General features: G+C 68.3%; 46 protein-coding genes, 3 tRNA genes and 1 pseudogene (2 of these 50 cut by a window edge). 28 read left to right on the top strand and 22 right to left on the bottom strand.

Annotation, left to right across the window (positions count from 1 at the left end):
• Positions 1-744, bottom strand: partial view of a CoA-acylating methylmalonate-semialdehyde dehydrogenase gene (locus tag M5E06_RS28335; RefSeq protein ID WP_252141112.1) — the 5' portion only. Its footprint begins 756 nt before the window's first position; the window shows 744 of its 1,500 coding nt (coding positions 1-744); it begins with the start codon at positions 742-744; the stop codon falls past the left edge of the window.
• A gap of 258 nt (positions 745-1,002) precedes the next feature.
• Between M5E06_RS28335 and M5E06_RS28330 the strand changes: the two genes are divergently transcribed.
• From M5E06_RS28330 to M5E06_RS28320, 3 genes are all read left to right on the top strand, one after another.
• A complete protein-coding gene (locus tag M5E06_RS28330; RefSeq protein WP_286209024.1) occupies positions 1,003-2,088 on the top strand; it encodes a ParA family protein in 1,086 nt (361 codons plus the stop codon).
• 199 nt (positions 2,089-2,287) lie between these two features.
• Positions 2,288-3,700, top strand: a complete 1,413-nt coding sequence (locus tag M5E06_RS28325; protein WP_252141110.1) for a M20/M25/M40 family metallo-hydrolase — start codon at positions 2,288-2,290, stop codon at positions 3,698-3,700.
• 94 nt (positions 3,701-3,794) lie between these two features.
• Positions 3,795-4,904, top strand: coding sequence for an NADH:flavin oxidoreductase/NADH oxidase (locus tag M5E06_RS28320; RefSeq protein ID WP_252141109.1), 1,110 nt, complete (start codon positions 3,795-3,797; stop codon positions 4,902-4,904).
• A gap of 64 nt (positions 4,905-4,968) precedes the next feature.
• On the opposite strand, the gene mgrA is transcribed toward M5E06_RS28320, so the two are convergent.
• Complete coding sequence (mgrA, locus tag M5E06_RS28315; RefSeq protein ID WP_252141108.1) at positions 4,969-6,012, bottom strand: L-glyceraldehyde 3-phosphate reductase; 1,044 nt, start codon at positions 6,010-6,012, stop codon at positions 4,969-4,971.
• Between the two features lie 402 nt (positions 6,013-6,414).
• On the opposite strand from mgrA, the gene M5E06_RS28310 reads away from it, so the two are divergent.
• The 6 genes from M5E06_RS28310 to M5E06_RS28285 all read left to right on the top strand — a co-directional run bounded on the left by M5E06_RS28310 (position 6,415) and on the right by M5E06_RS28285 (position 9,918).
• Positions 6,415-6,666: a DUF1127 domain-containing protein gene (locus tag M5E06_RS28310; RefSeq protein WP_252141107.1), complete on the top strand. Its 252-nt coding sequence runs from the start codon at positions 6,415-6,417 to the stop codon at positions 6,664-6,666.
• A gap of 4 nt (positions 6,667-6,670) precedes the next feature.
• Positions 6,671-7,105 (top strand): GNAT family N-acetyltransferase, encoded by a 435-nt coding sequence (locus M5E06_RS28305; protein ID WP_109153329.1) that lies wholly within the window; start codon positions 6,671-6,673, stop codon positions 7,103-7,105.
• A gap of 22 nt (positions 7,106-7,127) precedes the next feature.
• Complete coding sequence (locus M5E06_RS28300) at positions 7,128-8,156, top strand: threo-3-hydroxy-L-aspartate ammonia-lyase (RefSeq protein WP_252141106.1); 1,029 nt, start codon at positions 7,128-7,130, stop codon at positions 8,154-8,156.
• 212 nt (positions 8,157-8,368) lie between these two features.
• Positions 8,369-9,187 (top strand): PhzF family phenazine biosynthesis protein, encoded by an 819-nt coding sequence (locus M5E06_RS28295; RefSeq protein ID WP_252141105.1) that lies wholly within the window; start codon positions 8,369-8,371, stop codon positions 9,185-9,187.
• A gap of 7 nt (positions 9,188-9,194) precedes the next feature.
• Positions 9,195-9,581 carry a bleomycin resistance protein gene (locus tag M5E06_RS28290; protein ID WP_252141104.1) on the top strand — a complete coding sequence of 129 codons (387 nt, stop codon included), beginning with the start codon at positions 9,195-9,197 and terminating at the stop codon, positions 9,579-9,581.
• A complete protein-coding gene (locus tag M5E06_RS28285; RefSeq protein ID WP_252141103.1) occupies positions 9,574-9,918 on the top strand; it encodes a gamma-glutamylcyclotransferase family protein in 345 nt (114 codons plus the stop codon). The genes M5E06_RS28290 and M5E06_RS28285 overlap by 8 nt, the downstream gene beginning before the upstream one ends.
• 17 nt (positions 9,919-9,935) lie before the next feature.
• Here the strand turns inward: M5E06_RS28285 and rpoH are convergent, their stop codons facing one another.
• Both rpoH and M5E06_RS28275 read right to left on the bottom strand, forming a co-directional pair.
• Entirely contained in the window at positions 9,936-10,826 is an 891-nt protein-coding gene (gene rpoH / locus M5E06_RS28280) for an RNA polymerase sigma factor RpoH (RefSeq protein ID WP_085092002.1), read from the bottom strand.
• A 162-nt stretch (positions 10,827-10,988) separates the two neighbouring features.
• Positions 10,989-12,050, bottom strand: coding sequence for an RluA family pseudouridine synthase (locus tag M5E06_RS28275; protein WP_109155188.1), 1,062 nt, complete (start codon positions 12,048-12,050; stop codon positions 10,989-10,991).
• Between the two features lie 52 nt (positions 12,051-12,102).
• Between M5E06_RS28275 and M5E06_RS28270 the strand changes: the two genes are divergently transcribed.
• The 6 genes from M5E06_RS28270 to M5E06_RS28245 all read left to right on the top strand — a co-directional run bounded on the left by M5E06_RS28270 (position 12,103) and on the right by M5E06_RS28245 (position 15,298).
• Positions 12,103-12,441: a hypothetical protein gene (locus M5E06_RS28270; protein ID WP_252141102.1), complete on the top strand. Its 339-nt coding sequence runs from the start codon at positions 12,103-12,105 to the stop codon at positions 12,439-12,441.
• Positions 12,442-12,483: 42 nt separating this feature from the next.
• Complete coding sequence (locus tag M5E06_RS28265; protein WP_252141101.1) at positions 12,484-13,506, top strand: threonine aldolase family protein; 1,023 nt, start codon at positions 12,484-12,486, stop codon at positions 13,504-13,506.
• Between the two features lie 55 nt (positions 13,507-13,561).
• Positions 13,562-13,637: transfer RNA gene (locus M5E06_RS28260), tRNA-Glu, on the top strand.
• 69 nt (positions 13,638-13,706) lie between these two features.
• A tRNA-Glu gene (locus M5E06_RS28255) sits at positions 13,707-13,782 on the top strand.
• Between the two features lie 45 nt (positions 13,783-13,827).
• A tRNA-Glu gene (locus tag M5E06_RS28250) sits at positions 13,828-13,903 on the top strand.
• Positions 13,904-14,239: 336 nt separating this feature from the next.
• A complete protein-coding gene (locus M5E06_RS28245; RefSeq protein ID WP_252141100.1) occupies positions 14,240-15,298 on the top strand; it encodes a DUF2971 domain-containing protein in 1,059 nt (352 codons plus the stop codon).
• A gap of 93 nt (positions 15,299-15,391) precedes the next feature.
• On the opposite strand, the gene M5E06_RS28240 is transcribed toward M5E06_RS28245, so the two are convergent.
• The gene (locus tag M5E06_RS28240) at positions 15,392-16,591 is read right to left on the bottom strand and encodes a THUMP domain-containing class I SAM-dependent RNA methyltransferase (RefSeq protein WP_252141099.1); all 1,200 of its coding nucleotides are present in this window, start codon (positions 16,589-16,591) and stop codon (positions 15,392-15,394) included.
• A gap of 182 nt (positions 16,592-16,773) precedes the next feature.
• On the opposite strand from M5E06_RS28240, the gene M5E06_RS28235 reads away from it, so the two are divergent.
• Together M5E06_RS28235 and M5E06_RS28230 are read left to right on the top strand one after the other, a co-directional pair.
• Positions 16,774-17,574 carry an SDR family NAD(P)-dependent oxidoreductase gene (locus M5E06_RS28235; protein ID WP_252141098.1) on the top strand — a complete coding sequence of 267 codons (801 nt, stop codon included), beginning with the start codon at positions 16,774-16,776 and terminating at the stop codon, positions 17,572-17,574.
• Between the two features lie 246 nt (positions 17,575-17,820).
• Positions 17,821-19,884 carry a methyl-accepting chemotaxis protein gene (locus M5E06_RS28230; protein ID WP_252141097.1) on the top strand — a complete coding sequence of 688 codons (2,064 nt, stop codon included), beginning with the start codon at positions 17,821-17,823 and terminating at the stop codon, positions 19,882-19,884.
• A 98-nt stretch (positions 19,885-19,982) separates the two neighbouring features.
• Here M5E06_RS28230 and trxC read toward each other — a convergent pair.
• The 9 genes and pseudogenes from trxC to M5E06_RS28185 form a co-directional block, all read right to left on the bottom strand.
• Positions 19,983-20,408, bottom strand: a pseudogene (gene trxC / locus M5E06_RS28225) (thioredoxin TrxC); the annotation flags it as partial.
• 87 nt (positions 20,409-20,495) lie between these two features.
• Positions 20,496-20,750 carry a YlcI/YnfO family protein gene (locus M5E06_RS28220; protein WP_246457282.1) on the bottom strand — a complete coding sequence of 85 codons (255 nt, stop codon included), beginning with the start codon at positions 20,748-20,750 and terminating at the stop codon, positions 20,496-20,498.
• A gap of 244 nt (positions 20,751-20,994) precedes the next feature.
• Positions 20,995-21,492 carry a periplasmic heavy metal sensor gene (locus M5E06_RS28215; RefSeq protein ID WP_252141096.1) on the bottom strand — a complete coding sequence of 166 codons (498 nt, stop codon included), beginning with the start codon at positions 21,490-21,492 and terminating at the stop codon, positions 20,995-20,997.
• Positions 21,489-21,917 carry a hypothetical protein gene (locus M5E06_RS28210; protein ID WP_252141095.1) on the bottom strand — a complete coding sequence of 143 codons (429 nt, stop codon included), beginning with the start codon at positions 21,915-21,917 and terminating at the stop codon, positions 21,489-21,491. The genes M5E06_RS28215 and M5E06_RS28210 overlap by 4 nt, the downstream gene beginning before the upstream one ends.
• Positions 21,918-21,931: 14 nt before the next feature.
• Positions 21,932-22,483, bottom strand: coding sequence for an RNA polymerase sigma factor (locus M5E06_RS28205; protein WP_252141094.1), 552 nt, complete (start codon positions 22,481-22,483; stop codon positions 21,932-21,934).
• 244 nt (positions 22,484-22,727) lie between these two features.
• Positions 22,728-25,847 carry an efflux RND transporter permease subunit gene (locus tag M5E06_RS28200; protein WP_252141093.1) on the bottom strand — a complete coding sequence of 1,040 codons (3,120 nt, stop codon included), beginning with the start codon at positions 25,845-25,847 and terminating at the stop codon, positions 22,728-22,730.
• A gap of 6 nt (positions 25,848-25,853) precedes the next feature.
• The gene (locus tag M5E06_RS28195; RefSeq protein WP_252141092.1) at positions 25,854-29,009 is read right to left on the bottom strand and encodes a multidrug efflux RND transporter permease subunit; all 3,156 of its coding nucleotides are present in this window, start codon (positions 29,007-29,009) and stop codon (positions 25,854-25,856) included.
• A complete protein-coding gene (locus M5E06_RS28190; RefSeq protein WP_252141091.1) occupies positions 29,006-30,343 on the bottom strand; it encodes an efflux RND transporter periplasmic adaptor subunit in 1,338 nt (445 codons plus the stop codon). The genes M5E06_RS28195 and M5E06_RS28190 overlap by 4 nt, the downstream gene beginning before the upstream one ends.
• Positions 30,344-30,760: 417 nt before the next feature.
• Entirely contained in the window at positions 30,761-30,910 is a 150-nt protein-coding gene (locus M5E06_RS28185; protein WP_252141090.1) for a hypothetical protein, read from the bottom strand.
• Between the two features lie 51 nt (positions 30,911-30,961).
• Here M5E06_RS28185 and M5E06_RS28180 point away from each other — a divergent pair, with 51 nt between their 5' ends.
• Genes M5E06_RS28180 through M5E06_RS28170 form a run of 3 tightly spaced genes read left to right on the top strand, consistent with a single transcriptional unit; the run spans position 30,962 to position 34,487 of the window.
• Positions 30,962-33,136, top strand: coding sequence for a TonB-dependent siderophore receptor (locus tag M5E06_RS28180; RefSeq protein ID WP_252141089.1), 2,175 nt, complete (start codon positions 30,962-30,964; stop codon positions 33,134-33,136).
• A gap of 47 nt (positions 33,137-33,183) precedes the next feature.
• The gene (locus tag M5E06_RS28175; protein ID WP_252141088.1) at positions 33,184-34,326 is read left to right on the top strand and encodes a PepSY-associated TM helix domain-containing protein; all 1,143 of its coding nucleotides are present in this window, start codon (positions 33,184-33,186) and stop codon (positions 34,324-34,326) included.
• The gene (locus M5E06_RS28170) at positions 34,323-34,487 is read left to right on the top strand and encodes a hypothetical protein (protein WP_169054732.1); all 165 of its coding nucleotides are present in this window, start codon (positions 34,323-34,325) and stop codon (positions 34,485-34,487) included. Before M5E06_RS28175 ends, M5E06_RS28170 begins: the two co-directional genes overlap by 4 nt.
• 13 nt (positions 34,488-34,500) lie before the next feature.
• On the opposite strand, the gene M5E06_RS28165 is transcribed toward M5E06_RS28170, so the two are convergent.
• Positions 34,501-36,033 carry an FAD-binding oxidoreductase gene (locus M5E06_RS28165; RefSeq protein WP_252141087.1) on the bottom strand — a complete coding sequence of 511 codons (1,533 nt, stop codon included), beginning with the start codon at positions 36,031-36,033 and terminating at the stop codon, positions 34,501-34,503.
• A gap of 199 nt (positions 36,034-36,232) precedes the next feature.
• Between M5E06_RS28165 and M5E06_RS28160 the strand changes: the two genes are divergently transcribed.
• The 6 genes from M5E06_RS28160 (at position 36,233) to M5E06_RS28135 (ending at position 46,680) form a co-directional block, all read left to right on the top strand.
• Positions 36,233-36,919, top strand: coding sequence for a response regulator (locus M5E06_RS28160; protein WP_247871056.1), 687 nt, complete (start codon positions 36,233-36,235; stop codon positions 36,917-36,919).
• Between the two features lie 5 nt (positions 36,920-36,924).
• Positions 36,925-38,934, top strand: coding sequence for a sensor histidine kinase (locus M5E06_RS28155; protein WP_252141086.1), 2,010 nt, complete (start codon positions 36,925-36,927; stop codon positions 38,932-38,934).
• Between the two features lie 202 nt (positions 38,935-39,136).
• The gene (locus tag M5E06_RS28150) at positions 39,137-40,234 is read left to right on the top strand and encodes a hypothetical protein (RefSeq protein ID WP_252141085.1); all 1,098 of its coding nucleotides are present in this window, start codon (positions 39,137-39,139) and stop codon (positions 40,232-40,234) included.
• Between the two features lie 19 nt (positions 40,235-40,253).
• Complete coding sequence (locus M5E06_RS28145; protein ID WP_252141084.1) at positions 40,254-41,669, top strand: NHLP bacteriocin system secretion protein; 1,416 nt, start codon at positions 40,254-40,256, stop codon at positions 41,667-41,669.
• Positions 41,611-43,812, top strand: coding sequence for an NHLP family bacteriocin export ABC transporter peptidase/permease/ATPase subunit (locus M5E06_RS28140; protein WP_502802017.1), 2,202 nt, complete (start codon positions 41,611-41,613; stop codon positions 43,810-43,812). The genes M5E06_RS28145 and M5E06_RS28140 overlap by 59 nt, the downstream gene beginning before the upstream one ends.
• A 15-nt stretch (positions 43,813-43,827) precedes the next feature.
• Positions 43,828-46,680 carry an ATP-binding cassette domain-containing protein gene (locus tag M5E06_RS28135; RefSeq protein WP_252141082.1) on the top strand — a complete coding sequence of 951 codons (2,853 nt, stop codon included), beginning with the start codon at positions 43,828-43,830 and terminating at the stop codon, positions 46,678-46,680.
• 24 nt (positions 46,681-46,704) lie between these two features.
• On the opposite strand, the gene M5E06_RS28130 is transcribed toward M5E06_RS28135, so the two are convergent.
• A complete protein-coding gene (locus M5E06_RS28130; RefSeq protein ID WP_252141081.1) occupies positions 46,705-47,658 on the bottom strand; it encodes an exonuclease domain-containing protein in 954 nt (317 codons plus the stop codon).
• 305 nt (positions 47,659-47,963) lie between these two features.
• Here M5E06_RS28130 and M5E06_RS28125 point away from each other — a divergent pair, with 305 nt between their 5' ends.
• On the top strand, positions 47,964-48,917 hold the full coding sequence (locus M5E06_RS28125; protein WP_252141080.1) for a DMT family transporter: 954 nt from the start codon (positions 47,964-47,966) through the stop codon (positions 48,915-48,917).
• 13 nt (positions 48,918-48,930) lie between these two features.
• Here the strand turns inward: M5E06_RS28125 and M5E06_RS28120 are convergent, their stop codons facing one another.
• Entirely contained in the window at positions 48,931-50,649 is a 1,719-nt protein-coding gene (locus tag M5E06_RS28120) for a VTT domain-containing protein (RefSeq protein ID WP_353654373.1), read from the bottom strand.
• Positions 50,650-50,925: 276 nt separating this feature from the next.
• On the opposite strand from M5E06_RS28120, the gene M5E06_RS28115 reads away from it, so the two are divergent.
• Complete coding sequence (locus M5E06_RS28115; RefSeq protein ID WP_109155213.1) at positions 50,926-52,104, top strand: acyl-CoA dehydrogenase; 1,179 nt, start codon at positions 50,926-50,928, stop codon at positions 52,102-52,104.
• 180 nt (positions 52,105-52,284) lie between these two features.
• Here the strand turns inward: M5E06_RS28115 and M5E06_RS28110 are convergent, their stop codons facing one another.
• The 5 genes from M5E06_RS28110 to livM form a co-directional block, all read right to left on the bottom strand.
• Complete coding sequence (locus tag M5E06_RS28110; RefSeq protein ID WP_252141079.1) at positions 52,285-53,958, bottom strand: methyl-accepting chemotaxis protein; 1,674 nt, start codon at positions 53,956-53,958, stop codon at positions 52,285-52,287.
• Between the two features lie 366 nt (positions 53,959-54,324).
• Positions 54,325-54,678 (bottom strand): DUF6867 family protein, encoded by a 354-nt coding sequence (locus tag M5E06_RS28105; protein WP_252141078.1) that lies wholly within the window; start codon positions 54,676-54,678, stop codon positions 54,325-54,327.
• 1 nt (position 54,679) lies between these two features.
• Positions 54,680-55,390, bottom strand: coding sequence for an ABC transporter ATP-binding protein (locus M5E06_RS28100; RefSeq protein WP_042696422.1), 711 nt, complete (start codon positions 55,388-55,390; stop codon positions 54,680-54,682).
• Between the two features lie 3 nt (positions 55,391-55,393).
• Positions 55,394-56,305, bottom strand: a complete 912-nt coding sequence (locus M5E06_RS28095) for an ABC transporter ATP-binding protein (RefSeq protein ID WP_252141077.1) — start codon at positions 56,303-56,305, stop codon at positions 55,394-55,396.
• Positions 56,302-57,243, bottom strand: partial view of a high-affinity branched-chain amino acid ABC transporter permease LivM gene (gene livM / locus M5E06_RS28090; RefSeq protein WP_252141076.1) — the 3' portion only. 555 nt of this gene lie beyond the right edge of the window; only the last 942 of its 1,497 coding nucleotides appear in the window; its start codon lies off the right edge, out of view — the gene reads right to left on this strand; it ends in the stop codon at positions 56,302-56,304. The genes M5E06_RS28095 and livM overlap by 4 nt, the downstream gene beginning before the upstream one ends.

Here is a 57,243-nt window from a genome sequence, read left to right as displayed (position 1 = left end):
GAAGCACTGCACCCGCTTACCGTTGGCGCAGCCGCGGTTGTAGATGTATTCGGCGATCGGGGTGGAGCCGACGAAGCCCACCGCCTTGATGTCGCGGTCGTCGAGGATGGCGTCCACCGCCACCTTGTCGCCATGGACGACGTTCAGGATGCCCGCCGGCAGGCCGGCCTCCAGCATCAGCTCGGCCAGCTTGACCGGCACGCCCGGCGTGCGCTCCGACGGCTTCAGGATGAAGGCGTTGCCGCAGGCGATGGCCGGGGCGAACTTCCACATCGGGATCATGGCCGGGAAGTTGAACGGCGTGATGCCGGCGACGACGCCCAGCGGCTGGCGCATCGAATAGATGTCGATGCCGGGGCCGGCGCCGTCGGTGAACTCGCCCTTCAGCAGGTGCGGGATGCCGCAGGCGAACTCCACCACCTCAAGCCCGCGCTGGATGTCGCCCTTGGCGTCGATGATGGTCTTGCCGTGCTCCAGCGACAGCAGCAGCGCCAGTTCGTCATAGTCGCGCTGGACGAGGTCGAGGAAGCGCATCAGCACGCGGGCGCGGCGCTGCGGGTTGGTGGCGGCCCAGCCGCGCTGCGCCTGCTTGGCGTTCTCGACCGCGGCGCGCATCTCCTCCACGCTCGCCAGCGGCACGCGGGCGCGCACTTCGCCGGTCATCGGGGAGTAGACGTCGGCGAACCGCCCCGACGTTCCGGAAACCAGCTTGCCGCCGATCAGGTGCTGAAGTTCGGTGGTCATCCTATTGTCCTCCCTCGGGATTGTTTGTCACCATGTGGACCTGAGCGGCCCTTTGGCGCGACCCGAAACTTTGCGCATCGGTTGTGCAGGAATGCGGCAAGCGCCCTCCGATGGCCGCCCGCAACCCTCGAACGTGTGGGGAGACTTGGGCGCGCCCGGCGCTTATAGTGCGCCCGCGCTCCAGCCCTGGGAAACCCTGGTCCAGGACAAAGGGTGCGGGGCGGGGGATAGCCGCAGAAACGGCGAAGCGGAATGGACATGACCAGCCACGAAGACGTCTTCGACACGCCAGAGACACGGCAGCCGACCATCCTGTCGGTCTACAACCAGAAGGGCGGCGTCGGCAAAACGACCACCTCGGTGAACCTCGCGCTGGCGCTGGCGGCGCTGGGCAAGAGCGTCGTGCTGATCGATTTCGACCCGCAGAGCAGCGCCACCAGCAATTTCCTGCTGCGCGACAAGGCCAAGGTCGGCATCAACGACCTGCTGCGCAAGGAAACCTTCGTCGAGGACGCCATCACCCCGACCGCCTTCGACGGGCTGTCGATGATCGTCGGCGCGCGCAAGCTCTATTCGCTGGAACATGCGCTGGACAGCCGCGGCGGCTCGCAGCGGGGCTTGCGCAAGGCGCTGCACTTCTCGCGCAACCCGCCGGACTATGTCGTCATCGACTGCCCGCCGGCGCTGGGCCATCTGGCGGCCGGCGCGCTGGCGGCGTCGGACCGGCTGATCGTGCCGGTGTTTCCGGGGCGCTATGCGCTGGACGGGCTGCGCCGCACGCTGCAGGTGGTGGAGCATATCCAGAACGGGTTGAACCCCAGCCTGACGCTGGCCGGCATCCTGATGCTGTCGATCACCAACGACGAGGTCGGTCGCGAATCGCTGACCCAGCTGCGCAACGAGTTCCCGGAGCAGATGTTCCGCACCGCCTTCCCCTATGACGTGGATGTGGTGAAGGCGACCTACCGCCGCATGCCGGCGGCGATCTTCACGCCGGACGGGCGGACCACCAGCCGCTTCGCCGCGCTGGCCTGGGAGATCGTCCATGGCCGCGGCAGCACGCCCGACGACGCCCAGCTGAAGCCGGCGCTGGAGCGCATCCAGGCGTGGCACGAGGCGACCGACACCTCCTACAGCGCGCGGCGCGCGTCCTCCATCGACGAGGGCGACGAGCCGGGCGGCGGGGGCAATGGGGCGCGGCAGGCGGAGCGCGGCGGAGCGCGGTCGGGCGGCGGGATGGGGGCGGGCCTTGTGGGGCTGGTGATCGGGTTGGTCGGCGGCTTCGCGCTGGGGGCGGCGGTGGGGCAGCCGATTCTGGGCAGGCTGCTTGGGCTGGGGGGATGAGATTCCCCTCTCCCGCCCCGGGAGAGGGAAGGGGCCCGCCGCGAAGCGGCGGGAAGGGTGAGGGGTGTGGCACGGAGCCATGCGGTTCGGGATTCTCGGATTCCCCCTCACCCTCCCCATGCTGCGCATGGGTCCCCTCCCTCTCCCGGGGCGGGAGAGGGCGCTTGGGCGCATCTACAATCAACAAGAGGGCCGTGTCATGCTTCCTGTCGATGCCGTTCTGCGCAAGGTGGACGAGTCCTTCGAGGAGTCGGTCGGCCGGCTCTGCGAGCTGCTGCGCATTCCTTCGGTCAGCACCGATCCCGCCTATGCCGGCGAGGTCCGGCGCGCCGCCCGCTGGTGTTCCGACAGGCTGACGGCGATGGGCTTCAGCGTCACCATCCATGACACGCCCGGCCACCCGATCCTGGTCGCCCATCATCCGGGGCCGGGCCCAGGGCCGGAGGGGGCAGAGACGCCGCATGTGCTCTATTACGGCCACTACGACGTGCAGCCGGCCGACCCGATGGAGCTGTGGACCAGCCCGCCTTTTGATCCGGTGATCGTCGAGGCCGAGCGGGGGCGCCGCGTCGTCGCGCGCGGGGCCGCCGACGACAAGGGCCAGACCATGACCTTCATGGAAGCCTTCGAAGCCTGGCACGCCGTCCACGGCTCCATCCCGATCCGCGCCACCGTGCTGCTGGAGGGCGAGGAGGAAACCGGCAGCCCGTCGCTGCCACGCTTCCTGAAGGAGCATGCGGCGGAGCTGCAGGCCGATTTCTGCCTGGTCACCGACACCAACGCCTGGGACGTCGACACCCCGGCGATCACCACCCGGCTGCGCGGGCTGCTCTATCTGGAAGCCACCGTCACGGGCCCGAGCCACGACCTGCATTCCGGCCTGTTCGGCGGCGCCGTGCCCAACCCGTTGAACGTGCTGAGCGGCATCCTGGGCCAGATCCACGATGCCGACGGGCGGGTGCGCTTCGACGGCTTCTATGACGGCGTGCGCGAACTGCCGGACGAGCTGCGGGCGCAGATCCGCGGCCTGCCGCTGGACGAGGCGCAGTTCCTGGGCGCTCTCGGCCTGACCCGCAGCCATGGCGAGGCGGGGCGGACGCTGCTGGAGCGCATCTGGACCCGGCCGACCTGCGACATCAACGGCATCTGGGGCGGCTATACCGGCGAGGGATCGAAGACGGTCATCCCGGCCAAGGCGTCGTGCAAGCTGAGCTGCCGTCTGGTGCCCGGCCAGGATCCGGCGGCGGTCGAGGCGTCGGTCCGACGCTTCTTCGAGGACCGGCTGCCGGCGGACTGCACGGTCAGCTTCCGCAGCTTCAGCTCCTCGCCTGGCATCGAGGTGCCGACGGACACGCCCTGGATGCAGGCGGTGCGCGGCGGGCTGAAAGAGGCGACGGGGCGCGACGGCGTGCTGATCGGCGGCGGCGGGTCGATCCCCATCGTCGGCTGGTTCCGCGAGCATCTGGGGCTGGACACCATCCTGGTCGGCTTCGGGCTGGACGACGACCGCATCCATTCACCGAACGAGAAGTTCGAGCTGAAATGCCTGCGCAACGGTATCCGCAGCCATGCGGCGATAGTGGGCCGTTTGGCGGCCGGGCGGGTTGGCTGAGGCTTGGGCGGACCTAAATCTTCCCGATCTGCGGCAGGGGTGGGCTGACGCCTTATCTCCTGCCGCCACCGACACGATCGAGACGGGAATTCGCATGTCCGCCCTGTTTACGCCCTTCACGCTGAAGGACGTCACCCTGCGCAACCGCATCGCGGTTCCGCCGATGTGCCAGTACAGCGCCGTCGATGGCGTCATCAACGACTGGCATCTCGTCCACTACCCCGGCCTCGCCCGCGGCGGCGCCGGTCTGGTGATCGTCGAGGCGACGGCGGTGTCGCCGGAAGGCCGCATCACGCCGGGCTGCACCGGCCTGTGGAACGACACCCAGGCGGACGGAATGGCGCGCATCGCCGCCTCCATCGCCGCCGCCGGCGCCATTTCCGGCATCCAGATCGGCCATGCCGGCCGCAAGGCCAGCGCCAACCGCCCCTGGGAGGGTGACGACCACATCGCCGACGGCGATCCGCGCGGCTGGGAGACCATCTCGCCGTCGGCCGTTCCCTTCGGCCATCATCTGCCGAAGGTGCCGAAGGCGATGACGCTGGATGACATCGCCCGCGTCCGCGCCGACTTCGTGGCCGCCGCCGTGCGCGCCCGCGATGCCGGTTTCAAGTGGCTGGAGCTGCATTTCGCCCACGGCTATCTCGGCCAGAGCTTCTTCTCGGTCCACGCCAACAAACGCACCGACCAGTATGGCGGCGACCTTGCCGGGCGCAGCCGCTTCCTGCTGGAAACGCTGGCGGCGGTGCGCGAGGTGTGGCCGGAAAACCTGCCGCTGACCGCGCGCTTCGGCGTGATCGAGTATGACGGGCGCGACGAGCAGACGCTGGCCGAGTCGATCGAACTCGCCCGCAACTTCCGCGCCGGCGGGCTGGACCTGCTGAGCGTCAGCGTCGGCTTTTCCACCCCCGACGCCCGCGTTCCGTGGGGGCCGGCCTTCCTGGCCCCGGTCGCCGAGCGGGTGCGGCGCGAGGCGGAGCTGCCGGTGGCGGCGGCCTGGGGCATCGACGCGCCGAAGATCGCCAACCGGACCGTCGCCGACGGGCAGCTGGATCTGGTGATGGTCGGCCGCGCCCATCTGGCCAACCCGCATTATCCCTACCGCGCCGCCAAGGAACTGGGCGTGGAGCGTCCGTCCTGGGTGCTGCCGGCGCCCTACGCCCACTGGCTGGAGCGCTATCGGGCTACCGACGCCGCGGAGTGAGGGTGGTGGCTTTTTAGCACGGAGGAATCCCCCTCTCCCCCCGGGGAGAGGGGATAGGAGCCGCTCAGCCCGCTTCGGCGGCGGAGGAGGCGCTCCACAGGTTGATGCCGGCGTCGGCGACGGCGTGGGTGTCGATCTCCGCCAGTTGCTCCGACGTGAAGGACAGGTTGTTCAGCGCGTCCAGCGAGTTGTCGAGCTGCTCGACGTTGCGGGCGCCGATCAGGGCGGAGGTGACGCGCGGGTCGCGCAGCACCCAGGCGATGGCCATCTGCGCCAGCGTCTGGCCGCGCCGCTGGGCGATGGCGTCGAGCGCGCGGATGCGCTCCAGGTTTTCCGGCGACAGGAAGTTGGCGCGCAGCGTCCCGCCCTTGGCTGCGCGGGCGTCGGCCGGGCGGTCTCCCAGATACTTGTTGGTCAGCATGCCCTGCGCCATCGGCGAGAAGGCGATGCAGCCCATGCCGAGATCCTCCAGCGTCTCCAGCAGCCCGCCTTCCACCCAGCGGTTCAGCATGGAGTAGGAGGGCTGGTGGATCAGGCAGGGGGTGCCCAGATCCTTCAGGATCCCGGCCGCCCGCCGCGTCATCTCCGGCGAGTAGGAGGAGATGCCGACATAGAGCGCCTTGCCCTGGCGGACGATGTGGTCGAGCGCGCCCATCGTCTCCTCCAGCGGGGTGCGGGGATCGACGCGGTGCGAATAGAAGATGTCGACATAGTCGAGACCCATCCGCTTCAGGCTCTGGTCCAGGCTGGAGACCAGATACTTGCGGGAGCCCCAGTTGCCGTAGGGGCCGGGCCACATCTCGTAACCAGCCTTGGTCGAGATCACCATCTGGTCGCGGTAGGGGCGGAAATCAGTGGCGAGGATGCGGCCGAAATTCTCCTCGGCCGAACCCGGCGGCGGGCCGTAGTTGTTGGCGAGGTCGAAATGGGTGACGCCGCGGTCGAAGGCCCGGCGCAGCACGGCGCGCCCGGTGGCGAACACGTCGGTGCCGCCGAAATTCTGCCAAAGCCCCAGCGAAATGGCCGGCAGGTCCAGCCCGCTGCGGCCGGTGCGGCGATAGCTCATGCCTTCGTATCGCCGGTCGGCGGCAAGGTAGGGCGGCTGCATGGCGTTCTCCCGATGTGATCTTGAGTGATATATCAGCATAGGGCGGCAGTGGGGCCGGGCGCAATGGCGCGGCCGGTCATATCACTGCGGGAAGGGCGGCCGGGGGAGGGCTGGCCATGCGACCGGCACAATGCCACCATGACAATCCGGCGGTCCGGCCTCAACTTGTCTCGCAAACCATCCGCAAGACAGAACCATTTCCGGAAAGGCCGGCGCGCTCCCTCGTTTCACAAGGATTTTTACAGTCTGTCGAGGGCGGTGCTTGCGCCTGTGGCCGAAAAGATACATCCGACATCGGAAATGTAATGGTGACAATGTTCCGTTTGACCCCGCCGATTACGTCTCCATAATCCTGATTGTCTCGATTGTTCGAGCGTTGTGCGCCAGATGATGGAGGATCCGATGCGCCACACCGACGTGACCCGCAGTTCCGGCCCGTACACGGCAGCCCCGGGCGCCGTCCCGGCCGCCGGCCGCGTCACCCGTGTCGCCTCGCGTTCGCTCTGGCGGCTGCTCGACGTGTTGTTTTCCGCGATGGAACGGCGCAAACAACGTCATGCACTGGCGAGGCTCGACGACCATCAGCTGAAGGACATCGGCGTCAGCCGGTCCGAGGTGGAGCAAGAGGTGTCGAAGCCGTTCTGGCGGGGATGAGACGATGGCCAATGAATCCATACAGAGCCAATCCATTCAAATCGAATACGCAGTCGAACCGGACCTGAGCGCCGACGATTTCATCGACGTTCTGGAGCGCTCCGGGCTGGCGGAACGCCGGCCCGTGGGCGACCGCCCGCGGGTGGAGGCGATGCTGCGCAACGCCGGTCTGATCATCACCGCGCGGGAGGATGGACGGCTGGTCGGGGTCGCCCGGTCGATCACCGACTTCGTCTATTGCTGTTATCTGTCCGACCTCGCCGTCGACCGCGCCCTGCAGGGGCGCGGCATCGGCAAGGAGCTGATGCGCCGCACCCGCGACGCGATGGGGCCGGGCACCATGTGCCTGCTGCTGTCCGCACCCAAGGCCATCAGCTTCTACGAGCAGGCCGGGCTGAAGCGGCACGAGCAGGCCTTCCTGTTCACCGATCTGGAATAATACCGGGGGGAGCACCGCCGCCATGCCCGACACGATCACCAGCACCGTGGCCGATAGCAGGATCGACACTGCCGGCCTCGCCATCTCCTATGCCGACGTGGCCGGGGCGGCGGAGCGGATCGCCGGCGTCGCCCACCGCACGCCGGTGCTGACCAGCCGCACCGCCGACACGCTGACCGGCGGCGAGCTGCTGTTCAAGTGCGAGAATTTCCAGCGCACCGGCGCCTTCAAGATCCGCGGCGCCTACAACGCCATCGCCCGCTTCACCCCCGTGCAGCGCGCGGTCGGCGTCGTCGCCTATTCGTCCGGCAACCACGCCCAGGCCATCGCGCTGGCGGCGTCGATGCTGCGGGTGAAGGCGACCATCGTCATGCCGATCGACGCCCCGGCGGCCAAGCTGGCGGCCACCCGCGGCTATGGCGCCGAAGTGGTGCTGTACGACCGCTATGCCGAGCCGCCCGATGCCGCCGTCGCCCGCGTGCTGGAGGAGCGGGGCGGCATCTTCATCCCGCCCTTCGACCACCCGCATGTGATGGCCGGGCAGGGCACCGTCGCCAAGGAGCTGATCGAGGAGGTTCAGGCGAGTGGTGGCGCACCGCTGGACCTGCTGGTGGTGCCGACCAGCGGCGGCGGGCTGCTGGCCGGCTGCGCGGTGGCGGCGAAGGCGCTGAACCCCGGCTGCCGCGTGATCGGCATCGAGCCGGAGGCCGGCAACGACGCCCAGCAGAGCCTGCGCAGCGGCAGCATCGTCCGCATCGAACCGCCGAAGACCATCGCCGATGGCGCCCAGAGCCGCAATGTCGGCCAGCTGACCTTTCCGGTAATGCAGCGGCTGGTCGACGACATCGACACCGTCACCGACGACCAGTTGGTCGACGCCATGCGCTTCTTCGCCAGCCGGATGAAGATGTTGGTCGAGCCGACCGGCTGCCTCGCCGCCGCCGCGGTGCTGTCCGGGAAACTGGATGTGCGCGGCAAGCGCGTCGGCATCGTCGTCACCGGCGGCAACGTTGACCTCGCCCGCTTCGCCGCGCTGGTGCAGGTGGGCTAGACTCCCTCTCCCGCCCCGGGAGAGGGAAGGGGCCCATGGCATCGCCATGGGAAGGGTGAGGGGTGATCCAAGGAACCATGCGGTTCGGGAGTCTTGCCCTACCCCTCACCCTCCCCACGCCTGACGGCGCGGGTCCCCTCCCTCTCCCGGGGCGGGAGAGGGAAACGACGCTTCATCGATCAGATTCCCCCAAGACGTAAGGAACGCTCGCCATGACCGGGAAAGCCATGCGCCTGCCCATTTATCAGGTCGATGCCTTCACCGACCGCGTCTTCGCCGGCAACCCGGCGGCGGTCGTGCCGCTGGAGTCCTGGCTGCCCGATGCGCAGATGCTGGCCATCGCGGCGGAGAACAATCTGGCGGAGACCGCCTTCTTCGTCCGCAATGGCGAAGGGGCGACAGGGGGGTATGAACTGCGCTGGTTCACCCCGGCGGTGGAGGTCGATCTGTGCGGCCATGCCACGCTGGCGACCGCCTTCGTCATCTCCACCATCCTGGAACCGGGCCGCGAGCGCATGGACTTCGCCACCCGGCAGGCCGGCACGCTGACCGTCACCCGCGACGGCGACCGCTACACGCTGGACTTCCCCAACCGTCCGGCCAAGCCGGCGGAGCGGGTCGATCCCAACCTGCTGGCGGCGCTGGGCGGCCCGGCGCCGGCCGCGATCCTGAGCGGGCGCGACTATCTGGTGGTCTACGAATCGGCCGACGCGGTGCGGGCGCTGGCGCCGGACATGGCGCTGCTGTCGAAGCTGGACCTGTTCGCGGTCTGCGTCACCGCGCCGGGGGAAGATGGAATCGATTTCGTCTCGCGCCTGTTCGCCCCGGCCCAGGGCATCCCGGAGGACCCGGTCACCGGCTCCACCCACTGCATGCTGACGCCCTATTGGGCGGAGCGGCTGGGCAAGTCGGTGCTGACGGCGCGTCAGGTCTCGGCCCGCGGCGGCGACCTGCTGTGCGAACTGGCCGGCGACCGGGTGAAGATCGGCGGGCAGGCGGTGCTGTATCTCGAAGGCTCCATCCTGGTGTGAGGCAACAATGGACGTTCGGTTCGAGCGCATAGCGCCGATCCTGCCGGTCCGCGACGTGCGGGCGGCGCTCGCCCACTACCGGCGTCTCGGCTTCGCGGTGACCGCCTACGATGAGGCCGCCGCGGACCCGGTCTATGGGTTCCTGGACTGGAATGGGGTGAGCCTGCATCTGGCGCGGGTTCCGGACCTCGATCCGGAACGCTCGGCCGTCGCCTGCTATCTCTATGTCAGCGATGCCGACGCGCTGCATGCGGCATGGCAGGCGGCGCAGGTTGGCGGCCGGCTGACGGCGGTCTCCGACACGCCCTATGGCCTGCGCGAGTTCGCCCACATCGACCCGGACGGCAACCTGCTGCGCGTCGGGGCGGAGGCACGGAGGAATGGCGATGGCTGAGGAAACGGTCCTTCTGTTCTCCTACGGCACCCTGCAGCAGGAGAATGTGCAGATGGCGTCCTTCGGCCGGCTGCTGGCCGGGCGGCCGGATGCCATGCCGGGGTATCGCTGCGACATGCTGGAGATCTCCGATCCGGAGGTGATCCGCACCAGCGGCAAGCGCTTCCACCCCGTGGTGAGCGAAAGCGGCGATCCGGCCGACGAGGTCCTCGGCACCCTGTTCGAGATTACCGCGGAAGAACTGGCCGCTGCCGATTCCTATGAGGTCGCGGATTACAGGCGCGTCATGGTCCGCCTGAAATCGGGGGCGGAGGCCTGGGTCTACGTCAAGGCGTGAGGGGAGGGAGGCGCGCTTTAAGCCTCCGTCTCCATTTTCTGTTCGACCGCGGCGGCCTTGATCGCCTTCTGCAGCTTCTCGAAGGCGCGGACCTCGATCTGGCGGACGCGCTCGCGGCTGATGCCGTATTTCTGCGACAGGTCCTCCAGCGTCGTCGGCGCTTCGCGCAGGCGGCGTTCGGTCAGGATGTCGCGTTCGCGGTCGTTCAGCGCGGTCATGGCGTTCGCCAGCAGCTTGCGGCGCTTGCCCAGCTCCTCGCGGTCGGCCAGCGTGATTTCCTGGCTGGCGGTCTCGTCGACCAGGAAATCCTGCCATTCGCCCTCGCTCTCCGCCCGCAGGGGGGCGTTCAGCGAATGGTCGGGGCTGGCGAGGCGCCGGTTCATGTTGACGACGTCCTGTTCGGGAACGTCCAGCTTGGTGGCGATGGCCTGGACCTGTTCGGGCGACAGGTCGCCTTCCTCGATCGCCTGCATCTGGCCCTTCAGCCGGCGCAGGTTGAAGAACAGCTTCTTCTGGGCCGCCGTCGTGCCCATCTTCACCAGCGACCAGCTGTGCAGGATGTATTCCTGGATCGCCGCGCGAATCCACCACATCGCGTAGGTCGCCAGCCGGAAGCCGCGGTCGGGGTCGAATCGCTTCACCGCCTGCATCATGCCGACATTGCCTTCGGAGATCAGCTCCGACAATGGCAGGCCGTAGCCGCGGTAGCCCATGGCGATCTTGGCCACCAGGCGCAGATGGCTGGTGACGAGCTGATGGGCGGCGCCGGAATCCTCATGCTGCTGCCAGCTTTTGGCGAGCATGTATTCCCGCTCCGGCTCCAGCATCGGGAACTTGCGGATCTCCTGGAGATAGCGGGACAGATTGCTCTCGGACCCGATGGCCGGAAGATTGGATGCCGTCGCCATGACCAAACCCCTCTCCTGACGGCCGGTATACCCATGAGAAGGAATTCATGGGCATGCGGCCATTCTTCAGCGCGGGTTCCAAAGGCCCCTCGCAATGAGCGGGCGGCGGAACCTCGCCATTGACCGGGAGTCTATCCAAGAAAGATTACCCGGTGTACCGTTTTAAAGCGACTCCAAGGTGACAATTAGTTCATGAATATCCGCCGGAATTGGGGAGCGGAATGCCACAATTTCGCCACTGACCGGATGACGGAAGGTCAGCGCCGCGGCATGCAGCGCCTGTCGCGGAAACCCAACAAGGGTGCCCCGAACCGGTTCCGGAAGTTGCGAGGCGAATTTGCCCCCCGGCCGCCCCGACCGGCCGCGGCCATAGAGCGGATCGCCGACCAGCGGGTGGCCGATGTGGGTCAGATGGACGCGGATCTGGTGGGTGCGCCCGGTCTCCAGCACGCATTCGACCAGCGAGGCGGCCATGCCGAAGCTCTTGACCACGCGGTACTTGGTGGCGGCCGGTTTGCCGCCGCCGGTCACCACCGCCATCTTCTTGCGGTCGGCGCTGCTGCGGCCGATGTTGCCCTCGATCCGGCCCTGCGTCGGGTTGGGCACGCCCCAGACCAGCGCCAGATAGGTGCGGCTGAGCGTGCGGTCGGAGAACTGGTCCGACAGGCCGTGATGGGCGCGGTCGTTCTTGGCGACCACCATCAGGCCGCTGGTGTCCTTGTCCAGCCGGTGGACGATGCCCGGCCGCTTCACCCCGCCGATGCCGGACAGGCTGTCGCCGCAATGGGCCAGCAGGGCGTTGACCAGCGTGCCGTCCGGGTTGCCGGCGGCGGGATGCACCACCAGCCCCGCCGGCTTGTCGATCACCAGAACGTCGGCATCCTCGTACACCACGTCGATCGGGATGTCCTGCGCCACCGGTTCGGCGGCCTCCGCCCCCGGCACTTCGACCTCGAAGCGCTGGCCGGGTTTGACCCTCAGGGACGGGTCCGTTATCGTCCGGCCGTCGCCGCGCACGCAGCCCTGTTCCAGCAGGGCCTGGACGCGCGACCGCGACAGGTCCGGCAGGCCCGCCGCCAACGCCTTGTCCAGCCGCTGGCCCGCCGCCTCGTCGGGGATCGTGTAGGCGAGGGCACGGGCAGGCGAACCGGCGTCGTCGTCCGGATCGAGGAAATCGTCGGACAGATCGTCCGGGTTGGTGTCGTCCGGCATGTTGGCGGCCATCGGCTTTGCGTATCGCGTCCTGTTTCAATCGTCCGGGAGTGGACCCCAAACCGTGCAGATCCTCAAGGCACTCGTCGTCATCATGGGCGTTCTGATCATCGCCGGCTTCACTTATCTCGGGGTGGAGCTGTACAAGCGGATGTCGGACCCCAACCGCGCCTCCCTGACCGGGCCCTCCACCACGACCACGGTGCTCGACCGCCCGGCGGAGGTGACGCTGGACGTCCCGGCCGGCGCCCGCATCGGCGAGATGCTGGCGGTCGGCAACCGCGTGCTGTTCAAGGTGACCCTGCCGCAGGGGCCGGACCGCCTCTATATGATCGACCCGCGCACCGGCGCCGTCACCGCGACGGTCATTGCCGGCCCCCCAGGCGGCAAAGCCGCTCCGTAACAGACCGGCAAAGCCGCACCCTAATGGACAGGTCTCGCGATCATGCATGATTTCCGCAGCGACAATGTCGCCGGTGCCGCCCCGCAGGTGATGACGGCGCTGGCGGCGGCGTCCACCGGCACCGCCTCCCCCTATGGCAACGATCCCTGGACCGCGCGGGTGACCGAGCGGCTGTGCGCGATCTTCGAGACCGACGTCGCGGTCTTCCCCGTCGCCACCGGCACGGCCGCCAACTCTCTGGCGCTGTCGGCGCTGGTGCCGCCCTTTGGCGCGGTGCTGTGCCATGAGGAGGCGCACATCACCATCGACGAATGCGGCGCGCCGGAATTCTTCACCGGCGGCGCCAAGCTGGTGCCGCTGGCTGGCGAGCATGGCAAGCTGACGCCGGACGTGGTGTCGCGCCACATCGCCAAGGCCGGGGTCGGCGTCGTCCACCGCGTCCAGCCCGCCGCCCTCAGCCTGACCCAGGCGACGGAGGCCGGCACGGTCTACACCCCGGCGGAGGTCGAGGCGCTGGTCGAGACCGCCCATGCCAACGGCATGGCCGTGCATATGGACGGCGCCCGCTTCGCCAACGCCATCGCCCGGCTGGGCTGCGCCCCGGCCGACGTGACGTGGCGTGCCGGGGTCGACGTGCTGACGCTGGGCGGCACCAAGGGCGGCTGCCTCGCCGCCGAGGCGGTGGTGTTCTTCAACCCGGCGATGGCCGAGGATTTCGGCTTCGGCCGCAAGCGCGGCGGCCATCTGGTTTCGAAGATGCGCTTCCTGTCGGCGCAGCTGGACGCCTGGCTGGACGACGGCCTGTGGCTGCGCCTGGCCGCCCACGCCAACGCCATGGCCGACCGTCTGGCCGCCGGCCTGACCGCGCTGCCCGGCGTCGAGCTGGCCCACCTGGTGGAGGCCAACGAGCTGTTCGTCCGCCTGCCGGACGCTTACGCCGAGGCGCTGGAGGGGGCCGGCTACGGCTTCTACCGCTGGGACGACGGCACCGCGCGCTTCGTCACGGCGTTCGACACGCCGGCGGCGGCGATTGACGGTTTGCTGGATATTTTGCGCCGCCTGTAAGAAAAGGCTTGATCGGCGGGGCGGGCTTGGTTAGAAACCCGCCCACGCCGATGACGTCCCCATCGTCTAGAGGCCTAGGACACCGCCCTCTCACGGCGGTAACAGGGGTTCGACTCCCCTTGGGGACGCCAACCTTCCAAGGTTGGGTCGCGCGGCCGGTGGCAGCCTCCACCGTCGCGAGCCACGCATCGGGACCAGACGTCCCCTTCGTCTAGAGGCCTAGGACACCGCCCTCTCACGGCGGTAACAGGGGTTCGACTCCCCTAGGGGACGCCATCCACGCGCTGGATGCGTTATTGAGCGCGGGCTTGAAGATACAACGTCCCCGTCGTCTAGAGGCCTAGGACACCGCCCTTTCACGGCGGCGACACGGGTTCGACTCCCGTCGGGGACGCCATCTTCTTGCGGTGCCGGTCTGCGTCAGGATGTCACAGCCTCGCAACTCTGCGGGGCTTTTTGTTTTTGCTCGAACTGTTAAATATCTTCTAATTCCAATGAGGCACTATTCCACGGATACCTGGGTGTCCGTGTATTAAACGTCTATTCTTGAGAGATTTGTTGTTCTGCTCGGCAGTTAATATTTTAAATGAACAAGAGATGCTCCGTGCTCTAGAGCTGCAATGGAGGTTTCGCTTCCCCTTCTGAGAGTTGCGTAACCCTGCGATTCTGGTATGGTTGCATAGCTTGAAAGTGATTGCCTAAAAAATGTGTTGAACAATACGATAGGTGCATTATGAGAAGCAGCAAGAAAAATTTTAACAGAGAAATTAGAAAATTCCCTCCTCCTATTTTGTACAAATATGTAGTTGGAGAGAGGGTGGATATAATCGAAAATCAGAGTATTAGGTTTACGCAGCCTGAAAGCTTAAACGATCCTTTTGAGGTAAAGCCTGTATTTTCTGGGTGGGGAAGTAGGAAATATTTGAAGCATCTTATGAAAGAGAGCACATCCCAGTCGATTGCGCAGGAAACGTCTAAATTCCCTCAGTTGAAGAATTTTCCATGGCTAAAGGATTGGATATCTCAGGCAGTTAACGAAAAGGTAAACCTCGTTGAGAACGATTTTTTCGACTTTCTTAACGCATTTTCCCCAATGATAGGAGATAGTTTCTCAAAGGCGAGCAATAAGATTGCTATTCTTTCTTTAACAGAAGATAGTAATAACTTACTTATGTGGTCTCATTATGCTGCTCAGCATACTGGCCTCGTCATAGGGTTTCGTGCAAATCACAAATTTATCAACCAAAAGATGCATGATAATGATGAGCTCAGACATCCTAGGCCGGTTGCTTATTCAAAATCACGTCCGAAGTTCGATTTTTCCCAGCCTTACAGAGAGGATGATGATATTTTCTCGCAGTTCTTCTTAACAAAGAGTAGAGAATGGAGCTATGAGAAAGAATGGAGAGTAATTCAGTCATCTGGTGCTGCGAGTAAGTCGTTTATGCTAGATAACGGAGAGGCGGTTTATCTATTTGATGCTCCGCACGATGCGGTGTGTGAGCTGATTATTGGTGCGCGTGCGACTGACCGTACAAAGGTCATCGTGCCAGTGATATTGCGCCTCAATCCGTCTCTGCATCATGTGAAATTATATAAAGCTTCGCTTAACTCTGAGGAATTTGGCCTTAGCTTCTCAGAAGTAAAATATCTCGACGGCCCCGAGCAGACTGCAATTGACTTACTATATGACCCCAGTCGAGATGCTTGGAATGCTGCTATAAAAAAGTACGTAGCAGCTTTCGAAGAGAAAACTGGAATGCCTTTCAAGAGCGTTGATTCCTCTTCCTAGTTTTTGGGAATAAAATAATTCCTGTCGTGAGTGTGCAATATACATTGTTAGGAAGGGAGCATCCGATAGTGTAAAAGGCTGATATTGGGCTGCTTAATCCAACACCCCCGTCTGATACAGCGTCACCCGAATCCCCCCGTTCGACACCGACACGCCGCCCTCCTGGAACGGCAGTTCCGTCGCTTTCGCCAGCGCCGCCTCGTTGGTGATGATGCCCACGCGCCAGCCGGTGAAGCGGGCTTTCAGGGTCTGACCCATGGCGTGATAGAGCGGGATCAGGGACTTGCCCTCGCCTATGCGGGCGCCGTAGGGCGGGTTGACGATGACGAGGCCGGGGGGGCCCTCGGGCGGGGTCAGGTCGCTGATGGCGTGGTGGGTGAACTCGGTCCAGGCGGAGACGCCGGCACGCTCGGCGTTGGCGCGGCTCATGGCGATGGCGCCGGCGTCGCGGTCGCTGCCGTAGAAGCGGACGGTGGGCGTCGTGGTCGTGCCGCCGGCGCGCAGGCTCTGCCACAGGGTGGGGTCGAAGTTGGCGAGCTGTTCGAAGGCGAAATGACGGGAACGGCCGGGCTTCAGGCCGGCGGCGATCTCGGCGGCCTCGATGACGAAGGTGCCGGAGCCGCACATCGGGTCCACCACGGGCTCGCGGCCGTCATAGCCGCACTGGCGCAGGAACAGCGCGGCCAGCGTCTCGCGCATCGGCGCCTTGTTGACCGCTTCCTTGTGGCCGCGCTTGTGCAACGACTCGCCGGAGCTGTCGACGCTGATGGTGCAGAGGTCGTCGTCGATGCGCGCCTTGATCTGGACGGCGCGGGTGTCCTCCGCCTCCGTGTCCCCGGCGTCCTTCCGGGCGTTCTTGCCGGCCGGCTTGGGGGCGGCCTTGACGATGGGGGCGCCGAGTTCCTCGGCGATGGCGCGCTCGATGCGCTGGGCGGCGGCGCCGGCATGGTAGATGCGCGAGGCCTTGCAGGAGGCCTCGACCCGCACCGGAACGTCGGCACGCAGGATCTCGGCCCAGGGAACGCGGCGGGCGCGCTTGTCCAACTGCGCCAGATGCAGGGCGCGGAAGCTGGCGATGCGCGCCAGCACGCGGGTGGCGCCGCGCAGCTCCAGATTGGCCCGCCAGACCTCCGGCCAGCCGCCGGTGACCGTCACCCCGCCCTTCACGGCGGTGGGGTTGGCGAAGCCGCGGTCGCACGCCTCGGCGCACAGCACGGATTCCAGGCCGGGGGCGGCCACCAGGAAAATCTCGAAGGGCTGCGCGGCGCCGGTCTTGTCTTGGTCGGTGTTCATCCCGCCTACATAGCCCGAAGGCCGGCCGTCTACGACAGGATTCTCGCAAATCCGCGAGGGCAGCCGACCCGGCAATTGACGGCGGGCCGTCGCCCCTTATGATCGGATTGGAACACGAACAATCAAGCCGGCTTTCGATTCCGAACACAGAATCGGCCGGCAAGCAGGGGAGACCACGCGACATGACCGCAACCGACACCACCAACTGGCCCGCCGACCTGCTGGCCCGGGAGTTCCGGGACAAGCGGGTGCTGGTCACCGGGAGCAGCCGCGGCATCGGCGCCGCGGTGGCGGTGGCCTTCGCCCAGCTCGGCGCCCGCGTCGCCATCCATGGACGCGACCGGGCGGCGGTGGAGGCCGTGGCGGCCTCAATGGGGGCCGGGATGGGCAACGGCGTGATCGGGCTGGCCGGCGACTTCGCCGACAAGGGACAGACCCGCGCGGTGGTGGAACAGGCGGTGGACCGGCTGGGCGGGCTGGACGTGCTGATCAACAATGCCGGCACCATGCTGGGCCGGGTGGCGCTGGCCGACATCGACGACGAGTTCCTGCAAAGGCAGTTCGACCTGAACGCGGCCTCGGCGGTCGTCGCCAGCCGCGCCGCCCTGCCGGCGCTGATCGAGTCGAGGGGGGCCATCGTCAACACCGGCTCCATCTCCGGCCGCACCGGCGGCAGCGCCGGCTCGTCGCTCTACAGCGCCGCGAAGGCGTTCCAGGCCAGCCTCGCCCGTTCGCTGGCGACGGAGCTGGCGCCGCACGGCATCCGCGTCAACGCGGTGTCGCCCGGCACCATCGACACCGATTTTCACCAGCGCTACTCGACCGCGGACAAACTGTCGCAGACCGCGGCGCGCATCCCGCTGAAACGGCTGGGCACGGCGGAGGATTGCGTCGGCGCCTACCTGTTCCTCTCTTCCAACCGGCTGGCAGGCTACATCACTGGCCAGACGATCGAGGTGAATGGCGGTCAGTTCTATAACTAAAGGCTAAGCTTTCGCGAATGCGAAGGTCAAGCTTTGGCAAAATGCAAAGCGATCTCAATGATCTTGGCAAATTGCGAAGGGTAGGTGGCGCTGTCTATTGGAACGGGGGTGATTTCACAGGGCAGAAAAACACCGCGGCGTTAATGGTCCTTTGGCATTGTTCTTGTAGGCTACCTCGTTGATAACCGATCGCACGAAAGATCGGAGAGTTGCCAGCAGCCGGGTCAGAAGACGAGGTCCCCAATCATGAACGCCGCCCACCCAAGCCAGCAGACCGCCACCCAACTCGCCAAAGCCGGTCCATTCGCCAATCTGCGCACGGCGACCAAGATCTACACCGGCTTCGGCGTGACGCTCGCGCTGCTGGTCGGGCTGGGGGCGGTGTCCTGGACGGGCTTGCGATCGAGCGACGACGCTCTCCGCCGCTATGCCGGGCAGTCGCATGTCGCCATGGCGGTGGCGGAGGCGGACACCAACATGGCCGACGCCCTGGGGGCGGCGGAGGAGTTCGTGTCCAGCGGCTCCGCCGCGGTGGCCGGCCGCTTCCGCGCCGACGTGGACAAGTTCGCCAGGAAGCTGGACGCCGCCACCACGCGCATGACCAGCGCGACCGACCGTCAGGCGGCGCAGGAGATCGCAAGCCTGCAGAAGACGCTGACCGGCGGCTTCGACCAACTGGTCGCCGCGCGGACGGAGCGCGACTCGATCGTCGCGTCGGTGGTGAACAAGTTGGGCGCCGACATCCGCCGCACGCTGAGCGAGACCGTCAAGGCGGAGAAGGATCTGGGCGATCTCGACCGCACGGTGCAGGCCGCCGACGTCAGCGAGCAGTACCTGCTGGTCCGCGTGCTGGTCGCCCGTTTCGTGGCGGAGACGCAGGCCGAGGATCTGGTGCGCATCCGCAAGGATCTGGCCGACGTGACCGCCAAGGCCACGGCGCTGCGCGACGGCATGGCGGACGGGCCGGTGAAGGCCAAGCTGTCCGATGCGGTCGCCAAGCTTCCGGCCTATGGCGCCGGCATCGACCGCATCGCCAGCTTGAGCGACCAGCTGAAGTCGCTGAACAATGAGACGCTGGGCAAGGCCGGCAAGGAGATCGGCGACAAGATCGGCCTGATCCGCGACCATTCCGCCGATTTCCTGTCGCAGCTGGAGACCACCGCCGCCGCCGAGGTGAAGGCGGCCGAAGGGCGCGGCACCGTGGTGACGGTCGCCGCCCTGCTGATCGGCCTGCTGCTGGCCTGGGCGATTTCGCGGGCGATCACCAAGCCGCTCGGCAACATCACGCGGGCGATGGGCCGCCTGGCCGAAGGCGACCTGAGCGTCGCCGTCACCGACGACGCTCGGCGGGACGAGATCGGCGCGCTGGCCCGTGCGCTCCAGGTCTTCAAGACCAACGCCTATGAGATGGAGCGGATGCGCAAGGCGCAGGAGGAGAGCGAACGGCAGGCCGCCGCCCAGCGCCGCCAGACCATGATGCAGATGGCCGACACCTTCGAGAGCGCGGTGAAGGGCATCGTCGACACCGTCGCCAACGCCGCCACCGGCATGCGCGACGCCGCGACGGAGCTTACCGCCACTGCGCAGGAGGCGACCGAGCGGTCGCTGCTGGTCGCCTCGGCCTCCGAACAGGCGTCGGCCAATGTGCAGACCGTCGCCACCGCGACGGAGGAGTTGTCGGCCTCCATTTCCGAGATCGGCCAGCAGGTGGAGAACTCCACCCGCATCGCCACCCAGGCGGTGGCCGATGCCGACGGCGCCGACCGCACCATGCGCGATCTGGTCTCCGCCGCCGAGCAGATCGGCGCCGTGGTGGAACTGATCAGCGGCATCGCCGCGCAGACCAACCTGCTGGCGCTGAACGCCACCATCGAGGCGGCGCGGGCCGGAGAGGCGGGCAAGGGCTTCGCCGTGGTGGCGAGCGAGGTGAAGGCGCTGGCCAGCCAGACCGCGCGCGCGACCGACGAGATCCAGGCCAAGGTGCAGGAGATTCAGCAGACCACCGGCGGCGCCCAGAAGGCGATCGGCAGCATCGGCAAGACCATCGGCCACATGAGCGAGATCACCACCGCCATCGCCGCCGCCATCGAGGAACAGGCCGCCGCCACCCGCGAGATCGCCTCCAGCGTCACCCAGGCGGCGCAGGGCACCGAGGAGGTGTCGAGCAACATCGCCGGCGTCAGCACCGCCGTCCACGAGACCGGCGACGCCGCCGGCCGCGTCCGCGGCACCTCGCAGGAACTTGCGGTCGAGGCCGAGCGGCTGCGCAAGGAAGTGGGGACGTTTATCGCGACGGTGCGGGCGGCGTAGGGGGGTGCTATCCCCCTCTCCCCCCCCCGGGGAGAGGGGATTTGTTGACGCACCCACGTCACCAGGGCCGGCAGCGGCATGGCGCCGGCGGTGCGGGCGATTTCGCGGCCGTGGTGGACCAGGACCAGCGACGGGATGCTGCGGATGCCGAATCGGCCGGCGAGGTCGGGAGAGGCCTCGGTGTCGATCTTGGCGAGGCGGACGTGGGGCTCCAGCTGGGCCGCGGCCTGGGCGAAGACGGGGGCCATCATGCGGCAGGGGCCGCACCACTCGGCCCAGAAGTCGATCAGCAGCGGCAGGTCGCTTTTCTCGGCATGCGCGGCGAAGCGGCGGGCGTCGAGCGCCACCGGCTTTCCTTCGAACAGGGCGTTGCCGCAGCGACCGCACTTGCCGCCGCCCAGCCGGGCCGGAGGCACGCGGTTCAGAGTGTCGCAATGCGGGCAGGCGATGTGCAGGCTGTCGGTGCCTGTGGAAGAACCGGTGCCTGTGGAAGACTGACCTGAAGCTTGGGCGGTGGGCGGCATGGCGGGGCTCCTTCCCCTGGCAGCTTGTCCACCGTCGATGTATGGGGCCGGAGCCGCCCGCTCAAGATCCCCTCAAGGCAGGCGGGCCTACTCCTGACGGCCCATCAGGCCTTCCAGCTTTGCGAAATCCACATATTGCGCCGGCCGGTCCTTCAACAGGTCCGGGGTCGCCTGGGCATTCTCCCGTGCGCATTCGGCGACGTAGCGGGCCAAGAGGTCGCGCATGACCTCGGCCAGAGGCGTCTGCCGCTGACGTGCGTAATTCTTGGCGACATCTTTGATTCTGCGGTCAACGCGCAAAGAGATCGTCGCCTTCTTTGGATGAAACGGATCTCCGATCATGACGATCCCCCACCAATCTTGCTGATCCACGTTATTTGGATATGCCGGATCGATGGTGGATACAAGGATCCATGGGAAGGCGGGTGATAAAACTTGGGGATGATAACTTGTGAATTTGTGTGGATAAAATTTCCGTTGGTTTTCTTCTCCACAGAATCTGTGGATAGATGTGTGCGCAATCTCCGAACAGAATCATCCACACCCTTCCGGCTGGCCTGTCCGGCCTGTGGATGAGTGGGTTTGCCTATTTTTTAGGCGAATGGGACAGCTTCTCCGGCCCCGGTCCGCCGACCAGCCGCAGCCGGCCGGCCGGCGACAGGTCGGGCAGGATGGACAGCACGGTTTCCTCGGTCAGTTCGCCGATCTGGCGGCGCTTGGCGCGGGCGGCGGAGGTCGCGGCGCGCAGGGAGTCGAAATCCACAGGCTCGACCTGGAGCAGGGCCCGCACCCGCTGTCCGGCCTCGCGGTAGTCCTGGGAAAGCGCGTCGTAGCGCGGGCGCAGCGGCTCGAAGGCGGCGCGCAGGACGGCGGCGTCGGCGTCGGACAGGTCGGCGGCCACATGCTCGACGAAGCGGTCGGGCATCGGCCGGTAGGGCGGGGGTGGCGGGTTGCGGATCGTCGCCACCAGCATGGCGCCGAGGAACAGGTTCAGCGCCAGCGATGCCAGGGCCAGCGTGCGCAGGCTGATCCGCTGGCGGAGGCGGGTCAGGACGGACGGCTGGGGGGCGGCGAAACCGCTCATCGGGAGTCTCCGTCGAACAGAGTGACGACCTCGTCGCTCAGCAGGGCCAATTCCTGGCCGCGCGGTGCGGTGGGGGCGGGGCTGGCAAGCTGCCCGGTCAGCCAGCCGAGCATGAGAAGGACGGCGCAGAAGCCGGCCACCGTCCGCCGCGGCATCCGGCCGAGCAGGAGCATCACGATGCTGTCCTGCGGCATGCCGCGCGCCGCCTTGCCGACGGCGGCCAGCAGGCGGTCGACGCGGGCATCCTCCACCGGCGGGGCCGGGACGGCGAGCAGGCGGTCGAAGGACTGCGCGTTCTCCAGCGCCGTGCGCAGGGCGGACGAGCGGGCGAGCGCGTCGTCGGCCGCGGCGCGCAGCTCCGGCGGCCAGCGCTCCGGCGAGGCGCCGTATTCGTCCAGGTGGCGGAGGAAGTCTTCGTCGGTCATGGTGTCCTCCCTCCTCATAGGGCGTCGGTGGCGGAGAGCGCGGTCTTCAGTGCGGCACGGGCGCGGGCCAGCAGCGAGGCGAACGCGCTTTCACTCATGGTCAGGACCTCGGCGGCCTGCCGCAGGCTGAGCCCCTCCTGGTGGAACAGCACGACGGCGGCGCGCTGGCGGTCGGGCAAGGCGGCCAGCGCCCGGTTGACGCGCTCGGCGGTCTGGCGCTCGGCGATGCGGGCCAGCGCGTCGGGCGACTCGTCGGGCGGATCGCCGGCGTCTTCCAGCGGCGACCAGCCGGGGCGGCGGCCACGGTCGATGGCGAGGTTCATGACGATGCGGTAGAGCCATGTGGTGAAGGCGGCCCGCGCCCCGTCCCAGCGGCCGGCATGCTGCCAGACCCGCAGGAACGCTTCCTGCGCGATCTCGTCGGCGTCGGACGGGTTGCCGGTCATCCGCTGGGCCAGCGCCACGGCGCGGCGCATGTGGCGGGCGGCCAGACGGTCGAAGGCGGCGGCATCGCCGCCGGCCACGCGCTCCATCAACCCGTCGTCGCTGTCGGTGTCGTTGGCCACCGGGGCTCCGCTCATGCCGTGGGCGAGAACTATGCCCAAGAGGGCGGAGGGGCGCCAGCGCTGGGATTTCTCCCTCTCCCCCCCGGGGAGAGGGTCGGGGTGAGGGGGATGCACAGTGTGGCTGTTTCGAGAATCTTCGCCGCGCGACCCCCTCACCCTAACCCTCTCCCCGGGGGGGAGAGGGGATCTTGCGGGGGTGATGGAAATTCTGAGGATTACGGAAAGTATGCCCATCCGCCGCCCCCTATTCCGCGGGCGCGGCGATGGCGTGGCGGCGGGTGCGCCGCAGGGCCAGCCGTTCGAGCGTCAGATAGACCACCGGCGTGGTGTAGAGAGTCAGCATCTGGCTGACCAGCAGGCCGCCGATGATGGCGATGCCGAGCGGGCGGCGGATCTCGCCGCCGGTGCCGTAGTCGAAGGCCAGGGGAACGGCGCCCAGCAGCGCCGCCATCGTCGTCATCATTATCGGGCGGAAGCGGACCAGTCCGGCCTCGCGGATCGCCTCCAAGGGCGACAGGCCGCGTTCGCGCTCCGCCTCCAGGGCGAAGTCGATCATCATGATGGCGTTCTTCTTGACGATGCCGATCAGCAGGATGATGCCGATCAAGGCCACGATCGACAGGTCGTAGCCGGTCAGGATCAGCGCGATCAGCGCCCCCAGACCGGCCGACGGCAGGGTCGACAGGATGGTCAGCGGGTGGATCAGGCTTTCGTACAGAACGCCCAGCACGATGTAGATGGTGATCAGCGCCGCCAGGATCAGCAGCGGCTGGCTGGAGGAGGATTGCTGGAAGGCGCGCGCGTCGCCCTGGAAGCCGGCGCGGATGCTGGCGGGCATGCCGATGTCCTCCGCCGCGCGCTGGATCAGCTCGGTCGCCTGGGACAGCGAGACGCCGGGGGCGAGGTCGAAGGTCAGGTTGGCGACCGGGAAGCCGCTCTGGTGCTGGATGCTGGCGGCCTGGTTGCCGATGACGACGCGCGACACCGCCGACAGCGGCACCATGCCGTCGCGGCCGGTGACGTAGATGCGCTTCAGGTCGTCGGGGCCGAGCGCCTCGGATGGCGCGACCTCCAGCACCACCTTGTGCTGGTTCTGCGCCAGATACATGGTGGAGACCTGCCGCTGGCCGAAGGCGTCGTAGAGCGTCGCCTCCAGGCTGCTGAGCGACACGCCGAGGCGGGCGGCGGCGTCGCGGTCGACGATGACGTTGGCCTGGATGCCGCCATTCTGGCGGTCGTTGGCGACGTCGACCAACTCCGGCAGGGTGCGCATCTTCTCCACCAGCTTGGGCGCCCATTCGTTGAGCGCGCCGATGTCGGCGTCCTGCAGGCTGTAGCGGTACTGGCTGCGGCCCTGGAAGCCGCCGACGCGGATGTCCTGCACCGGCATCAGATAGAGCTGCACCCCCGGCACCTTGCCGGCGCGCTGGCGCAGCCGCTGGGTGACGGTGGGCAGGTCGTCGCGCTCCGCCTTCGGTTTCAGGGCGATGTAGATCTGGCCGGAATAGGTGCCGCCGGGACCGCCGCCGCCGATGGTGCCGCCGACGCTCGCCACCGCCGGGTCGCCGGAAACGGCGTCCTGCAAGGCGCGCTGGCGCGTCACCATGGCGCGGAAGGAGATGTCGGGCGGCGGGTCGCTGAAGCCGATCAGCAGGCCGGTGTCCTGCTGCGGCACGAAGCCCTTCGGCACCTGCCCGTAGAGCCAGACGCTGACGCCGATGATGGCGAAGGTCACCACCAGCATGGTGCGGCGGTGGGCCAGCACCCAGTCGAGCCCGCCGGCATAGAGGCCGAACAGCCGGTCGCCGATCCAGCCGAGCGCGCGGGCGAGGCGGCCGGGGGGGCTGCGCTCCGCCTCCGGCGCCAGCAGATGGGCGCACATCATCGGGGTCAGGGTCAGCGACACCACCGCCGAGACCGCGATGGCGACCGACAGCACCACGGCGAATTCGCGGAACAGCCGACCCTGGATGCCGCCCATGAACAGGATTGGGATGAAGACGGCGACCAGCGACAGGCTGATCGACACCACGGTGAAGGCGACCTGCCGCGCCCCCTTCACCGCCGCCTCGAACGGCTTGGCGCCCTTTTCGATGTGGCGGACGATGTTCTCGATGACGACGATGGCGTCGTCCACCACGAAGCCGACCGAGATGGTCAGCGCCATCAGCGAGAAATTGTCCAGGCTGTAGCCGACGATCCACATCACGCCGAAGGTGCCGGCCAGCGACAGCGGAACCGAAGCCGCCGGGATTACCGTCGCCCACAGCCGGCGCAGGAACAGCGCCATCACCATCACCACCAGCGCCACGGTGACCGCCAGCGTCTTCTGCACATCGTCGATGGAGGCGCGGATGGTGGGCGTGCGGTCGGTGCGCACCGACAGGCTGACCCCCGGCGGCATCCAGCCGCGCAGGGTCGGCAGCTCCGCCCGGATGCGGTCCACCGTCTCCACCACGTTGGAGCCGGGCTGCTTCTGGATGTTGATGAGCACGGCGCGCTGACCGTCCTGCCAGGCGGCGGTGCGGCTGTTCTCCGGCGCCTCGATCACCTCGGCGATGTCGCCGAGGCGGATGGTGGCGCCGTTCTTCTCGGTGACGATCAGCTTGCGGTAGGCATCGGCGCCGAACAGTTGGTCGCTGGCGCCGATCGACCAGGATTCATGGGTGCCGTCGAAGCTGCCCTTCGGGCCGTTGGCGTTGGCCTGGGAGATGACGCTGCGGATCGATTCCAGGCTGTCGCCCATGTTGGCGGCCGCGGCGGCATTGACGCGCACGCGCACCGCCGTCTTCTCCGCCCCGTTGATGGAGACCTGGGCCACCCCCTCGATCTGGCTCAGCCGCTGGCCGATGATGCTGTCGGCCAGATTGTAGAGGTCGGCGGGGGCGAGCGTGGTGGAGGTCATCGCCAGCGTCATCACCGGCGCGTCGGCCGGGTTGATGCGCCGCATCTTGGGGGGGCTCGGCAGGTCGGCCGGAAGGTCGCCGCCGGCGGCGTTGATGGCGGCCTGCACGTCGCGCGAGGCCGATTCCACGTCGCGGTTCAGCTCGAACTGCACGACGACGACGGTGCTGCCGAGCTTGCTGTTGGAGGTCATCTCCGACACGCCGGCGATGCGGGAGAGGCGGCGTTCCAGCGGCGTGGCGACGGAGGCGGCCATGGTCTCCGGGCTGGCGCCGGGCAGCGAGGCGGTCACGATGATGGTGGGGAATTCCACCTGCGGCAGCGGCGCCACCGGCAGGAAGCGGTAGGCCACCATGCCGAGGATCATCAGCCCGACCATCAGCAGCGACGTGCCGACCGGCCGCCGGATGAAGGGGGCGGAGAGCGAGGCGGCGGAGGGCAGAAGATTTGAGGGCAGCATGGCCGGCTACTCCGCCGCCGCCCGGCCGGGAGCGTGGCCGGACTCCTGGCTGTTGCCCGCTTCCGAAACCTCCTTGCGGCGCCACGGCCGCAGCCAGCGGCCCAGCCGGTTGCCGAGACGGTCCATATAGAGATAGACCACCGGCGTGGTGTAGAGCGTCAGCACCTGGCTGAGCAGCAGGCCGCCGACGATGGCGATGCCCATCGGCTTGCGCAGCTCCGAGCCGGTGCCGTTCTCCAGCGCCAAGGGCAGGGCGCCGAGCAGCGCCGCCATGGTCGTCATCATGATCGGGCGGAAGCGCAGAAGCGACGCCTCGTAGATCGAGCGTTCCGGTGCCATGCCCTGGTGACGCTCCGCCTCCAGCGCGAAGTCGATCATCATGATGGCGTTCTTCTTGACGATGCCGATCAGCAGCACGATGCCGACCAGCGCGATCAGCGACAGATCGTGGCCGGTCGCCATCAACGCCAGCAGCGCGCCGATGCCGGCGGACGGCAGGGTCGACAGGATGGTGATGGGGTGGATCGTGCTCTCGTACAGCACGCCCAGCACGATATAGACGGCGACTACCGCCGCCAGGATCAGCCAGGGCTGGGTGTCGAGCGAGGCGCGGAACTCGGCCGCCGTGCCGGCGAAGCGGGCGGTGGCGGTGTCGGGCATGCCGATGCTGTCGCGCGCCTGCTGGATCGCCGCCACCGCCGCGCCGAGCGACACGCCTGGGGCGACGTTGAAGGACAGGGTGACGGAGGGGAACTGGCCCTGGTGGGTGATGACCAGCGGGGCGGTCTTGCGCTCCACCGACACGATGGCGTTCAAGGGAACGACGGTGCCGCCGCTGGCCTTCACATAGATCTTGGACAAGGATGCCGGGTCCATCTGGAAGGACGGCTCGACCTCCAGGATCACGCGGTACTGGTTGGTCTGGGTGTAGATGGTCGAGACCTGGCGCTGGCCGAAGGCGTCGTAGAGCGTGTCGTCGATGGCCTGGGGCAGGACGTGCAGGCGGCTGGCGGCGTCGCGGTCGATGGTGAGATAGACCTGCAGGCCGTCGGGCTGCTGGTCGGTCGCCACGTCGGTCAATTCGGGGCGGGCGCGGAGCGCCTCCAGCAGGCGCGGGGTCCAGCTTTCCAGTTCGCGCGGGTCGGCGTCCTGCAACACGTACTGGTATTGCGTGCGGCTGACGCGGCTGTCGATCTGCACGTCCTGCACCGCCTGCATGAACAGCGAGACGCCCTTCAGGTCGCCGGTGGCGGCGCGCAGGCGGGCGATGATCTCCTCCGCGGAGGAACTGCGCTGGTCGCGCGGCTTCAGGGCGATGGTCAGGTTGCCGGTGTTGGTGGTGGCATTGACCGTTCCGGTGCCGACGAAGCTCGCCACGCCCGCCACGTCGGGATCGCGCCGCACGATGTCGGCGACCTCGCGCTGGCGCTCCGCCATCGCCTTGACCGAGATGGAGGGGGCGGCGTCCGTCACGCCGATGATGACGCCGGTGTCCTGCTGCGGCAGGAAGCCCTTCGGCACCACGTCGTAGAGGTAGAGGGTGGCGGCCAGCGTGGCGATGGTGACCAGCAGCGTCGCCGGCTGATGGCGCAGGACGAAGCGCAGCGAGGCGGCATAGCCGTTCAGCAGCGCGTCGAAGCCGCGCTCGGTCCAGCGGAACAGGCCGTTGGGCTTGCTCTCGGTCTCCGGTTTCAGCAGGCGGGCGCACATCATCGGTGTCAGCGTCAGCGAGATCACCGCCGACACCAGCACGGCGATGGACAGCGTGATGGCGAATTCGCGGAACAGCCGGCCGACCACGCCGCCCATGAACAGCAGCGGGATGAACACGGCGATCAGCGACAGGGTCAGCGACACGACGGTGAAGCCGATCTGGCGGGCGCCTTTGAGGGCGGCCTGCATCGGCTTCTCGCCCTTCTCGATGTAGCGGACGATGTTCTCGATCATCACGATGGCGTCGTCGACGACGAAGCCGGACGCGATGGTCAGCGCCATCAGCGACAGGTTGTCTAGGCTGAAGCCGCACAGCGCCATGATGCCGAAGGTGCCGATCAGCGACAGCGGCAGGGCCGCCGCCGGGATCACCGTCGCCCACGCCTTGCGCAGGAACAGGAAGATCACCAGCACCACCAGCCCGGCGGTCAGCACCAGCGTCTTCTGCACGTCCACCACCGAGGCGCGGATGGTCTCCGTCCGGTCGGTCAGCACCGCCATGTGGATCTGCGGCGGCAGGCTGGCCTGGAGCGACGGCAGCAGTTTGCGGATGCGGTCCACCGTGTCGATGATGTTGGCGCCGGGCTGGCGCAGCACGTTCAGCAGAACCGCCGGCTTGCCGTCATGCCACGCCGCCAGCCGGGTGTTCTCCACCGAATCGACCACGGTGCCGATGTCGGTCAGCCGCACCGGGCCGCCGTTCTTGTAGGCAACGATGATCGGGCGGTAGGCGGCGGCATTCTCGATCTGGTCGTTGACGCCGATCGACCAGGACTGGCGCGGACCGTCAAAGCTGCCCTTCGGCGCGTTGACGTTGGCCTGGGTGATGGTGGTCCGCACATCCTCCAGCGTCAGGCCGAGACCGGCGACGGCGGCGGGATTGACCTGCACGCGGACGGCCGGGCGCAGGCCGCCCTCGATCCCGACATAGCCGACGCCGTCGACCTGGGACAGCTTCTGCGCCAACAGCGTGTCGGCGGCGTCGCTGACGGTCTCCAGCCGCAGGCTGTCGGAACTCAGCGCCAGCACCATGACCGGCGTGTCGGCCGGGTTGACCTTGTCGTAGACCGGCGGGTTGGGCAGCCCCTTTGGCAGCGTGCCCGACGCGGCGCTGATCGCCGACTGCACGTCCTGCGAGGCGGCGTCGATGTCGCGGGTCAGGTCGAATTGCAGGGTGATGACCGACAGCCCGAAGGAGCTGGTCGACACCATGGAGGAGATGCCGGCGATCTGGCCAAGCTGGCGTTCCAGCGGCGCGGTGACCGACGACGCCATCACCTCGGGTGCTGCGCCCGGCAGCTGGGTGGTGACGCGCACCGTCGGGAAATCGACCGTCGGCAGCGAGGAGATCGGCAGCGCGCTGTAGCCCAGCAGGCCCAGCAGCACCACCGCCAGCATCAGCAGCCCGGTGGCGACCGGCCGCAGGATGAAGGGGGCGGAGATGTTCATGAGGGCTGCCGTCCCTCACGCGGGGCGGACTGGCCGGGAGCGTTTCCGGGGGCGGGAGCGGTGCCGTTGTTCTCGCGCTGCTGCTGGCGCTCGCGGCGCCGTTCCTCGCGCGCCGCCGGATCCTGTGCCTTGCCGGCGGGCGCGGCCTCCGGTGCTGGGGTGGCGGGAGCGGTGCCGGTGGGGGCGGCGGACGCGATGGGCTCGACGATGCGGATCTTGGAGCCGGGCTGCAAACGGTATTGGCCGTCGACCACCACCCGCTCGCCGGGGGTCAGGCCCTCGTCGATGATGGCCTTGGTTTCCTCCTGGCGGGCGACCTTGATCGGGCGCTGCTCCACCGTCAGGTCGTCCTTGATGACGTAGGCGTAGGTGCCCTGGGGACCGCGCTGCACCACGGTCGAGGGCACGGTGGTGGCGCCGTGGCGGATGGTGGAGAGCAGGCGGACATTGACGAACTGGCCCGGCCACAGCTTTTGCGGATCGTTCGGCATCTCGGCCTTCAGGCGGATGGTCCCGGTGCCGGTGTCGATCAAATTGTCCACCACCGACAGCTTGCCGGTGTCGAGAACGCGGCGGCCTTCCCGGTCCTGCGCCTCGACCGTCACCGGCCCCTGCGCCTGGGCGGCGAGCACCGCCTGCAATTGCTTCTCCGGGAGGGTGAAGAGGACGGCGATGGGCTGGATTTGCGTGATGGTGGCGATGCCGTTCTGGTCGCTCGCCCGCACCACGTTGCCTTGGTCGACGTTGCGCAGGCCGATGCGGCCGCTGATGGGGGCGGTGATGGTGGTGTAGTTCAGCTGGACCCGCACCGCCTCGATCGCCGCCTCGTCGGCGCGGATTTGCGCCTCGTACTGGGCGACCAGCGCGCGTTGGGTGTCGACGGTCTGGCGCGAAGCGAATTCCTTCAGGTTCATGTTGCGGTCGAGGTCGCGGCGGGCGTTGGCCAACTGCGCCTCGTCCTGCGCCTTCTTCGCCTCGGCCTGGGCGAGCTGGGCCTGGAGCGGGCGGGAATCGATGGTCGCCAGCAGGTCGCCGGCCTTGACCAGCTGGCCTTCCTGCAGCGAGACGCGCTGAAGCTCGCCATCGACGCGGGCGCGCACGGTGACGCTGTTGAAGGCCTGGACCGTACCGATGCCGTCGAACCAGATCGGCACATCCTCCTTCGCCACGGTGCCGGCCTGCACCGCCACCACGCTGCTGCGCGCGCCGGCCGGAGGGCGGCCCGGCTGTGTCGCCGCCGCAGGCGCCAGCTTTTGCTGAACCGCGTAGCCAACGCCGCCGACCAGACCGGCGAGAACCACACCGGTGACCACCGGCTTCCAACGAATCGTCATGACCTGTTCCGACGCTTGTCCGGACGGCTCGCTCGGCCGCCCCGGTCTTTCTGTTCCTCCCTGATACGCGGCGGCGGGAGGGATTCGTCGGGGGGCGCCGAAGATTTTTTCGGCGAAACGGCATTGACCGAGGTCGGGGGGAGCCCATAATCGGCCCGTGTCGAGGTAAGCGCCGAAAGGCTGCGCTCGCTGCCCGTCCAGGAGGGGCCGTTTGGCACCGTTAGTCACTTAGACGGGGATGTAGGCGAAGCGTCGACACACCAACCAAAGCCGCCTCCGGGCGGCTTTCGGCGTTTTAGGCCTGACGGTAAACCGTATCCAGCCAAGCCGGACGGCACTCGGCCATGTCCACCATCGAGATTTTGAACTGGCCAGCGGCTTTGGCTGCGGCAAGAAGCCGTCGGCAAGCCTCGGCATCTAGATAGTCACTGATGGCACGGGTCCGCTGATGATGACGATATCATCGCTGGATGCCCGATAAGGCAGCCCCGCCCCGTTCACCGCCAGCAGGATGCGATTGTCGCGGCACATACGTGAATAGGCGTTGAATTTGAGAATGAGTTGCATTATGAGGGCTCTCAACTGCGAATGATTCTTATTCGTGTCGGGGGCAAGCAAGTGAAGAAACGGGTTGAGGGCGGCCGGGTGTCGCGTGGGGCGGCGTTCGGCGCCATGGTGCTGGGCGGTCTTATGGTGCCGGCGGTGGCAGGCGCGCAAAGCGCAGGCGGGCAGGGGGCCGACAATGGTGCCGCGCTGCAGATGCCGACGGTGACGGTGACCGGGCAGGGGGAAACGGCGCTGTCGCCGGTGACCGGCTATGTCGCCAACCAGCAGGCGACCGGCACCAAGACCGACACGCCGCTGATCGAGACGCCGCAGTCGATCTCGGTCATTCCGGCCGACCAGATCCGCGACCAGAACGCCCAGACGCTGAATCAGGTGGTGCGCTACACCGCCGGCGTGACGGCGGAGACGCGCGGCGCGGTGGCGACCCGCTATGACCAGCTGAAGGTCCGCGGCTTCGACGCCGACACCTATCTGAACGGGCTGAAGCTGCAGTCGCTCTACTACGCGGCATCGCAGGTCGACCCCTATCTGCTGGAGCGGGCGGAGGTGCTGAAGGGCCCGACCTCCGTGCTGTACGGCCAGTCGCCGGCCGGCGGCCTGATCAATCAGGTTTCCAAGCGCCCGACCGCCACCGCGCTGAACGAGGTCGGGGTCGAATACGGCACCGACAATCATTGGCGCGGCACCGCCGACTTCTCCGGCCCGATCGACAAGGACGGCAAGTTCCTCTACCGCCTGACCGCCGTCGGCCTCAGCGAGGACGGCCAAATCCGGATGACGGAGAACGAGCGCATCGCCGTCGCCCCGTCCTTCACCTGGAAGCCGGATGCCGAGACCAGCCTGACCCTGCTGGGCTTCTACCAGCACGATCCGAAGGGCAATTCCTATGGCGGCATCCCGCCGCAGGGCACGGTGCTGTCGAACCCGCTGGGCAAAATCCCGGTCGATTTCTATGACGGCGATCCGAATTTCGAGAAGTTCGACCGGCGCCAAGCCTCGGTCGGCTATGCCTTCGACAAGAAGCTGAGCGACGTCTGGACCGTGCGGCTGAACGGGCGCTGGCTGAACGCCAAGGTCGCCTATGACAGCCTGTATGCCAACGGCCTCGACGCCGACTACCGCACCCTTTATCGCGGCATCGCCACCTCGCGGGAGGAGATGAACGCGTATGCCTTCGACAACCAGATCGAAGGGCGCTTCTCCACCGGCCCGGTCGGCCACACGCTGCTGGCCGGCGTCGATTACCAGCGGCTCGACGGCCATTACACCGCCGGCTTCGGGCTGGCACCGTCGATCGACGTGTTCAACCCGGTCTATGGCGTCGCCGTCGCCCCGCCGGCGGTCAACCGCACCGACATCGACGGGCGTCAGACCGGCATCTATCTGCAGGACCAGATGCGGCTCGGCGGCTTCATCCTGACGGTGGCCGGGCGCCGCGACTGGGCGAAGACCACCTCCAGCTCCGCCTTCGGCAGCAGCACCCAGTCCGATCAGGCCTGGACCGGCCGCGCCGGGCTGACCTATGTCTTCGAGAACGGCATCGCGCCTTACATCAGCTATGCCGAATCCTTCACGCCCAGCAGCGGCGTCGATTTCGCCGGCACGCCCTTCAAGCCGGAGGAAGGCACCCAGTACGAGGTCGGCGTGAAGTACCAGCCGCCGGGCATGAACAGCCTGTTCACCGCGGCCCTGTTCGACCTGACCCGCAGCAACCTGCTGACCAGCGATCCCGTCCACCCCGGCTTCTCCGTCCAGAGCGGCGAGGCGCGGTCGCGCGGCATCGAGTTGGAGGCCAAGGTCGGCGTGACCAAGGACCTCGACCTCATCGGCACCTACACCTACCTCGACACCAAATACACCAAGGACAATGGCGGGCTGGAGGGCAAGCGCCTGCCGGCGGTGCCGCGCCACCAGGCGTCGGCCTGGGCCATGTACCACATGCCGGAAGGCACCCCGCTGACCGGGCTGGGCGTCGGCGCCGGCGTGCGCTTCACCGGCAGCACGATGAACACGGCCAACAGCTTCAAGGTGCCGTCCTTCACCCTGGTGGACGCCACCGTGTCCTACGACCTGGGCGCCCTGTCGCCGAAGCTGCAGGGGGCGGAGGTCACCGTCAACGGCAAGAACCTGTTCAACAAGGAATATGTCGCCTCCTGCTATTACGGCGAGTGGTGCGCCTACGGCTATCAGCGGACGGTGACCGCCGGCCTGCGCTACCGCTGGTAAGTGTCCGTGCCGACTCTTCCCCTTCCCCATTGGCAAAGGAAGCCGTCATGACGCCTGCGAGCCTGCGGGGCTGGCGCCTCGTCCACCGCTGGACCAGCCTGATCTGTTCGGCGAACCTGCTGATCCTCTGCGTGACCGGGCTGATCCTGGTGTTCCACCACGAGATCCAGCATCTGATGGGGGAGGAGCTGGACAGCAGCTATACGGAGGGGCAGGTCCGCCTGCCGCTCCAGACGCTGGTCGACATCGCGCGGAAGGCCGATCCGGCGCTGGAGCCCAAGCTGCTGTCCTTCGATCCGGAGGACAAGGCGGTCAACTACATCTATCTGAGCCCGCCCGGGGAGAGTGGCTTCGATCTGGGGCGCTGGGTGGTGCTGAACGGCTTCACCGGCGCCAACCAGATGCTGAAGCAGCCGGAGGAGACGCTGGTCGGCTTCCTGCTGAAGCTGCATGTCGACCTGTTCACCGGCTTCGCCGGCCAGATGTTCGTCGGGGTGATGGGGCTGCTGTTTGTGGTCAGCACGGTCAGCGGGCTGGTCGTCTACGGACCCTTCATGAAGAAGCTGGCCTTCGGCATCCTGCGCTTCGGGCGGGGAACCCGCATCGGCAACATCGACCTGCACAATCTGTTCGGCGTGGCGACCCTGGTCTGGGCCTTCGTCGTCGGGCTGACCGGCGCCATCCTGTCCTTCTCGCCGCTGATCACCGGCTATTGGCAGAAGACCGAACTGGCGGCGATGACCGCCCGCCATACCGAGCCAATGACCGGAAGTCCTGTGTCGATCGACCGGGTGGCCGAGGCCGGGCTGTCGGCCTTTCCCGGCAAGGATCTGGCCTTCATCGCCTATCCCGGCAACGAATATGCCGGCAGCCGCCATTTCAGCGTGATGGTGCGCGGCCACACCGAACTGACCCAGCGGCTGCTCAGCGTCGCGCTCGTCGACGCCGAGACCGGCGTGGTGGCGGAGACGGCCGGTACGCCCTGGTACATGACGGTGCTGATGCTGTCGGGGCCGTTCCACTTCGGCGATTACGGCGGGCTGCCGCTGCAGATCGTCTGGGCGCTGTTCACCATCGTCACCGGCGTGGTGACGGTGACCGGCTTCATCGTCTGGCTGAAACGGCCGCGGGCGCGGGCGGCATCCGCCGGGAGTGGCGCGTCCGGCGCCAGGCTGGGGAGCAAGGCATGACCGGGGTCTGGCGCATTCCGGCCGCGCTGGCCGTGCTCTCCGTCATCGGGCTTGCCGCCGCCATCCTCGGCGACGGGGTGTGGGACTGGCTGTGCTGGGCGACCCTGTCGGTGCCGCTGGCCGTCTGCGCGGCCAAGCTGTGGCGGCAGTGGCCCTCCTGATTTGGAAATGGGCTCAGCCAAGGCCGTTGCGGCCCGGCGACAGAATGCCGGCCGGGTCGCCCACCGCGCGCAGCTCCGTCAGCAAGGCGGCGGCGGGTGATCGGCGCAGCGCCTCGGGCACCGGCAAGCCGTTCGCCAGCCGGTAAGGTGCGAAGCCCCGTTCCAGCGCCGTTCCGATCAGATCCCGGTAAGCGGCGAGGGCGGCCTCGTCCGCACCCGGCATCATCCGGTCGAATCCCAGGGTGAAATAGGTCAGCAGGCAGCGGAAGCCGTTGGACTCGATCCCGACATTGAGGTCGATGCCGGCCTGTTCCAGCCGCTCGCGCGCCCAGGTCAGGTAATCGGCCAGCGCCCCGAACTCGAAGGGAAAGGCAAGGCAGAGCCAGATCAGGCCGCAGCCGTCGCGGTCGGGATCGGCCGCCGCGAGGTCGGGGTGCCGATCCTTGCGCCAATAGACCGTTCGCAGGTTGCGTCCGTCCGGCACGCCCAGCCAATCCTCGTATCCCTCGATCCAGGCGCCGTCCCGCCGGGCGATGTCCAGTTCAACCGCCTGGGACACCGAGGCGAAGCGCCGGGACAGGCGGCCGGCGCGGGCCTCCAGCACCTCCGGCGCCTCCGCGCGGATCAGGGCGGAGGCGTGCCACTCGTTCAGGGCCGCCGGGGCGAGCCGGTCGGTCGGGACGGAGGCGCGGACATCGTCCAGCGCCAGCCATTTGATGCCGTTCCACAGGGTCAGCGACCGGTCGGGCAGGGATTGCTCGCGTTGGCAGTCGCGCCACAGCTCCAGGAAGGCGGGCAGGGCGTCGAGGCCGCCGATGTCCACCGACAGGATGGCGAGGTCGCTGGGCATCGCCTCCAGCCGGATGACGGCGCTGGTCACCACGCCAAGGTTCGACTGGCTGAACAGACCGTCGATCAGCGGCCCGGCCGGCGCCGGGTCGAGCCCGACCGTCCGCTCCGCTCCCAGCGGTCCGCAGCCGGTTTGCAGCCGCCGGCCGTCCGGCAGCGCGACCTCCAGCTCGCACAGCGAGGTCCAGCGCTCGCCCATGCTGCCGTCGCCGCGGTCAAGCGCGTTGGCGAGCGCGCTGGCCTCCGCCGGGCCGCCGATGACCGGGACGAAGAAGCGGTCGGTTCGCTCCGCCAGGAAGGCGGCCAGGGCGTGGAAGGTCACCCCGGGCTCGACCCGCACCAGCCCGCGCTCGCCATCGAAGCCGGAGATGCCGTCGAGCCGCCGGAGATCGAGCACCACCGCCCCGTCCTGCGTCGGCGCCCGCGACCCCAGCCCCCAGTTGGCGCCGCGGCTGACCGGATGGACCGGCAGGCGGTGCCGGGTGGCGACGGCGAGGCAGGCGGCGGTCTGGTCGGCATCGCCGGGACTGACGACGGCCGATACCCGGACATCCGGCGCGAAGGTGCGCCGGCCCCAGTCCAGGCGCTCGGCCTCCGCGGTTCGGACATGCTCCGGCCCGACAATGCGGCGCCACTCCTCCAGCGCGTCGGCGGGCGGTTCGCAGTCGGAGAGCGAAGCGGCAGGGGAGGTGGGCATTCTGGGGCGGTCCCGGTTGCGGTCGTCGTGGCGGCGGCGCGTATCCTGCCGGCCGGTGCATGGCATGCGGAGGCATGGTGACAGACTGCATACCGGGGGCGGCATCCCGTTTTCATGGGATGGCGATTTCGGGCAACGGCCCGCTATGATGAGGTTTGAATCGAAGGTTCGATCCGACAGTCCGCATGGGGTCGTCACAGTGGATCAGGCACGATCGGCCGCCGGAACCGGCGGCGTCATCTCCGTGGTCCTTGTCGAGGACGACGCGCCGACCCGTGACTTCCTGGCCGCATCGCTGGCCGCGGGCGAGGGGATCCGTCTGCAGGCTTCGGTCGGAACGCTGGCGGAGGCGCGCGCGGCGCTGGAGAGCAGCCGTCCGCGCGTGCTGGTGACCGACCTGAAGCTTCCCGACGGCCATGGCAGCGATCTGATCCGCGAGGTGCGGCAACGCATGCCGGAAACGGAGATCATGGTGATCTCCGTGCTGGGCGACGAGACGTCGGTGATGCAGGCGGTGCGGGCCGGCGCCTCCGGCTACATCCTGAAGGACGCGCGCCCGATCGACCTGATCGCGGCGGTCCACGACCTGACCAACGGCCGGTCGCCCATCTCCGCCTCCATCGCCCGCCACATCATCCGGCAGACCCAGACCGCGCCGCCCGTCATGGCGGAGGAGGCGCCCCCCGCCCTGACCCCGCGCGAGATGGACATCCTGTGGGGCATCGCCAAAGGCTTCACCTACAACGACATCGCGGCCCGGCTGGGCATCAGCCGGCAGACGGTTCCCAGCCACATCAAGAACATCTACCGCAAGCTTGAGGTTAATTCCCGAAGCGAAGCGGTCTACACTGCGGTGGAGCGGAGAATCATCAAGCTGTCGGACTGACGCACTTGAGCCAGCACATCGCCGGGTTGCCGGCGCCCGGTCCGTCCCTGCCGCGGCGCCTGCGGGCTTGGCTGAGAGGCCGCGGCCCGCTGCTGCTCCTGTATTACGGGTTGGCCGCGCTGTTCGGTCTCGGGCTGGTGACGGCGACCCCGGAGATGCCGGACGGCGGATTGGCCGTCGCCGAGGCGACCTTCGCCCCGGTGGCCATGGACCAGGCCATGGAAACTCCGCCGCCCGAGACGATGCCGCCGGGGGCCGCCGCCGTTCCGCTGCCTTACCGCTGCAAGGCGGTTCCCGATCCGGTCGGCTGTTCCGGCCTGTTCCGCCTGACTTTTCACTATGATGCCGGCCACCATGATCCCGGCGACCATCCGGACGACGAGGGCCGCTGGTCGATCTACGTGCCGATCCTGTCCGGGCACGCGACGCTGTGGCTGAACGGGGCGCTGCTGGTCGACAGCGTGACCATCCAGTCCGACGTGGTCGTCAACCAGTCGCTGCCGCTGATCCAGCCGATCCCCCGGCCGCTGTTGAAGAATGGCGAGAATCGGATCGACGTCCGCATCGCGGCCTGGAGCCAGTCCGGCGGCTTCCTCGACACGGTGGTGGTCGGCCCCGACCGCCTGCTTCGTCCCGCCTACAGCCAGCGCGAATGGATGATGGTCACGCTGCCGCGCCTGCTGGTGGCGTGGCAGGCGGCCTTGTGCCTGTCGCTGCTGATCGTGTGGGCCGGCCATCGCGACGAGCCGATCCATCTGGTGATGAGCCTGATCCTGGGGTTGGGCGTTCTCCAGGGCCTGCCGATGTTCAGCAGCGAACCGAACGGGCTGGAACGGCTGTTCCGCGTCGTCAATTTCGCCGGCCAGTGGCAGGGGGCGCTGCTGCCCTTCGTGATGTCCCGTCTGGTCGGGCGCGAACTGGCGGTTCCGCTCCGGTGGCTGCTGGTGGCTCCGGCGGTGGTCGCCGGCGCATTCCTGCTCGCCGCCTTCGACCCGCCAACGCTGCAGCCATGGTTCGCGTGGCTGTGGCTCGTCGTCGTGATCCCCTGGGCGGTGGCGATGCTGGGCTGGTCGGGCTGGATCGTGCTGTCGGCGGCGATCCGGCGGAACCATGCCGCCGCCCAGCTCGTGCTTGGCGGCCTGATCGTCATCGTGCTGATGGCCGGCCATGACATCCTGGCGGTGACCGGCGTTCTGGACCTGCGCGTGCCGTCGATGACCCGCTACATGGCGCCGCTGCTGATGACGGTGGTCAGCGCGACGCTGATGTGGCGATTCGCCCAGGCGCTGGGCGAGGTCAGCCGCTTCAACGACATCCTGCGGCGCGAGGTGGCGACGGCGGAGGCCGAACTGCGGGCCAGTTTCGCCCGCGAACAGGCGCAGACCCGCGCCGTCGCGCTGGAAAGCGAACGGTTGCGCCTGACCCGCGATCTGCATGACGGGCTGGCCGGGCAGCTGGTGTCGATCGTCGCCCAGTGCGAGCTGCCGCAGCATGACTACCGCCGCATCTCTGCGGCGGCCCGGCAGGCGCTGGACGATCTGCGGCTGGTCGTGGCGTCGCTGGACGATGTCGGCAACGACCTGGGCATGATGCTGGCGCAGTTCCACGAGCGCATCGGTCCCCAGCTCCAGGCCCAGGGGATGGAACTCGACTGGCAGATGGCGCCACTGCCCGACATCGAGGGGCTCAGGTCGGAACATGCCCTGACGCTGTTCCGCATCCTGCAGGAGGCCGTGACCAACGCGGTGCGCCATTCCGGCTGCCGCCGGGTCAGCATCGCCATGGCGCCGGCGCCGGATGGTGGCCCCGAAGACAAGGGACGCTTCGCGGTCCGCATCGTCGTCAAAGACGAAGGCCGTGGCATTCCGGACGGAGTCGCCGCCGCAAGGCCCGGCAAGGGGCTGAACAACATGCGCCAGCGCGCGGCGTCGCTGGGCGCCGACCTGACCCTGGTCACCGGCCCGATTGGTACCCGCGTCGTCATCGATCTGCCATTCCGCCTGCCGGGTTTTTAAAGCATCCGATAGAACAGGCATCGGCGATACGCCACCATAACTTGCGAAAATCCCGGTTTCGCCAGCTCTCCCATAAACATGGGATTACCCAAAACGGTTAGTGCCCATACAAAAGATTTGGCGCAAACCTCGCGCAAATCCCGGCGGCGGTGAAAGCCGGGGCGAATGACTTCCGATCATCCAATAACCAGGGATTGCAGGCATGAGCAAGACGCAGGCGGCGATGGTCGACATTTCCGATGACGAGCTTCTGGTGGTGGTGGGCGGAACCGGCTCGACCAACGCCCAGTCCGGTCATGCGCAGGAGGATGAGAACGGGGTCAGCGTCAGCGTCGGGGTCGAGGTCGCCAGCGCTTCGGGCAGCGTCGGGGTTTCCACCTCCTCCAGCCACGACATCGGCGGCGCCACCGTGACCACCGAGGTCGGGGCCGGCGCCAGCGGGTCGGCCGGCGTTACCGTCGGGTCGGGCGGCGTCACCGCCACGGCGGACGGCTTTGCCGGCAGCCACGGCAGCGTGACGGTGACCAACGGGCCGGTCACCCAGACCATCAGCTATGAGGCCGGCGCCAGCGGCAGCGCCAGCGTCTCGGTGTCCTATACCGGGGTGGAAGCCTCGGCATCCGGCTCGGTCGGCGTTTCGGTGACCACGGAAACCACGGTCGGCGGCAATGTCGGCCATGGCGTGACGGTGGAGGGCTCGGTCACCCAGACCATCGCGGTCGGTGCCGGCGCCGAGGTCAGCGGCTCCATCGGGGCGAGCGGCGTCCATGGCGACGTCAGCACCTATGCCGGCAATTATGTGGAGGTGACGGCCTCGGTCACCGCCGGCAACAACGACATCAGCAGCACCACCACGGTCGGCGTCATCGATTCCGGATCGGTCGGTGCCGGCACCGAGGTCACCGCCGGCTATTCCGACGGCCATGTCACGCTCGGGCTCGGCGCCACGGCGGCGATCGGCATCGGCGGCGTCACGGTGGGCCAGGAGGTCACGGTCAACACCGCTCCGCTCGAACATGCCGGCGCCCAGGCGGTGGCCGCGGCCACTCCGGCCGTCACCGACGCCGCCCACACGGTCGCCAACACCGCGCAGTCGGTCGCGACCACCGCAGCCCCGGCGGTGACCGATGCGGCGCACACCGTCGCCAACACGGCGCAGAACACCGCCAGCACGGTCAGCAACACCGCGCAGTCGGCCGTTCACGACGTGTCCAGCACGGCGCAGAGCACCGTCAACAGCGTGTCGAACACCGCGAAGAGCGTCACCAACTCCATCAAGAAGAAGATGAAGAAGTGGTGATGCCGGGCGGATCGGCGGCATGAGCGACAGCGCGACGACGGAACGGCCGGTTGCGGCGACGTCGCCGGCCGGCGGCGGCGGTCCGGCCGCTTCCGGCGGCGAAACCGGCAAGGCCGGCTTCCGCGCGGAGGCCGCGGAGGCCGCCACCTCCGTGTCGCAGGTGGACGACGCCCTGGAGGTGGTGCGGCCGCCGGTGCTGGCCTTCTGCGTCACGCTGGCCCTGCTGGTCGTCGGCGTCGTCGTGTGGGCGTCCTTCACCGACGTGCCGATCAAGATCACCGGGCAGGGCATCCTCGTCAGCCCGGGCGGCGTCATCGACGTGGTGTCGGAATCGAGCGGCCGGATCAACGACATCCGCTTCAAGCCGGGCGACCTGATCCACCCCGGCGACGTCGTCGCGCTGGTCGACCAGAGCGAGCAGAAGCTGAAGCTGGCGGAGGCCGAGGGCGAATTGCAGGACGCCATCGCCGCCCGCGACGACATGCAACGCTTCCAGGAGCGCGACCTGCATGCCGACGAGGTCTGGCGGCAGGCGCGCGAGCAGGCGGTCAACGGCAACATCACGTCGCTGCAGGAACGCCAGCGCATGATGTCCGAGCGCGAGGAGCTGGTCCGCCAGCTCGCCGAGCGCGGGCTGATCACCCGCGACCGCGCCATCTCCGCCAAGATCGAGCTGTTCACCATCCGCTCCGACCTGGAGGCCCAGCGCAACGAGCTGCAGACCATGACGCTCGACGCCGCCCGCCGCCAGACCCAGCGCGAGAAGGACATGCTGGCCGCCGAGCAGCGGGTGGCGACCGCCTCGCGCGCGGTGGAGTCCGCCCGCGACCGGCTGAAGCGCTATGCTGCGGTGCTGTCGCCCTATGGCGGCCGCGTGGTGGAGGCGAAGGCGAACATCGGGCAGGTGGTGTCGAGCGGGGCGCCGATCGTCAGCATCGAGCGCGACGGCGCGCTGGCCGGGCAAGGTGGCGATCTGGTGGCCCTGGTCTATGTCGGGGCGCAGGACGGCAAGAAGCTTCGCCACGGCATGGAGGCCGACGTGTCACCGGCGTCGGTGCGCAAGGAGGAGCATGGCCACCTGATCGGGCGGGTCGACCGCGTGGCCGACACCCCCGCCAGCAGTGTCGGCATGCTGCGCACCCTGCAGAATGACGCGCTGGTCGGCGAATTCCAGAAGACGCTGCGCACCCCCTTCGAGATCATGATCCGGCTGGAGCGCGATGCGGCCGGCGCGCTGCGCTGGTCCACCGGCAATCCGCCGAAATTCTCGATGGATGGCGGCACGCTGGTGTCGGTGGAGATCACCGTGCAGAAGGTCCGGCTGATCGCGCTGGCCCTGCCGATCCTGCAGCAATGGCTCCGGCTGGATCTGACCGATGTGGCGCCGGAGCAGGGCAAGGCTTCCAAGGCCGCGCCGGCCCCGTCCGGAGCCTGAGATGCGTACCCCGTCGATCCTGCAGATCGAGGCGGCGGAATGCGGCGCCGCGGCGCTCGGTATCATCGCCGCCCATTACGGCCGCTGGCTGACGCTGGAGGATCTGCGCGAACGCTGCGGCATCTCGCGCGACGGCAGCCGCGCCGCCAATCTGGTCCAGGCCGCGCGCGAGCTGGGGCTGCAGGCCCGCGGCGTGCGCACCGAGCCGGAGGGGCTGCAGGGACAGGCCGGACCGATGATCCTGCATTGGGGAATGGACCATTTCCTGGTGCTGGAGGGACGGCGCGGGCGCTGGTGGTATCTGAACGATCCGGCGCGCGGCCGGCGCCGCGTCGACGATGCCGAATTCCGCCGCCAGTTCACCGGCATCGCCCTGCTGATGGCGCCGGGGCCGGAGTTCCGCAAGGGCGGTTCGGCCCCCAGCGCGTTGCGCGGTCTCGCCCGGCGGCTGCGCAAATCCTGGGGGGCGGTGTGGTTCGCCGCGGCGATCAGCCTGCTGCTGGCGATCCCCGGCATGCTGTTCCCCGCCTTCCGCCAGATCTTCATGGACAGCGTGCTGGTCGGCGGGCTGGCCGACTGGATGACCCCGCTGGTCGGCGCGATGCTGATGGTCGGCGCGGTCACGCTGACCTTCACATGGTTGCAGAAAAGCGTGCTGCACCGGCTGGAAACCCGTCTGGCCCTGCTGGGCGGCATCGGCTTCATGGAGCGGGTGCTGCGGCTGCCGATGGGATTCTTCGGCCAGCGCGGGCCGGCGGCCGTCGCCGACCGCATCATGCAGAGCGACCGTCTGGCCGAACTGCTGGCCGGCGAGATCGGCGGCTGCCTGTTCGCCATCCTGACCGCGCTGACCTATCTGGCGGCGATGGCCTTCTACCAGCCGGCGCTGGCGCTGGTCGCCGTGGCCGCCGCCGCCAGCCTGGCGCTGGCGCTGGCCATGCTGTCGCGCCAGCTGGAGGAGGGCCAGCAGCGTCTGCTGAACGAGACGGCGCAGGAGGGCGCCGACGCCAAGCAGGGGCTGCGCATGATCGAGACCTACCGCGCGGCGGGAGCGGAGCGGCTGCTGTTCGAGCGGCTGGTCGCCCGCCATGCCCGCGTGCTGAACATCCGACAGTCGCTGATGCTGCGCCGCGCCGTTCTGCGGCTGCTGCCGGCCTTCGTCGGCGGGGTGGCGTCGGCCGCCGTGGTCACCGTCGGCGGCGGCATCGTCGCGGAAGGCGGCATGACCATCGGCGCCATGATGGGATTCATGGTGCTGATGTCGGCCTTTCTGGCGCCGGTGTCGCGCCTTGTCCAGCTCGGCGCCCGCATCCAGGAGGCGCGCTCCTACCTGCGTCTGCTCGACGACACCATGCAGCATCCCATCGCCGAGGAGTTCCGGCAGCCGCAGCCGCAGCAGGCCCCCGCCGTGCTGCGCCGGCTGACCGGGCGGATCGAGCTGCGCGACGTGACCTTCGGCCATTCCCGCCGGGCGCCGCCGCTGATCCGCGGCCTGTCGCTGACCATCGAGCCGGGCGAGCGGGTCGGGGTGGTCGGCGGCTCCGGCTCCGGCAAATCGACGCTGGCGCTGCTGACCGCCGGCCTCTACGAGCCCTGGTCGGGCGAGGTGCTGCTCGACGGCAAGCCGCTGCGCGAGATCCCGCGCCGGGTGCTGCGCCAGAGCGTGCAGGTCGTCGATCAGAACGTGACGCTGTTCGAAGGCAGCGTGCGCGACAACATCGCCCTGTGGGACCCGACGGTGTCGGACGAGCGGCTGTTCGCCGCCGCCCGCGACGCGGTGATCCACGACATCATCATCGACCGCCGCGACGGCTATGCCTCCCCGGTCAGCGAAGGCGGGGCCAATTTGTCGGGCGGCCAGCGCGCCCGCATCGAGATGGCGCGCGCCCTGGTGCAGAACCCCCGCATCCTGGTGATGGACGAGGCGACCGCCGCGCTCGACGACCACACCCAGGCGCAGCTGCTGTCCAACCTGCGCCGCCGGGGATCCACCATGCTGGTGATCGCCCACCGGCTGACGGCGATCCGCGACTGCGACCGGGTGCTGGTGATGCAGAGCGGCGAGATCGTCGAGTCCGGCCCGCCGGCCGAGCTGGCGCGCCGCGCCGGCGCCTTTTCCTCGCTGATGCTGAGCATGGCCTGACCGGATGAGCCGCCGATGACGACCGCAGCCGAAGCCGCCCTGCCGGCATCCGACAGTCAAGAGGTGACCGGCGCTCCGGTCATCGCCTTCCAGCAGCCGGCGGTGGCGCTGGAGCCGGCGGGGGCGGTCTGGTTCCTGGAGGAGGGCGAGGCCGACATCTTCGCCGTCGCTGCCATGGGCGCCAACGCCGGCTCGCGCCTGTTCCTCGGCCGCCTGCCGGCGGGCAGCCTGCTGGTCGGCATCGACGCCTTCATGCAGGAGCTGATCGCGGTTCCGGCGGCCGGGTCGCGGCTGGAGGCCGTCGCCGACCCGCTGGAGGAGATCGAGCCGGACGCCCTGCTGGCCGGGATGGAAGCGTGGTCGTCCACCCTGATTTCCGGCATCGCCACCATCCTCTGGCATCCGGAGCGCATCGACCGGCAGGCCCGCAGCGGCGCGGCGGTCGAGCTGTCGGACGGGCAGCTGGTGATGGTGCAGGAAGCCGGATTGTGGTGCGCGGTGCCCGCCCCCGGCGCCCTGCTGCTGGAGCAGGAGATCATCCAGGGCATCATGCCGCTGCCGCCGCGCGCGTGGCTGAAGGCGACGGGGCCGATGCGCATCGTCTTCGGCCGCCGGCCCCTGCCGCGCGACCTGCCCGCCGCGCTGACCGGCATCCATGCGCTGACCGCGGCCTGCGGCGAAATGCTGATGGGCGCCCGCGGTCTGGCCGAAGCCGACGAGGCCGGGCGGCTGTCGCTGCGCGGCGCGCGCGAGGCGGAGGAGGGCGAGCGCTTCGTCCATCTGGCCGGGCGCCTGCTCGACCATGCCCGCAAGCCGCCGGCGCCGGCGGACGGCGGCCATCACGATCCGCTGTTCACGGCGATGAGCGCGGTCGCCGCCCGCACCAACCCCCGCCTGCGGCTGCGCCGGCCGACTTTGCTGCGCGAGCGCGACCTCGACGTGCAGCCGACGATGGAGGAGATCGCCCGCGCCTCCGGCCAGCACATGCGGCCGGTGACGCTGACGGAAGGCTGGTGGCGCCGTCCGCTGGGTCCGCTGGTTGGTGCGACGCTGGAGGGCCGACCGGTGGCGCTGCTGCCGAAGGGGCGCGGCTATGAGCTGGTGGCCGGCGAGGACGCCAAGCCGGTCCGCATCACCGCGCCGGTCGCCGCCGGGCTGTCGCCGTCGGCCTGGACCATGGTCGAGCCGCTGCCCGACCGGCCGCAGACCGTCGGGTCGCTGATGCGCTTCGTCCGCACCCCGCCATCCTTCTGGCTGCTGACGCTGGCGGTGGCGGCGCTGGGCGCGCTGCTCGGCCTCGCCAGCCCGTTCGGGATGAAATTCGCCTTCTCGTCGCTGGTGCCGGCACGCGACCATGGCGGCCTGCTGGAGCTTGGCATCCTGCTGGGCTGCGTCGCCGCGGTCACGCTGGTGATCCAGCTCGTCGGCGAGGTGACTCGGCAGAGCATGCAGACCATGCGCGAGGCCGGGCTGCATGCCGGCCTGTGGGACCGGGTGCTGCGGCTGCCGATGCCGGTGCTGCGCCAGCATTCGGCCGGCGACATGGCGGCGCGGGTGGGGATGGCGATGGCCCTGCCGCTGGCCGCCCAGGGCTTCACCGTCGCCGGCATCGGCACCGGCGCGGTGCTGGCCGCCAGCATCTTCGCGATGGCGTCCTTCCATGGCGCCGGCGCGGTGGTGGCGGTGCTGGCGCTGGCGGTGCAGCTGGGGCTGGCGGTCCTGTCGGCGGTGCTGCGGGCGCGGGTCTACAAGGTGGGCGAGGCGCTGAGCGGGCAGGCCGATTCCCTGGCGATGCAGTTCCTGACCGGCATCGCCAAGCTGCGTCTGGCCGCCGCCGAGCATTGGGCGCTGACCCATTGGTCGGAGCGCTTCATCGGCATGCGCGAGAAGCGCATGGAGGTGCAGGAGATCGAGGGGCGGATGGCGGCGGTCAACTCCGCCCTGCCGGTGCTGGCGATGGCGGCGCTGTTCCTGGTCTTTCATTCCGCCGGGACCGACAGCGCCAGCATCGTCGCGATGATGACCGCCTATATGATCGCCAACGGGGCGGCGGCGGCGCTGGGCGACGGGTTCGGCGCCTTCTATCAGGTTTACGCCGCCCGCGCCTTCGCCGATCCGGTTCTGCAATGCGCGCCGGAGCCGGCGCTGGGACGGATCGACCCCGGCCGGCTGTCCGGCCAGATCGCGGTCAGCGGGCTGTACTTCAATTACGCCCAGGCCGAGACGCCGGTGTTCGCCAACCTGAACCTGTCCATCGCCGCCGGCGAGTATGTGGCGATCCTCGGCCGGTCGGGCTGCGGCAAGTCCACGCTCGTCCGGATTCTGCTGGGGCTGGAGCGGCCACGGGTGGGCAGCGTCACCTATGACGGCAACGATCTGTCCTCGCTCGATCTGGGGCTGTTGCGGCGGCGGGTCGGCACCGTGCTGCAGGGGGCGCAGCTGCCGCCGGGCGCGCTGATCGACGTGGTCCGCGGCCTGAGCGACGCGACCGAGGCGGAAATCTGGGACGCGCTGGCGGCGTCGGCCATCGCCGATGAAATCCGGGCGATGCCGCTGGGCGTGCGCACCCCCATCGCCGATGCCTCGCGCACGCTGTCGGGCGGGCAGGTGCAGCGGCTGCTGCTGGCCCGCGCGCTGGTGACCAAGCCCGATGTGCTGATCCTCGACGAGGCGACCAGCGCGCTGGACAACGCCACCCAAGCGGCGACCATCCGCACCCTGACTTCGCTGGACTGCACCCGGATTGTCATTGCCCACCGGCTGGAAACCATCCGCGGCGCCGACCGTATCCTGATTTTGGACGGCGGCCGCGTCGCCCATGCCGGCCGTTTCGCCGACCTGCAGGCCCGCGGACTGCTGGGCGCGTAGCGCATTTCCGCGTGTCGATCGGCGTCAGCCGCGCTTTCCGGCGCGGGACGCCGTCACCATGGCGAAGAACTGCGCCTCGTCGATGATGTCGGGTTTGCCGTACTTGGCCCGCCGGGCGGCGGCGGTGTCCAGCTTGGTGGCGCCGGGGGCGTGGCCGACGACGAGATAGTCGGTGTCCTTGCGGACGCTGGGATGCCAGCTTCCGCCCAGCGCCAGGATGCGGGCCATCACCGCGTCCCGCGACAGGCCGGTCAGTTCGCCGGTGACGGCGAAGGCATGACCGCCGATGCCGTGCGTGATGGGAGCGGCCGATGGCCGGACCACCGGCGGCGGGTCGATCTGGTTGGTCGGTGCCAGATGGGGAACCGCCAGCATCTCGGCGCTGCCGAGGATCATCTTCTGGAACAGACGGCTGGTGATCTCGGCATCGACGAAGGCGCCGTGGAAGCGGGCCCGGATGCCGACATCGATGCCGAACAGGGTCGCCACCGCATCGAGCGACGCGCGCCCGGCCACCTGCGCCCTGGCATGTTGCCCCCTTGCATATTGCATCGTGCAGACCGACTGGCCCGGCGTCCAGGGAAGGCCGCAGAGCCGGAATTCATGGCGCAGGAAGTCGATGTCGAAGCCGACATTGTGGCCGACCAGCACCGCGCCGTCGAGGAAGTCGCGAACGTCCTGGGCGACGCTGTGGAAGGGATCCTGGTGGCGCAGCAGGTGATCCGGCAGCCCGTGCACCCTCAGCGCATGCGGGTTCGACTTGCGGCCGGGATTGAAGATGAGGCTGAGACAGCGGCCGGTCGGCGTCGCCTCCGCCAGTTCGATGGCGGCGAAGCTGACCATGCGGTCGCCGCCGGCCGGCGACAGTCCGGTGGTCTCGCAGTCGACGACGACGAAACGACGGGCGGAGGTCTGCGTCCGGGCGGCTTTCGCCGCTGCCGCCGGACGGGCACGCACTGCATCGAACAAACGGCTCATGACCTCTCGCCCCGGGGGCAGGACGGCCCTGCCACGTCAAACACGCGCCGACTATAGGCGGGTGCGCCACCGCAGGTCGAGAGTCCGTGCCGTCGCAGGGCCGGCCGCCGGACGGTCGCCGATCCGCGGCCGATCCCGCCTCTTTCGCCCCCGGCGCGCAATCGGCTTGGGGGGACGCATAGCCGATATGACGTGACGGTCGGCTGAACCGGCTCAGTGATTCGGCAGGCCGCCTGTCATGGTGGCATTTATCCGCCGGTGACGTTCGGTGGAGTCATGGTCGAATCAAACGAGGAAGGTGTCGTGTGACACGGAGCCGGTGGCATTCGCATCATACCGGGAAGGTCTTTCCAACGGCCTCCGGAACCGGAACCGGAACTGGAACCGGGCCGGGCCTGACGGTCTATGCGCAGCTTGCCGGGATCGTCCTGTTCTGGGGCGCCAACTGGCCGCTGATGAAGCTGGCGCTGGTCGACATCGGGCCGCTCGCCTTCTGTGCCGTGCGGCTGTTCGGAACCGCGCTCAGCGTCGCGGTGCTGGCGCCGATCCTGCGCTTTCCCCTGCTGCCCCAACGCGGCGAGCGGCTGATGCTCGCGGTCGTCGGCCTGCTGCAGGTCGCCGGCATGATGGGGCTGAGCAACATCGGGCTGCAGTTCGTCTCGCCGGGGCGGGCGTCGGTGCTCGCCTACACCATGCAGATGTGGGCCTTGCCGCTCGGCCTGCTGCTGCTGGGCGAGCGGATCACCGGGCGCCGCGCCGCGTCGGCGGGGCTGACCTTCGCCGGGGTGGTCGTCTTCTTCAACCCGGTGCTGGTGGATTGGAACGACGCCAACGCGCTGATTGGCAACGGCCTGCTCATCGGCTGCGCGCTCAGCTGGGCGCTGGGGGCGACGCTGTACCGCCGGCGGGTCTGGCGCACGCCCTTCTGGACCCAGACCTTCTGGCAGATCGCCGCCAGCGCGCTGGTGATGGTGCCGCTGGCGCTGTCCACCGAATACGGGCACCCGATCCACTGGTCGGGCTCCCTGCTGGCGGTCGTCGCCTACAACTGCCTGATCGCCACCGGGCTTTGCTATTGGTGGTGGGGCAAGGCGCTGTCGGTGATGCCGGCCAGCCAGGCCGGGCAGATCGTCTGTCTGGTGCCGATCACGGCGCTGCTGTTGAGCGCGATCTTCTACCACGAGCCGCTGAGCGCGGGCGTGCTGGCCAGCGTGGCGATGATCGCCGGCGGCATCGTCCTGTCGGCGCGGGCACGCTGAGCGGCTGTGGTCGTCAGTTGGAGGCGGGATAGAGCGGCAGCAAATTCTGCTGGCGGCGCTGGTAGCGGACCAGTTCCAGCGCGCTCAGCGGTCGGGCACCCTGCGCCCGGCAGGCGGCGGCGACCTCGAACATCAGCGCCTGCTGGTGGAACAGGGTGGCGTAGGCGTCGCCCAGCCGGAATTCCGGATCCCACATGTGGATGGCCTCCGCCCCGGCGCCGTTGACCTCGATGATGCGGAAATCCTCGCCCACCGCCAGCCGCTCCACCGAGGCGAAGCGCACGTCGAAACGGCCGAAATGGAAGCCCGGCATCTCGTCGGCGATCTCGTCGAAGCGGGCGGTCAGCGTCGCCGTGACATGGCCGCAGGCGTCCTTGTAGAGGCCGCCGACCCGGCTGCTGCCGACCAGCGACAGCCGAACCGTGCGGCCCGCCTCCGGCACCTCGTCCAGCCGGTCGGCCAGCGCCTCGTGATGCAGCTCGGCCTTCCAGGAGGCGCGCGGATCGGCGGCGATCAGCTGGCGCAGGGTGGAGCGGCCATCGCCGACCACATGCGGGTAATAGCGGAAGGTCATGGAGAAGATGCGCCCGTGCCGCTCCCCCGGTTTGCGGACGTAGAAGATGCCGGCCTCGCCGGCGTAAGGCACATGCTCCTGCAGGATCAGCCGGACGTCGGCCGGGAAGCCGCGGAGATAGGCGTGGAGATCGGCGCTGTCGCGCACCAGACGCACGCCGATGCCGCGCCAGCCGATGTCGGGCTTGGCGACCAGCGGGAAGGACAGGCCGGCGCCCGAGGCCAGCGAATCCAACTGGGCCGGGGTCAGCGACGGGCGGTTGACCAGGGCGACGGATTGCGCGGCCCAGCGGCGCGCCGCCGGCCCGATCAGGTCCATGCAGGCGATCTTCGATTCGCCCAGCAGGCCGCCGGCCTCGATCGACGGGTTGGCGGCGGTCGGCAGGGTCAGGCTGCGGTGGCGGACGCCGAGAGCGAACCACTGCGCCACCAGCGGGATGTAGAACAGCAGCGGCGGAATGCGCTCCGCCCAGCCGATGGTGGGGGCACCGGCCGGCACTACCGGCAGGCCGGGCAGGGCGATGGCGCGCGGGGTCGGGCTGCCGTGCAGCGCATCGCGCAGGGCGGCGGGCAGATGCGGCTCCACCTTCGCCCGGACGCGGGCGAACAGGCTGCGGGCGATGGTCTGGGCGCGCCGCGTGCGCAGGAGCATCAGCGCCGCCGCGCAGCCGATGCCGATCACCTGCACCTGCACCGCCGCCGACTCCAGCGAGGAGGTCATCAGCGTCAGCAGCAGCCCGACATGGACGCCGGCGGTCGCCAGGGTGATGGCGACGAAGCGCAGGAACGGCACCCGCATCACGCCGCAGGCGAAATAGGTGGGGAACAAGACGCCGGGCACCAGCCGGCAAGTCACCAGCGTCGGCAGCAGGTTCTTCTGCAATGCGTTGCGGCAGCGCTCAAGCATCGGCCCTTCGGTCCGCCGCCGGATCCAGGTGACCCGCAGCGACAATAGTCCGAGGATATAAATGAACAGGTCGCCGGCAACGATCCCACACAGTAGCGTGAAGGCGGTCACGCCAATGCTGACGGTGCCGACGCTGACAAGGCTCGCACCCGCTGCAATCGCAACGTCTTCGTGCAAAAGTGTCAGCAAAGCAAGGCCCAGCAAGAGGGGAAAACCAGCGAGGGCGGTTATTGGTTGCAATGCAGCAAACACGGGCGGGCTGTCCGTTGGAATCGGGGCGGCAAGGATGCCACCGGCAAAATTGCATAGGAAAAGGTAAGCTTCACGTTAAAACTTTTGTAGAACCGTGCGACATAGAGACTGTTTCCTTTAGGCCATATCGAAACGGTATGACCATGATAGAAAATATGTGTTTGCAGCTATGGCGCTGGCGCGGCACAGTGCGTCCCAATGAAGACCGGCCAATCGGTGACCGGCGGGCGAAGCGCCAGACGACACGACCCAGACGATACGACCAGGAGACGCACCGTGCAGAGCATCCAGTGGGACGACGCCTTTCTCCTTGAAGCCCAGCTGACCGAGGATGAGAAGCTGGTGCGCGACAGCGCCCGCGCCTACTGCCAGGACCGGCTGCAGCCGCGCGTCATCTCCGCCTTCCGCGAGGAGCGGTTCGACCGCGAGATCATGACCGAGATGGGCGAACTGGGCCTGCTGGGCCCGACCATCCCGGAGGAGTACGGCGGGCCGGGCGTCAGCCATGTCGCCTACGGGCTGGTCGCCCGCGAGGTGGAGCGGGTGGACAGCGGTTATCGCTCGGCGATGTCGGTGCAGTCCTCGCTGGTCATGCACCCGATCTACGCCTATGGCAGCGAGGAGCAGAAGAAGAAGTGGCTGCCGCGTCTGGCCACCGGCGAGCTGGTCGGCTGCTTCGGCCTGACCGAGCCGGACCACGGCTCCGACCCCAACGGCATGAAGACCCGCGCCACCAAGGTCGACGGCGGCTATCTGCTGTCGGGCTCCAAGATGTGGATCACCAACTCCCCCATCGCCGACCTCGCCGTCGTCTGGGCGAAGTCGGACGCCCATGACAACAAGATCAAGGGCTTCGTGGTGGAGCGCGGGACCAAGGGCTTCTCGACCCCGAAGATCGAGGGCAAGCTGTCGCTGCGCGCCTCGGTCACCGGCGAGATCGTTCTGGACGAGGCGTTCGTGCCCGACGAGAACCTGCTGCCCAACGTGTCGGGCCTGGGCGGTCCGTTCGGCTGCCTGAACAAGGCGCGCTACGGCATCGCCTGGGGCGTGATGGGTGCGGCGGAGTTCTGCTGGCACGCCGCCCGCCAGTACACGCTGGACCGCAAGCAGTTCGGCCGCCCGCTGGCCCAGACCCAGCTGGTGCAGAAGAAGCTGGCTGACATGATGACGGAGATCACGCTGGGCCTGCAGGCCTGCCTGCGCGTCGGCCGCATGATGGACGACGGCAGCTGGTCGCCGGAGGCGATCTCGCTGATCAAGCGCAACAACTGCGGCAAGGCCCTGGACATCGCCCGCGTCGCCCGCGACATGCATGGCGGCAACGGCATCTCCGAGGAGTTCCAGGTCATCCGCCACATGGTGAACCTGGAGACGGTGAACACCTACGAAGGCACCCACGACGTCCACGCCCTGATCCTGGGCCGGGCGCAGACGGGCCTGCAGGCGTTCTCGTAAGGTCACTTTGGTAAGGTAGCGATTTCCCTCTCCCGTCCCGGGAGAGGGAGGGGCCCACCGTGAAGCGGTGGGAGGGTGAGGGGTGAACCGAGAATCGGTGTGGTTGCGGATTCTCGGACTACCCCTCACCCTCCCCACTCCGTGGGTCCCCTCCCTCTCCCGGGGCGGGAGAGGGCGTTTTCAGGTTCCGGTCGCCTGCTGGCGCACCTCCGTCAGGAAGCGCTCGACCTCGGCGGCCAGCGCGCGGGTCTGGCCGGACAGGCCGCGGGCGGCGTCCTGCACGCCCAGCGCCGTGCTGCCGGCGCTCTCCGCCGTGTGGGCCAGCGCGGCGATGGTCGCCGATACGTCCTGGGTGCCGAGCGCCGCCATCTCCACCGCCCTCGCGATCTCCTGGGTGGCGGAGTTCTGTTCCTGCACCGACTGGGTGATGGTGCCGGAAATGCCGTCGATCTCGGTGATGGTGCTGCCGATGGCGCCGATGGCGTCGGCGGCCTCGCGGGTCACCGACTGCATGGCGTTGACCTGGGCGGCGATCTCGTCGGTGGCCTTGGCGGTCTGGTCGGCCAGCCCCTTCACCTCCGTCGCCACGACTGCAAAGCCTTTTCCGGCCTCCCCGGCGCGGGCGGCCTCGATGGTGGCGTTCAGCGCCAGGAGGTTGGTCTGCTTGGCGATGGCATGGATCAGCCCGACCACCTGGCCGATGCGCTCGGCGTTGGCGATCAGGCCCTGGACGGTGGCGTTGGTGCGGTCGGCATGGGACACCGCCTCGCCGGCGATGCGGGCGGAATGGCCGACCTGTTCGGTGATGCCGCCGATGGAGCTGGCGAGTTCGGTCGCGGCGGCCGCGGCGGAGCGGACGTTGGACTGGATGTCGTCGGATTCGCGGGCGACGTTGCGGGTCTGGCTGGACGCCTCGCCCACCACCATCGCCATGCGGTCGGCGCTGTCAGCCATGCCGGACGCCGACTCGGCGATGCCCTCCACCAGACGCTTCACCGTGCCCTGGAAGCGGTCGGCGAGGTCGAGCAGGGCGGCGCGCTTGGCCTCCTCCGCCCTGGCGTCGGCTTCGGCCTGGGCGGCGTGCATGCGGGCGATGGCGCGGGCGTTGTCGCGGAAGACGGTGACCGAGCCGGCCATGGCGCCGATCTCGTCGGAGCGGCCGTCGCCGGGCACCTCGACGGCGGTGTCGCCGTCGGCCAGCTTCGCCATCGCCGCCGACATGGCGCGCAGCGGGCGGATGACGATGCGGCCGAGCAGGACGTTCAGCAGGGCGATCTGCACCACCAGCGCGATCAGGCAGATGGCGATCTGGTTGCGCATCTGGGTGGCGATGGCGTCGATCTGCTGGTCCAGGCTCCAGGCGATCTGCAGGGCGCCGACCAGCCGGTTGCTCTTGCCGGTCACCACCGGCACGGTCACGACGATGTGGCCGTTGGCCGAGCGGGTCTGCGCCCCCTTGCCGGCCAGAACCGCCTCGATCAGGTCCTTGTCGGCCTTCAGGTCGTACTTGGCGAAGCGCGGGTTGGAGAAATCGGCCAGCGTGTCCGACGCCGTCGCGGCGCGCAGCGAGGCGAGTTGCACCTCGTGGCTGTCGGCCAGCGGCATGAACTCCGTCTCGATGGAGGCGCCGTCGCTGGCGATGAAGCTGGTCTTGGTGGCGTTCGCCAGCATGTCCGTCTTGACGCGGGCGTCGTGCGTGGCCAGCCGCACCGCGTCGTCATACTGCATCTTGGCCTGCAGCCCCATGATGACGATGAAGCCGCCGACGATGGCCGCCACGAAGGCCGCCGTCACCTTCCGCCCGACGCTCCAGAACCGTCGCGGCCGGGATGCGGCCGCCTTGTCCACTGCCATGCTCTTGCCCTTCCCATGCCGCCTTCGCGTCGCATCGACCGTCAAGGCATGACGGATCAGCCGCCGGAATGACCGGCGTTCGCTGTCGAAGCGTCAACGAATTGCAAAATTTAAATGGTATTGTAACGGAACGTCATGGTCTGCGCCATGATCTTCTTCTCTGACTTTCGGATGGTTGCCGATTGTCACAGCAATACTGAAGTCTCGGCCGACGCGGCCAAAGTGAAGGCGGCGCCGTTGCCTGGACGAAACGGCGCCTTTCTATGTCGGATATATCGCTAATCCGGCTTCTGTTCTTTTGGTTGTGCGTTATGCTGGGGTGTCCGGGTCCTCCATGGGAACCGGAACACCCCAGGTTGCGGCATCTCAACCGCGGGCCGGCTTGCGCTCCCGCCAGCCGAACGGGCCGGCAGTCTCATAGAGCCACGGGTACTGGTTGACCATGCGCCTTGCGATGGCGATGCGATGCGCTGTCAGCGTGATGAGGCCGAGCACGACCGTGTGGACGATGAAGCCCCACGGCGCCAGCAGCTCCTCGCCGAACAGGCCCCAGGCCAGGAAGCGGTCGCCCACCCCCAGCAGCAGCGAATAGGCCAGCACGCTCGACACCGGCTTCCACCCCTCCGCCAGCGTCTGGCCGGTCAGCACGCCGCAGCCGCCGAACACCAGAAGCGTCAGGAACACGAACACCGGAACGGAAGAGCCAAGGATCGTTTCCATCTCAGTGACCCCCTTCCAGATAAGCCGAGCGAACCTCCGGGTCGGCCAGGAGCTGCGCCCCCGTCCCCGTCATCGTGATCTTCCCCGTCACCATCACATAGGCCCGGTGCGCCAGCTTCAGCGCGTGGAAGGCGTTCTGCTCGACCATGAACACCGTCATCTTCTGTTCCCGGTTGATCTCCTGGATCACCTGGAAGATCTGCTTCACGATCAGCGGCGCCAGACCAAGGCTCGGCTCGTCCAGCAGCAGCAGACGCGGCTGGCTCATCAGCGCCCGCCCGATCGCCAGCATCTGCTGCTCGCCGCCCGACATTGTGCCGGCGCGCTGGTTGATGCGCTCCTTCAAACGCGGGAACAGGGTCAGCACCCGCTCCAGCTCGCGGTCGAAGCTGCCGGGCTGGGCGACGATCGAGCCCATCTGCAGGTTCTCCAGCACCGTCATCCGCGGGAAGATGCGCCGGCCTTCCGGAGACTGCGCGATGCCGCGCCGCACGATCTCGTGGGTGGGGAGGTCAGTGATGTCCTCGCCCTCGAAGAACACCCGGCCCTGGCGGGCGCGCGGGCTGCCGCAGATCGTCATCAGCAGCGTCGACTTGCCCGCACCATTCGCGCCGATCAGCGAGACGATCTCGCCGGCGCCGATCTCGATGTCGATGCCCTTCAGCGCCTCGATGGCGCCGTAGAAGGTGTGGACGCCCGATACCTTCAACATGGCTCAGGCCCCCTTCTGGTTGGTGGTGGGGGCAAGATTGAGGTCCGAGGCGACCTCCGGCGGCAGGGCTTCGTCCTCGTCCTCGCCCAGATAGGCGCGGATCACCGCCGGGTCGTTCTTCACATGCTCCGGATCGCCGTCGGAAATCTTCCGGCCATAGTCCAGCACCACCACATGGTCGGAAATGCGCATCACCACGCTCATGTCATGCTCGATCAGCAGAACGCCGGTCCGGTGGCCCTGCGGGGTCTGCACATCACGGATGAAGGTCAGGATCTCGGCCAGCTCGCCCGACTCGCGCGGGTTCAGGCCGGCCGCCGGTTCGTCCAGGCACAGCAGCACCGGCTCGGTGCACATGGCCCGCGCGATCTCCAGCCGGCGCTGGGCGCCATAGGGCAGGTTGCCGGCCTCCCAGTCGGCGAACTCGGTCAGGCGAACCCGGTCCAGCCAGTATTTCGCCAGCTCCACCGCCTCGTGCTCGGCCTTGCGGAAGCCGGGCAGGCCGAGAAGGCCGCCGATGGCGAAGCCCGACGCCCGCATCAGCTTGTTGTGCTGGGCGACGATCAGGTTCTCCAGAACGCTCATGCCGCTGAACAGCCGGATGTTCTGGAAGGTGCGCGCCACCCCGGCCAGCTGGGCGATGCGGTAGCCCGGCATCCGCTCCAGCAGGAACTCCTTGCCCTGCGGGTGGCGCAGCGTCAGCCGGCCGACGGTGGGCGTGTAGAAGCCGGTGACGCAGTTGAACAGCGTCGTCTTGCCGGCGCCGTTCGGGCCGATCAGCGCGGTGATCTCGCCCGCCCGCGCCTCGAAGGACACGTCGTTGTTCGCCACCAGACCGCCGAAACGCATGGTCAGGTGTTCGACGCTGAGAAGCGGCTTGTCGGTCATCGTGGTGTGGGGCATCACGGCGCTCATTTCGCGGCTCCCGCGGCGGGGTTCTTGCCGCCATGCAGGAGGATGGTCGGGTCGCGGTGGGCCAGCAGGCCGCGCGGACGCCACAGCATGATCACCACCATGCCGGCGCCGAACGCCAGCATGCGGTAGTCGGCCAGTTCGCGGAACGCCTCGGGCAGGCCGATCACCAGCAGCGTGGCCACCACCACGCCGATCTGGCTGCCCATGCCGCCCAGCACCACGATGGCCAGGATGATCGCCGACTCGATGAAGGTGAAGCTCTCCGGGCTGATGAAGCCCTGGCGCGTCGCGAAGAAGGAGCCGGCGAAGCCGCCGAACATCGCGGCGATGGCAAAGGCCGCCAGCTTCATGTTGGTGCGGTTGATGCCCAAGGACGCGCAGGCGATGTCGTCCTCGCGCAGAGCCTCCCAGGCCCGGCCCAGCGGCAGCTTGCGCACGCGCAGCGTGAACAGGTTCACCACCAGCGCCAGGGCCAGGATGAGGTAGTAGAGGAAGACGATGCGGTGCAGCGGCGAGTATTCCAGCCCGAACAGCTCGTGGAAGGCGGCCATGCCCTCGGCCGGGCTGCGGCTGAAGTCGGCGATGCCGAAGAAGCTCGGCCGCGGAATGCCGGAGATGCCGTTGGGGCCGCCGGTGAACTGGTACCAGTTGACCAGGATGATACGGATGATCTCGCCGAAGCCCAAGGTCACGATGGCGAAATAGTCGCCGCGCAGACGCAGCACCGGGAAGCCCAGCAGCACGCCCGAACAGGCGGCCAGCAGACCTGCCAGCGGCAGGCAGACCCAGAAGCTGAGGCCGAAGTAATGGGCGAGCAGCGCGTAGGAATAGGCGCCGACGGCGTAGAAGGCGACATAGCCGAGGTCGAGCAGGCCGGCCAGCCCGACGACGATGTTCAGGCCCCAGCCCAGCATGATGTAGGTCAGCAGCAGGATGCC

This window comes from Azospirillum sp. A1-3, assembly GCF_023806445.1.
Taxonomy (GTDB): domain Bacteria; phylum Pseudomonadota; class Alphaproteobacteria; order Azospirillales; family Azospirillaceae; genus Azospirillum.
Note: the sequence above shows the minus strand (reverse complement) of the source record. Positions and strands in the feature narration are given on the sequence as shown.

What these genes read in the sequence shown, in the direction of transcription:
- mgrA (WP_252141108.1), bottom strand. Translation starts at nt 6,012, where the DNA reads ATGCAGCCGCCCTACCTTGCCGCCGACCGGCGATACGAAGGCATGAGC.
- M5E06_RS28265 (WP_252141101.1), top strand. Translation starts at nt 12,484, where the DNA reads ATGCATGATTTCCGCAGCGACAATGTCGCCGGTGCCGCCCCGCAGGTG.
- M5E06_RS28200 (WP_252141093.1), bottom strand. Translation starts at nt 25,847, where the DNA reads ATGCTGCCCTCAAATCTTCTGCCCTCCGCCGCCTCGCTCTCCGCCCCC.
- M5E06_RS28305 (WP_109153329.1), top strand. Translation starts at nt 6,671, where the DNA reads ATGGCCAATGAATCCATACAGAGCCAATCCATTCAAATCGAATACGCA.
- M5E06_RS28320 (WP_252141109.1), top strand. Translation starts at nt 3,795, where the DNA reads ATGTCCGCCCTGTTTACGCCCTTCACGCTGAAGGACGTCACCCTGCGC.
- M5E06_RS28165 (WP_252141087.1), bottom strand. Translation starts at nt 36,033, where the DNA reads ATGCCCACCTCCCCTGCCGCTTCGCTCTCCGACTGCGAACCGCCCGCC.
- M5E06_RS28230 (WP_252141097.1), top strand. Translation starts at nt 17,821, where the DNA reads ATGAACGCCGCCCACCCAAGCCAGCAGACCGCCACCCAACTCGCCAAA.
- M5E06_RS28130 (WP_252141081.1), bottom strand. Translation starts at nt 47,658, where the DNA reads ATGAGCCGTTTGTTCGATGCAGTGCGTGCCCGTCCGGCGGCAGCGGCG.
- rpoH (WP_085092002.1), bottom strand. Translation starts at nt 10,826, where the DNA reads ATGGCGACGGCATCCAATCTTCCGGCCATCGGGTCCGAGAGCAATCTG.
- M5E06_RS28240 (WP_252141099.1), bottom strand. Translation starts at nt 16,591, where the DNA reads ATGAACACCGACCAAGACAAGACCGGCGCCGCGCAGCCCTTCGAGATT.
- M5E06_RS28220 (WP_246457282.1), bottom strand. Translation starts at nt 20,750, where the DNA reads ATGATCGGAGATCCGTTTCATCCAAAGAAGGCGACGATCTCTTTGCGC.
- M5E06_RS28135 (WP_252141082.1), top strand. Translation starts at nt 43,828, where the DNA reads ATGACGACCGCAGCCGAAGCCGCCCTGCCGGCATCCGACAGTCAAGAG.
- M5E06_RS28325 (WP_252141110.1), top strand. Translation starts at nt 2,288, where the DNA reads ATGCTTCCTGTCGATGCCGTTCTGCGCAAGGTGGACGAGTCCTTCGAG.
- M5E06_RS28295 (WP_252141105.1), top strand. Translation starts at nt 8,369, where the DNA reads ATGACCGGGAAAGCCATGCGCCTGCCCATTTATCAGGTCGATGCCTTC.
- M5E06_RS28210 (WP_252141095.1), bottom strand. Translation starts at nt 21,917, where the DNA reads ATGACCGACGAAGACTTCCTCCGCCACCTGGACGAATACGGCGCCTCG.
- M5E06_RS28215 (WP_252141096.1), bottom strand. Translation starts at nt 21,492, where the DNA reads ATGAGCGGTTTCGCCGCCCCCCAGCCGTCCGTCCTGACCCGCCTCCGC.
- M5E06_RS28275 (WP_109155188.1), bottom strand. Translation starts at nt 12,050, where the DNA reads ATGGCCGCCAACATGCCGGACGACACCAACCCGGACGATCTGTCCGAC.
- M5E06_RS28235 (WP_252141098.1), top strand. Translation starts at nt 16,774, where the DNA reads ATGACCGCAACCGACACCACCAACTGGCCCGCCGACCTGCTGGCCCGG.
- M5E06_RS28285 (WP_252141103.1), top strand. Translation starts at nt 9,574, where the DNA reads ATGGCTGAGGAAACGGTCCTTCTGTTCTCCTACGGCACCCTGCAGCAG.
- M5E06_RS28310 (WP_252141107.1), top strand. Translation starts at nt 6,415, where the DNA reads ATGCGCCACACCGACGTGACCCGCAGTTCCGGCCCGTACACGGCAGCC.
- M5E06_RS28290 (WP_252141104.1), top strand. Translation starts at nt 9,195, where the DNA reads ATGGACGTTCGGTTCGAGCGCATAGCGCCGATCCTGCCGGTCCGCGAC.
- M5E06_RS28145 (WP_252141084.1), top strand. Translation starts at nt 40,254, where the DNA reads ATGAGCGACAGCGCGACGACGGAACGGCCGGTTGCGGCGACGTCGCCG.
- M5E06_RS28140 (WP_502802017.1), top strand. Translation starts at nt 41,611, where the DNA reads ATGTGGCGCCGGAGCAGGGCAAGGCTTCCAAGGCCGCGCCGGCCCCGT.
- M5E06_RS28170 (WP_169054732.1), top strand. Translation starts at nt 34,323, where the DNA reads ATGACCGGGGTCTGGCGCATTCCGGCCGCGCTGGCCGTGCTCTCCGTC.
- M5E06_RS28330 (WP_286209024.1), top strand. Translation starts at nt 1,003, where the DNA reads ATGACCAGCCACGAAGACGTCTTCGACACGCCAGAGACACGGCAGCCG.
- M5E06_RS28245 (WP_252141100.1), top strand. Translation starts at nt 14,240, where the DNA reads ATGAGAAGCAGCAAGAAAAATTTTAACAGAGAAATTAGAAAATTCCCT.
- M5E06_RS28150 (WP_252141085.1), top strand. Translation starts at nt 39,137, where the DNA reads ATGAGCAAGACGCAGGCGGCGATGGTCGACATTTCCGATGACGAGCTT.
- M5E06_RS28175 (WP_252141088.1), top strand. Translation starts at nt 33,184, where the DNA reads ATGACGCCTGCGAGCCTGCGGGGCTGGCGCCTCGTCCACCGCTGGACC.
- M5E06_RS28095 (WP_252141077.1), bottom strand. Translation starts at nt 56,305, where the DNA reads ATGAGCGCCGTGATGCCCCACACCACGATGACCGACAAGCCGCTTCTC.
- M5E06_RS28100 (WP_042696422.1), bottom strand. Translation starts at nt 55,390, where the DNA reads ATGTTGAAGGTATCGGGCGTCCACACCTTCTACGGCGCCATCGAGGCG.
- M5E06_RS28300 (WP_252141106.1), top strand. Translation starts at nt 7,128, where the DNA reads ATGCCCGACACGATCACCAGCACCGTGGCCGATAGCAGGATCGACACT.
- M5E06_RS28190 (WP_252141091.1), bottom strand. Translation starts at nt 30,343, where the DNA reads ATGACGATTCGTTGGAAGCCGGTGGTCACCGGTGTGGTTCTCGCCGGT.
- M5E06_RS28105 (WP_252141078.1), bottom strand. Translation starts at nt 54,678, where the DNA reads ATGGAAACGATCCTTGGCTCTTCCGTTCCGGTGTTCGTGTTCCTGACG.
- M5E06_RS28110 (WP_252141079.1), bottom strand. Translation starts at nt 53,958, where the DNA reads ATGGCAGTGGACAAGGCGGCCGCATCCCGGCCGCGACGGTTCTGGAGC.
- M5E06_RS28195 (WP_252141092.1), bottom strand. Translation starts at nt 29,009, where the DNA reads ATGAACATCTCCGCCCCCTTCATCCTGCGGCCGGTCGCCACCGGGCTG.
- M5E06_RS28185 (WP_252141090.1), bottom strand. Translation starts at nt 30,910, where the DNA reads ATGCAACTCATTCTCAAATTCAACGCCTATTCACGTATGTGCCGCGAC.